55 protein-coding genes and 3 tRNA genes (1 of these 58 running past the window's edge) are annotated in these 57,671 nt (G+C 42.1%); 26 read left to right on the plus strand and 32 right to left on the minus strand.

The window, feature by feature from the left end; all coding sequences use genetic code 11:
- Positions 1-1,828: type I DNA topoisomerase (topA, locus tag GYA54_00635; protein NMC51221.1), on the minus strand; the 1,828-nt coding region annotated here is incomplete at its 3' end.
- A gap of 83 nt (positions 1,829-1,911) precedes the next feature.
- On the opposite strand from topA, the gene GYA54_00640 reads away from it, so the two are divergent.
- Entirely contained in the window at positions 1,912-2,229 is a 318-nt protein-coding gene (locus GYA54_00640) for a hypothetical protein (GenBank protein ID NMC51222.1), read from the plus strand.
- Between the two features lie 68 nt (positions 2,230-2,297).
- On the opposite strand, the gene GYA54_00645 is transcribed toward GYA54_00640, so the two are convergent.
- The gene (locus GYA54_00645) at positions 2,298-3,575 is read right to left on the minus strand and encodes a hypothetical protein (GenBank protein NMC51223.1); all 1,278 of its coding nucleotides are present in this window, start codon (positions 3,573-3,575) and stop codon (positions 2,298-2,300) included.
- Between the two features lie 20 nt (positions 3,576-3,595).
- Positions 3,596-4,699: a DNA-protecting protein DprA gene (gene dprA, locus GYA54_00650; protein ID NMC51224.1), complete on the minus strand. Its 1,104-nt coding sequence runs from the start codon at positions 4,697-4,699 to the stop codon at positions 3,596-3,598.
- A gap of 100 nt (positions 4,700-4,799) precedes the next feature.
- On the opposite strand from dprA, the gene GYA54_00655 reads away from it, so the two are divergent.
- The 17 genes from GYA54_00655 to GYA54_00735 all read left to right on the plus strand — a co-directional run bounded on the left by GYA54_00655 (position 4,800) and on the right by GYA54_00735 (position 22,068).
- Positions 4,800-5,537 (plus strand): sulfite exporter TauE/SafE family protein, encoded by a 738-nt coding sequence (locus GYA54_00655; protein NMC51225.1) that lies wholly within the window; start codon positions 4,800-4,802, stop codon positions 5,535-5,537.
- Positions 5,538-5,560: 23 nt separating this feature from the next.
- On the plus strand, positions 5,561-6,460 hold the full coding sequence (locus tag GYA54_00660) for a DUF2090 domain-containing protein (protein ID NMC51226.1): 900 nt from the start codon (positions 5,561-5,563) through the stop codon (positions 6,458-6,460).
- Between the two features lie 478 nt (positions 6,461-6,938).
- Positions 6,939-7,946, plus strand: a complete 1,008-nt coding sequence (locus tag GYA54_00665) for a rod shape-determining protein (GenBank protein ID NMC51227.1) — start codon at positions 6,939-6,941, stop codon at positions 7,944-7,946.
- A gap of 107 nt (positions 7,947-8,053) precedes the next feature.
- Positions 8,054-9,139: a glycosyltransferase family 4 protein gene (locus tag GYA54_00670; protein ID NMC51228.1), complete on the plus strand. Its 1,086-nt coding sequence runs from the start codon at positions 8,054-8,056 to the stop codon at positions 9,137-9,139.
- 5 nt (positions 9,140-9,144) lie between these two features.
- A complete protein-coding gene (locus GYA54_00675; GenBank protein NMC51229.1) occupies positions 9,145-10,218 on the plus strand; it encodes a glycosyltransferase family 4 protein in 1,074 nt (357 codons plus the stop codon).
- A gap of 131 nt (positions 10,219-10,349) precedes the next feature.
- Positions 10,350-11,345, plus strand: coding sequence for an AAA family ATPase (locus GYA54_00680; GenBank protein ID NMC51230.1), 996 nt, complete (start codon positions 10,350-10,352; stop codon positions 11,343-11,345).
- A gap of 15 nt (positions 11,346-11,360) precedes the next feature.
- A complete protein-coding gene (locus tag GYA54_00685) occupies positions 11,361-12,407 on the plus strand; it encodes a hypothetical protein (GenBank protein NMC51231.1) in 1,047 nt (348 codons plus the stop codon).
- Between the two features lie 22 nt (positions 12,408-12,429).
- Positions 12,430-12,975, plus strand: coding sequence for a ribosome recycling factor (frr, locus tag GYA54_00690; GenBank protein NMC51232.1), 546 nt, complete (start codon positions 12,430-12,432; stop codon positions 12,973-12,975).
- Between the two features lie 212 nt (positions 12,976-13,187).
- Complete coding sequence (rseP, locus tag GYA54_00695; protein NMC51233.1) at positions 13,188-14,351, plus strand: RIP metalloprotease RseP; 1,164 nt, start codon at positions 13,188-13,190, stop codon at positions 14,349-14,351.
- A 22-nt stretch (positions 14,352-14,373) separates the two neighbouring features.
- Positions 14,374-15,333 carry a radical SAM protein gene (locus GYA54_00700; protein ID NMC51234.1) on the plus strand — a complete coding sequence of 320 codons (960 nt, stop codon included), beginning with the start codon at positions 14,374-14,376 and terminating at the stop codon, positions 15,331-15,333.
- A 5-nt stretch (positions 15,334-15,338) separates the two neighbouring features.
- Positions 15,339-16,562 carry a hypothetical protein gene (locus GYA54_00705; protein ID NMC51235.1) on the plus strand — a complete coding sequence of 408 codons (1,224 nt, stop codon included), beginning with the start codon at positions 15,339-15,341 and terminating at the stop codon, positions 16,560-16,562.
- A gap of 5 nt (positions 16,563-16,567) precedes the next feature.
- Entirely contained in the window at positions 16,568-17,608 is a 1,041-nt protein-coding gene (locus GYA54_00710; protein NMC51236.1) for a rod shape-determining protein, read from the plus strand.
- 11 nt (positions 17,609-17,619) lie between these two features.
- Complete coding sequence (gene mreC, locus GYA54_00715; protein ID NMC51237.1) at positions 17,620-18,435, plus strand: rod shape-determining protein MreC; 816 nt, start codon at positions 17,620-17,622, stop codon at positions 18,433-18,435.
- Positions 18,436-18,439: 4 nt separating this feature from the next.
- Positions 18,440-18,946, plus strand: coding sequence for a hypothetical protein (locus tag GYA54_00720; GenBank protein ID NMC51238.1), 507 nt, complete (start codon positions 18,440-18,442; stop codon positions 18,944-18,946).
- Positions 18,947-18,951: 5 nt separating this feature from the next.
- Positions 18,952-20,850 carry a penicillin-binding protein 2 gene (gene mrdA, locus GYA54_00725; GenBank protein NMC51239.1) on the plus strand — a complete coding sequence of 633 codons (1,899 nt, stop codon included), beginning with the start codon at positions 18,952-18,954 and terminating at the stop codon, positions 20,848-20,850.
- Positions 20,851-20,945: 95 nt separating this feature from the next.
- Positions 20,946-21,401, plus strand: a complete 456-nt coding sequence (gene greA, locus GYA54_00730) for a transcription elongation factor GreA (GenBank protein NMC51240.1) — start codon at positions 20,946-20,948, stop codon at positions 21,399-21,401.
- A 115-nt stretch (positions 21,402-21,516) separates the two neighbouring features.
- Positions 21,517-22,068, plus strand: coding sequence for a hypothetical protein (locus tag GYA54_00735; protein ID NMC51241.1), 552 nt, complete (start codon positions 21,517-21,519; stop codon positions 22,066-22,068).
- 288 nt (positions 22,069-22,356) lie between these two features.
- Here the strand turns inward: GYA54_00735 and GYA54_00740 are convergent, their stop codons facing one another.
- The 8 genes from GYA54_00740 to GYA54_00775 form a co-directional block, all read right to left on the minus strand.
- Complete coding sequence (locus GYA54_00740; protein NMC51242.1) at positions 22,357-23,433, minus strand: hypothetical protein; 1,077 nt, start codon at positions 23,431-23,433, stop codon at positions 22,357-22,359.
- Positions 23,434-23,437: 4 nt separating this feature from the next.
- A complete protein-coding gene (locus GYA54_00745) occupies positions 23,438-24,898 on the minus strand; it encodes a hypothetical protein (protein NMC51243.1) in 1,461 nt (486 codons plus the stop codon).
- Between the two features lie 5 nt (positions 24,899-24,903).
- Positions 24,904-24,978: transfer RNA gene (locus GYA54_00750), tRNA-Asn, on the minus strand.
- 43 nt (positions 24,979-25,021) lie between these two features.
- Positions 25,022-26,083 (minus strand): hypothetical protein, encoded by a 1,062-nt coding sequence (locus GYA54_00755; protein ID NMC51244.1) that lies wholly within the window; start codon positions 26,081-26,083, stop codon positions 25,022-25,024.
- A gap of 606 nt (positions 26,084-26,689) precedes the next feature.
- Positions 26,690-27,721: a hypothetical protein gene (locus GYA54_00760; GenBank protein ID NMC51245.1), complete on the minus strand. Its 1,032-nt coding sequence runs from the start codon at positions 27,719-27,721 to the stop codon at positions 26,690-26,692.
- A gap of 60 nt (positions 27,722-27,781) precedes the next feature.
- Positions 27,782-28,720: a hypothetical protein gene (locus GYA54_00765; protein NMC51246.1), complete on the minus strand. Its 939-nt coding sequence runs from the start codon at positions 28,718-28,720 to the stop codon at positions 27,782-27,784.
- A 259-nt stretch (positions 28,721-28,979) separates the two neighbouring features.
- Positions 28,980-30,578, minus strand: a complete 1,599-nt coding sequence (locus GYA54_00770; GenBank protein ID NMC51247.1) for a thioredoxin domain-containing protein — start codon at positions 30,576-30,578, stop codon at positions 28,980-28,982.
- Positions 30,579-30,744: 166 nt separating this feature from the next.
- Positions 30,745-31,236, minus strand: coding sequence for a hypothetical protein (locus tag GYA54_00775; protein NMC51248.1), 492 nt, complete (start codon positions 31,234-31,236; stop codon positions 30,745-30,747).
- Between the two features lie 1,908 nt (positions 31,237-33,144).
- On the opposite strand from GYA54_00775, the gene GYA54_00780 reads away from it, so the two are divergent.
- Complete coding sequence (locus GYA54_00780) at positions 33,145-34,086, plus strand: ribose-phosphate diphosphokinase (protein NMC51249.1); 942 nt, start codon at positions 33,145-33,147, stop codon at positions 34,084-34,086.
- Positions 34,087-34,179: 93 nt separating this feature from the next.
- Here the strand turns inward: GYA54_00780 and GYA54_00785 are convergent, their stop codons facing one another.
- Entirely contained in the window at positions 34,180-35,679 is a 1,500-nt protein-coding gene (locus GYA54_00785) for an AMP phosphorylase (protein ID NMC51250.1), read from the minus strand.
- Positions 35,680-35,952: 273 nt separating this feature from the next.
- On the opposite strand from GYA54_00785, the gene GYA54_00790 reads away from it, so the two are divergent.
- Positions 35,953-36,525: a pyruvoyl-dependent arginine decarboxylase gene (locus GYA54_00790; protein ID NMC51251.1), complete on the plus strand. Its 573-nt coding sequence runs from the start codon at positions 35,953-35,955 to the stop codon at positions 36,523-36,525.
- A gap of 50 nt (positions 36,526-36,575) precedes the next feature.
- Here GYA54_00790 and GYA54_00795 read toward each other — a convergent pair whose 3' ends face one another.
- The 5 genes from GYA54_00795 to GYA54_00815 all read right to left on the minus strand — a co-directional run bounded on the left by GYA54_00795 (position 36,576) and on the right by GYA54_00815 (position 41,973).
- The gene (locus GYA54_00795) at positions 36,576-37,487 is read right to left on the minus strand and encodes a ribose-phosphate pyrophosphokinase (protein ID NMC51252.1); all 912 of its coding nucleotides are present in this window, start codon (positions 37,485-37,487) and stop codon (positions 36,576-36,578) included.
- Between the two features lies 1 nt (position 37,488).
- On the minus strand, positions 37,489-39,246 hold the full coding sequence (locus GYA54_00800; GenBank protein ID NMC51253.1) for a hypothetical protein: 1,758 nt from the start codon (positions 39,244-39,246) through the stop codon (positions 37,489-37,491).
- 8 nt (positions 39,247-39,254) lie between these two features.
- Positions 39,255-40,523, minus strand: coding sequence for a type III ribulose-bisphosphate carboxylase (gene rbcL / locus GYA54_00805; protein ID NMC51254.1), 1,269 nt, complete (start codon positions 40,521-40,523; stop codon positions 39,255-39,257).
- 95 nt (positions 40,524-40,618) lie between these two features.
- The gene (locus tag GYA54_00810) at positions 40,619-40,987 is read right to left on the minus strand and encodes a four helix bundle protein (protein NMC51255.1); all 369 of its coding nucleotides are present in this window, start codon (positions 40,985-40,987) and stop codon (positions 40,619-40,621) included.
- A 44-nt stretch (positions 40,988-41,031) separates the two neighbouring features.
- The gene (locus GYA54_00815; protein NMC51256.1) at positions 41,032-41,973 is read right to left on the minus strand and encodes a hypothetical protein; all 942 of its coding nucleotides are present in this window, start codon (positions 41,971-41,973) and stop codon (positions 41,032-41,034) included.
- Positions 41,974-42,082: 109 nt separating this feature from the next.
- Here GYA54_00815 and GYA54_00820 point away from each other — a divergent pair, with 109 nt between their 5' ends.
- Complete coding sequence (locus tag GYA54_00820; GenBank protein ID NMC51257.1) at positions 42,083-42,574, plus strand: hypothetical protein; 492 nt, start codon at positions 42,083-42,085, stop codon at positions 42,572-42,574.
- 12 nt (positions 42,575-42,586) lie between these two features.
- Here GYA54_00820 and GYA54_00825 read toward each other — a convergent pair whose 3' ends face one another.
- The 3 genes from GYA54_00825 to GYA54_00835 are packed head-to-tail and all read right to left on the minus strand — an operon-like array spanning position 42,587 to position 44,716.
- Entirely contained in the window at positions 42,587-42,859 is a 273-nt protein-coding gene (locus GYA54_00825) for a DUF1294 domain-containing protein (GenBank protein NMC51258.1), read from the minus strand.
- A gap of 51 nt (positions 42,860-42,910) precedes the next feature.
- Positions 42,911-43,282, minus strand: coding sequence for a four helix bundle protein (locus GYA54_00830; GenBank protein ID NMC51259.1), 372 nt, complete (start codon positions 43,280-43,282; stop codon positions 42,911-42,913).
- 45 nt (positions 43,283-43,327) lie between these two features.
- Positions 43,328-44,716 (minus strand): MBL fold metallo-hydrolase, encoded by a 1,389-nt coding sequence (locus tag GYA54_00835; protein ID NMC51260.1) that lies wholly within the window; start codon positions 44,714-44,716, stop codon positions 43,328-43,330.
- Between the two features lie 382 nt (positions 44,717-45,098).
- Between GYA54_00835 and GYA54_00840 the strand changes: the two genes are divergently transcribed.
- On the plus strand, positions 45,099-45,335 hold the full coding sequence (locus GYA54_00840) for a hypothetical protein (GenBank protein NMC51261.1): 237 nt from the start codon (positions 45,099-45,101) through the stop codon (positions 45,333-45,335).
- Positions 45,336-45,696: 361 nt separating this feature from the next.
- Here GYA54_00840 and GYA54_00845 read toward each other — a convergent pair whose 3' ends face one another.
- Together GYA54_00845 and trxA are read right to left on the minus strand one after the other, a co-directional pair.
- Positions 45,697-45,873: a hypothetical protein gene (locus GYA54_00845; protein ID NMC51262.1), complete on the minus strand. Its 177-nt coding sequence runs from the start codon at positions 45,871-45,873 to the stop codon at positions 45,697-45,699.
- 144 nt (positions 45,874-46,017) lie between these two features.
- Positions 46,018-46,347 carry a thioredoxin gene (gene trxA, locus GYA54_00850; protein NMC51263.1) on the minus strand — a complete coding sequence of 110 codons (330 nt, stop codon included), beginning with the start codon at positions 46,345-46,347 and terminating at the stop codon, positions 46,018-46,020.
- Positions 46,348-46,487: 140 nt separating this feature from the next.
- Between trxA and deoD the strand changes: the two genes are divergently transcribed.
- Positions 46,488-47,234, plus strand: coding sequence for a purine-nucleoside phosphorylase (gene deoD / locus GYA54_00855; GenBank protein ID NMC51264.1), 747 nt, complete (start codon positions 46,488-46,490; stop codon positions 47,232-47,234).
- A 266-nt stretch (positions 47,235-47,500) separates the two neighbouring features.
- Here deoD and GYA54_00860 read toward each other — a convergent pair.
- The 3 genes from GYA54_00860 to GYA54_00870 all read right to left on the minus strand — a co-directional run bounded on the left by GYA54_00860 (position 47,501) and on the right by GYA54_00870 (position 48,813).
- Positions 47,501-47,576: transfer RNA gene (locus GYA54_00860), tRNA-Lys, on the minus strand.
- A gap of 638 nt (positions 47,577-48,214) precedes the next feature.
- Positions 48,215-48,502, minus strand: coding sequence for a hypothetical protein (locus GYA54_00865; GenBank protein NMC51265.1), 288 nt, complete (start codon positions 48,500-48,502; stop codon positions 48,215-48,217).
- Between the two features lie 14 nt (positions 48,503-48,516).
- On the minus strand, positions 48,517-48,813 hold the full coding sequence (locus tag GYA54_00870) for a hypothetical protein (GenBank protein ID NMC51266.1): 297 nt from the start codon (positions 48,811-48,813) through the stop codon (positions 48,517-48,519).
- Between the two features lie 73 nt (positions 48,814-48,886).
- Between GYA54_00870 and GYA54_00875 the strand changes: the two genes are divergently transcribed.
- The gene (locus GYA54_00875; protein NMC51267.1) at positions 48,887-49,243 is read left to right on the plus strand and encodes a hypothetical protein; all 357 of its coding nucleotides are present in this window, start codon (positions 48,887-48,889) and stop codon (positions 49,241-49,243) included.
- A 3-nt stretch (positions 49,244-49,246) separates the two neighbouring features.
- On the opposite strand, the gene GYA54_00880 is transcribed toward GYA54_00875, so the two are convergent.
- From GYA54_00880 to smpB, 7 genes are all read right to left on the minus strand, one after another.
- The gene (locus GYA54_00880; protein NMC51268.1) at positions 49,247-50,791 is read right to left on the minus strand and encodes a hypothetical protein; all 1,545 of its coding nucleotides are present in this window, start codon (positions 50,789-50,791) and stop codon (positions 49,247-49,249) included.
- A 383-nt stretch (positions 50,792-51,174) separates the two neighbouring features.
- Positions 51,175-52,092, minus strand: coding sequence for an FAD-dependent oxidoreductase (locus GYA54_00885; GenBank protein ID NMC51269.1), 918 nt, complete (start codon positions 52,090-52,092; stop codon positions 51,175-51,177).
- A 582-nt stretch (positions 52,093-52,674) separates the two neighbouring features.
- Positions 52,675-52,929 (minus strand): hypothetical protein, encoded by a 255-nt coding sequence (locus GYA54_00890; GenBank protein NMC51270.1) that lies wholly within the window; start codon positions 52,927-52,929, stop codon positions 52,675-52,677.
- Between the two features lie 67 nt (positions 52,930-52,996).
- Positions 52,997-53,731: a hypothetical protein gene (locus GYA54_00895; GenBank protein NMC51271.1), complete on the minus strand. Its 735-nt coding sequence runs from the start codon at positions 53,729-53,731 to the stop codon at positions 52,997-52,999.
- Positions 53,715-54,305: a sigma-70 family RNA polymerase sigma factor gene (locus GYA54_00900; GenBank protein ID NMC51272.1), complete on the minus strand. Its 591-nt coding sequence runs from the start codon at positions 54,303-54,305 to the stop codon at positions 53,715-53,717. The genes GYA54_00895 and GYA54_00900 overlap by 17 nt, the downstream gene beginning before the upstream one ends.
- Before the next feature lie 109 nt (positions 54,306-54,414).
- A tRNA-Pro gene (locus tag GYA54_00905) sits at positions 54,415-54,485 on the minus strand.
- A 415-nt stretch (positions 54,486-54,900) separates the two neighbouring features.
- Complete coding sequence (smpB, locus tag GYA54_00910; GenBank protein ID NMC51273.1) at positions 54,901-55,347, minus strand: SsrA-binding protein SmpB; 447 nt, start codon at positions 55,345-55,347, stop codon at positions 54,901-54,903.
- A 58-nt stretch (positions 55,348-55,405) separates the two neighbouring features.
- Here smpB and argS point away from each other — a divergent pair, with 58 nt between their 5' ends.
- Together argS and GYA54_00920 are read left to right on the plus strand one after the other, a co-directional pair.
- Positions 55,406-57,118: an arginine--tRNA ligase gene (gene argS, locus GYA54_00915; GenBank protein ID NMC51274.1), complete on the plus strand. Its 1,713-nt coding sequence runs from the start codon at positions 55,406-55,408 to the stop codon at positions 57,116-57,118.
- 38 nt (positions 57,119-57,156) lie between these two features.
- On the plus strand, positions 57,157-57,671 hold the 5' portion of the coding sequence (locus GYA54_00920) for a hypothetical protein (protein NMC51275.1). It continues 388 nt past the right edge of the window; 515 of the gene's 903 nt are visible here — the first part of the coding sequence; the start codon lies at positions 57,157-57,159; its stop codon lies beyond the right edge, outside the window.

Here is a 57,671-nt window from a genome sequence, read left to right on the forward strand (position 1 = left end):
GTTTGGTATTTTTACACTTGGGAAAAGCGCTGCAGGCCAAAAATTTACCAAAACGACTGGTCCTTATCGCCATCGGCGCCCCGCACTTATCACATATTTCATCGGTCTTTTCGACCTCCATTACTTCATCTTTTTGGATCTCCATATATTTTTTATCTAAATTTTTTTCAAAAGGAACATAGAAATCTCTTAACACTGGTACCCATTTTTTTTCACCCTCTGCCACCTTATCTAAATTATTTTCCATATCAGCCGTGAATTGATAATCAGCAATTTCTGGGAAATGTTCTTTCAAGAGATCAGTCACCACAAAGGCAATGTTTTGGGGCACAAACTTACCCCCTTCTCTCTTTGTATAATTTCTGGCTTGGATTGTGGAGATGATTGGGGCATAAGTAGAGGGTCTTCCGATGCCAAGCTCTTCCAGTTTTTTGACCAAGCTGGCGTCGTTGTATCTGGCTGGCGGCTCGGTAAAACTCTGTTTTGGCTCCAAATTTTTCAAGGCCAATTGTTCGCCCTTTTTTAATTCTGGCAATTCATTTTCTTTGCTATTGCCATAAATTTTTTGCCACCCAGCAAATTTTATTACATTACCATTGGCCCGGAAAATATATTTATCTGCGCCAATATCCGCGGCCGTGCTCTCGATAATTGCCGGTCTCATCTGGGAGGCTACGGCCCTAGACCAGATCAGGTTATAAAGTTTGTATTGTTTATCATCCAAGTGATTTTTTATTTCCTCTGGGGTTTTATAAACATCAGTTGGCCGGATGGCTTCATGGGCTTCTTGAGCGGTTTTTGATTTCGTCTTGTAGTGGTTAGCCTTGGCCGGCAGAAAATTATTGCCGATATTGGTCGCGATAAAATCTCTCGCTCCTGCCACAAAACTTTCGGCCAGATTGAGCGAGTCGGTCCTCATATAAGTGATAAGGCCGATTTGCTCTTTGCCGATTTTTATACCCTCATACAATCCCTGTGCCAAAAACATTGTTTGTTTAGCCGAAAAACCCAGTTTATTATGCGCTTCCTGTTGTAGGGTCGAGGTAGTAAAAGGTGCCGGCTGATTTTTGGTTACCTCTTTGACTTCTAATTCTTCAACCAGATATTTAGCTCCCTCTAGGTCTTTCAAGATTTGGTCAATGGTTTTTTTATCTTTTATTCCAAGCTTCTCTAATTTTTTGTTATTAATTTTTATCAGGGTTGCCGTTATCTCTTCTTTCTTATCTGTTAAAAGACTGGCTTTCAACACCCAGTATTCTTCTGGCTTAAAGTTTTTAATTTCTGTTTCTCTTTCCACTATTAGCCTCACCGCTACCGACTGCACTCGGCCAGCCGATAATCCCTTGGCCACTTTTTTCCACAAAAACGGTGATAATTTATAACCCACCAATCTGTCCAAAATTCTCCTAGCCTGCTGAGCATCGACCAGATTTTGGTCAATATCGCGCGGGTGTTCTAAGGCCTCTAGCACCGCCGTCTTGGTGATTTCATGAAAAGCTATTCTTTTGTGGGGCAATTTCTTTTTGGCATCTTGGAGTAATTGTAAAAGATGCCAGGAAATAGCTTCACCTTCGCGGTCTTCATCAGTCGCAAAGTATATCATCTCCGCTCCTTTGGCCATTTTCTTTAGATTTTCCAGAATAGGTTTTTTATCCTTGGCCACGGTATATTCGGGCTCAAAATCATCATCCACTTTCACCCCGAGTTTTTTAGTAGGTAAATCGCGGATATGTCCATAGGATGAAGTAATCTTAAAATCACTGCTCAAAAATTTGGCAATGGTCTTGGCCTTGGTCGGTGATTCTACTATAACTAGGCTCTTTGACATAAAAGTTGTTTTGTATTAAGGTTATTTAATTCAAACAAAAACATTAAATATTATTTATAGTTCACCAAAGATTGGAGGTTATCATGAAAATTATAAGAAGAGATTTTCGTCTAGAAGTCTTCGTGCGTCAGAATGAGCCGTCTCTGGGCATGGAGAACCATCGTACTCCCACAGCCGACTTTTTTGATGTTATCAGGGGGAGTATTCCAGGAAGAGACACCTGGAAGCATGAAGCCTTTTTTTCAGAGTTGTGTGTCACCAATATAACACCACACTTATTCCCCAGAATTGTTGGGCATTGTCGGATTCTGTTGCTGATCCGTAAATTCATTCACGACAATCCCAAACTACAGGTTAATTTTGGGGTCATCAGGGTCTTTGTGGTAGACAGCAAAAAATAGCCTTCACCCAATCTCTTGCCAAGCAGCGCGAATCAATCATCCAAAGATTGATTCGTCCTGCTTGTTTTTTATTTTCCACTATTATCTTTTAATATTTTTTCCTCACTGATCCATTTCTTTCTTAGTTCTCCAGCTAGATAAAACGAACCAGTGATCAAAATCAGATCATCCTTTTTGGCCTCGCTGATGGCTTTGCCTAGCGCCTGCCACGGGTCAACTGCAATTTCTGCTTTTATTTTTTTGTTGAGTTCTAAAAACAAATTATACAGCAATTTCAGATCATTGCAAGCACGGCTGGCATGGAGGTGGCGCGTGACAAAGACCTTATCCGCCACCGGCGCCACTATTTTTGTGATTTTTCTCTCATCTTTATTTTCATTCAAAGCAAAGATCAAAATCAATTTTTTGTATTGAAATTTTTTTAGACTTTCGACGGTTGATTTTATCTTATCTGGATTGTGCGCCCCGTCCAAAATAATAGTCGGATTGTGGCTCATCACCTCCAGTCGGCAGGGAAGGGCTGTTTTTTTGATTCCCCTTCGGATCGCCTCTTTTTCTAATCCTAGTATTTCTCCAATTTTAGCCGCCAGATTGGCATTGATATTTTGCCGGTTGCCATTCATTATCACATCAAACTCATCATTTTTCCTGACTTGATAAAAAGGGCAGCCATATCTTTTGGCTCTGTTTCCAAATATTTTTACGATTGCTGGTTTTTTTTCTGCTGTTATGACTGGCACCCCGGGTTTGATTATGCCCGCCTTGGATCTGGCTATTTCCGGGAGTGTTTTACCGAGGATCTTTGTATGATCTAGCCCGATATTGGTGATCACCGCTGCCAGTGGTTTTTTTATAATATTGGTCGAATCGTGTTCTCCGCCGACCGAAGTTTCCAAAACTACATATTGGCATTTTTTTTCTTGAAAATATAAAAGCGCGATGCCGAGGATTATTTGTTGGAAAGTGGGTCGCATTTTTTTGTCCTGCCAATATATTTTTTCCCAAACTGGTTTTATTTTATCTAGCAAGCGGACAAAATCCACCGGGGCTATATATTTGTTATTGACTTTTATCCTCTCTATTATTGTCGTGGTGTGAGGAGAATAAATCGACCCCACTGAGTAGCCCGACTCTCTGAGCATATTGTGAGTCATCGCCGTGACCGAGCCCTTGCCCGAAGTACCGGCGATATGCACAAATTTGAACTGGTTGAGGTTGATTTTTAATTCTTTAAGAAGCGCCGCAGTTTTTCTGAGGTTAAATTTTATAGTGATTGTTTTTTTATCGCGGATATTGCTGAGTGATTCCAAAAAATTTACCGCCTGATAATATTTTTCAAAATTCATAATTATTTTTTATCATTAAATTATCTCGCGGCCACATACATCATGTTGCCGAGATTTTTTAGTTTACCTTTCATTTCCATCAAGACCAGAGTACTGTTGGCTTGGGCGACTGTCAAGTTTGTTTTTTTGATTATTTCATCAACATGCAGGGGCTCATTGCTGAGTATTTCCAAAATCACAGCCTCTTCACTGGTATCCGGGGATATTTTCCTATTATCAATAAATTCTTTTACTTGTTGCATATTGAGCGCCTCCAAAACATCATTAGCGGAGTTGACCAGCTTAGCTCCCATCTTTATCAGATTGTTTGGTCCGACAGCATTGGGACTGTAGATGCTCCCCGGCACCGCCATGACATCGCGATTTTGTTCTAAGGCATACTTCGCTGTCAAAAGGGCACCGGATGTCTCTGGCGCTTCTATTACCAGAGTGGCCAGACTCAAACCAGAGATAATTCTATTTCTCTGCGGGAAATTTTGCTTTATTGGCACTGTACCCGGTGGATATTCAGACAAAATCAGTCCGCCTTTTTCTATGACTTTTTTAGCCAGATATCTATTAATTGAAGGATAAATATCTGCTTCGCCAATACCCGAGCCCAAAACCGCTATTGTCCGCCCGCCATTATTTACTGTTGCCTCGTGTACCAGAGCATCAATACCCATGGCCAGCCCCGATACAGTGGTGATGCCCTGATTCGCCAATTCACCTACAATACTCATAGTCGCCTGCTTGCCATAGGAGGAATATTTTCTCGTACCCACCACCGCCACTGCAAATTCATCGCCCTCACCCGACAATCCCCCTCTATAATATAGGATAGCTGGCGGACTGTAAATTTCTTTCAGGAGTTTTGGATAATTATTATCTGCCAGAGTTACTACATTGATGCCCTCTTTTTGTACAGCCAAAAGTTCTTCATCTGGATTCAATCTTTCTCTCATAAAAACAATATCCTCGGCAATTTTTTGTTCTATGCCAGCGCCACGCATATTTTCTATGTCTGCCTCCCAAGCTCTCTGCATAGAGTCAAAGTGTTCAAAAATTCTTTTTAGTCTGACTGGTCCCAATCCCGGGATTTTTGCCATGGAGATCCAATATTTTGTTTCTTCTCGCCCGGCCATAGGTTTGTTTATTAATAATTAATTCAATAATACTACTTAAATAAAATTTAGACAACCGGGCGGATAAATGGTAAATTAAATTTAAATTAAAGTCAGACAAATGACTCTCGAATTAATAGCCATCTTTATTATTACTGTGCTCGTGCGGATCGTGACCGTGATGGTCGGCGGAGGGGGTTTAATTTTGATACCTATGTTGATTTTCTTCGGTTTCCCGCCCTCAGTCGCTATTGCCACCAATCGGATCGGCGGCCAGGCCGATAGTATTGCGCTTTTTCAGCTTCACAAAGCCAAACAAGCCCACTGGAAATTGGGCCTGTCTTTTTTGATACCAAGCGTCATTGGGGTGATTCTGGGCACCCTTGTCGTGATAAAAATAGACCAGGACTTTTTTGAAAAGTTAATTGCCATAGTGATGTTGGTCAGCTTGCCAATTATTTTTTGGCGCAAAGAGATTGGTCTCAAAGAAAAGACAATAAATATGACTACCGCTCGCTGGCTGATTGGTGGACTTATGGCTCTTGTTGCTAGTTTTTTGGGTGGTCTTTTTTCTATGACCGGTATGTGGTTCAATTTTGTCTATCTATTTTTAGGTTTAACATTTATTGAGTCCTCGGCTACCAGAAAGATCCACAATACTATTACCGGTCTACTTTCCAGTGTTATATTAGTATTTGCCGGCCTCGTCAATTGGCCAGTCGCTGTTGTTATGTTTGTCGCTAGTGCCATTGGTAGTATTATTGGTACTCACTTCGGTCTAAAAGCTGGCAACATTTGGATCAGGCGACTTTTTATCCTCGTTGTTTTGATCAGCGCTCTCAAGATTATCTTATTTTAATTATTTTGATAATATAAATATATATGCTTGGCTACCCCAAAAAACTATATATCTTGCCCTTTGATCATCGATCGTCTTTTATTGACAGTTTTTTGGGTCAGGCCAAACGATTGACCCCAGCCCAGCTTAAAGTAATTCGGTCTTACAAGGCTCTCATTTTTGAAGCTTTTTTATCGGCCACAAAAAAAATTAAATTCACCGCCGGCACGCCAGCTATTTTAGTAGATGAAGAGTTTGGATTGCCAATACTCAAAGCCGCAAAAAAGAAAAAAATTGTTTTCCTTCTGCCCGTAGAAAAAAGTGGCCAGCATGTTTTTGATTTTGCTCATGGCCATGATTTTGGTCTAGCAATTAAAGATTTAAATCCCTCTATTGTCAAGGCACTGGTTCGTTCGAACCCAGCATTGGAAAAGGACAACAAACAACAATTACCCAGATTGGCCGCCCTGAGCGCTTGGTGTCAGCAAAACAATTTTAAATTAATGATAGAATTGCTCGTTCCCCCAAGCGCCGCTGATTTAAAGAAATTCAAAAACAGCAAAGAGACATTTGATCGCCAACTCCGCCCGGCTCTGACCGTCCAGGTGGTCAAAATGTTTCAGCAAGCAGGTGTTGAGCCAGATATCTGGAAGATAGAAGCTATGGAAAAATCATCAGATTGGCCCAAGGTCATCAAAGCTATCCGTGCTGGCCAAGAGAGGCAGGGGGTTTCGATTGTCATGCTTGGACGCGGTGAGAGTTTTGCCAAAGTCAAAAGTTGGATGGAAATAGCCCCCAAGACTGAGCTCAATGGCTTCGCAGTCGGTCGGACAGTTTTTCTGCGCCCGCTTTTGGACCTACATGCTGGCCGGATAAACAAAAAACAAACAGTCAAAGAAATCGCCAAGAATTATACTGAGTTGGTCAACTACTGGCAGAAATAAATTATCTTTTTTCTTGACCACCGAACCTCTTTGTATTAAACTACTGTAATACCAAAATAAACCAAATCAACCATGCATGGAGGAGATTTTTATGGCACAGCCTATCGCCATTACCATCGATTTGGCCGGTTGCAAAGTGCCGGCACAAATGGGGAACAAAATCGTAGCACACCTTGTTGAGAGCGGGAACAGTTGGCAGCCCCGATTTTCTTCTCTGGACCGCAGCGAAGAGCCCGCGCTATTGGGGCACTTGCGCCAGCATTGTCAAAGATTTAATTTCCATTTTAACAACGGCATCCTCTATGTGGAAAGGAAAATCTGAGTGATTCTTGGTCGGCCGAGCCCAATCTGTCAAAGGATTGGGCGTTTTTATTTGTAGATTTGTAGTTGATTTGTAGATTTGTGGTTTTTTGACTATTAGCCCATTTTGCGTTAATCTACAGGCACGAGGACTCTTCCTTATTTTATATTTTTTCCTATGTTTTTGAAGAAAATCGGTATAGACCTTGGCACTACCTCCACCCTAGTTTATGTGCCGGGAAAAGGCATTATTATCAATGAGCCATCAGTCGTGGCTTATTCTATCATTGACAAAAAAGTCTTGGCTGTCGGTGACGACGCCAAACAGATGATTGGCCGCACTCCTGATACGATTGTTGCCGCCCGTCCGCTCAAAGATGGGGTGATCGCTGATTACAAAACCACCGAAGCCATGCTCCGTTATTTTATCAATAAGGCTCTGGGCGGGGTCAGGCTTTTCCGGCCAGAAGTGATGATCGCGGTGCCTGGTGCCATCACTTCTACTGAAAGACGCGCGGCCATCGATGCCACGCTCGCGGCTGGGGCCAAAGCCGCCTACATCATCAAAGAACCGATTGCCGCCGCTATTGGTGCCAATATCCCCATCGGCTCTGCTTCTGGACATATGATTATTGATATGGGCGGCGGGACTTCAGAAATCGCTGTTATTTCTCTCGGAGGCATTGTCACCAATAACTCGGTGCGCATCGGCGGCAATAAATTTGATGCCGCTATCCAAGAGCACGTACGCAAAAAATACAATCTGGCGGTTGGTGAAGCCACGGCTGAGCATATCAAAAAAGAAGTCGGCTCTGCCCTCTATCTCACCAAAAAACTCACCACTGAAGTCAAGGGTCGCGATATGGTTTCCGGCCTGCCGCGTATTATCACAGTCACTTCCGACGACGTGGTCGACGCCCTGCAAGATGAATTAGCTGGCCTTATCGCCGCGATCAAGCAAGTACTTTATAATACGCCGCCCGAGCTCTCGGCCGATATTATGGATAAAGGCATCGTGCTTTCTGGTGGCACTTCGCTACTGCGCAATATTGATGAATTAATCTCTCAGGCCATCGGCGTCCCAGCTTACAATTCCGATGAAGCCATTCTTTGTGTAGCCAAGGGCACTGGTGTGGCACTAGAAAATTTAGACGCATATAAGAGAAGCATTTTGGCGGCTAAATAAAATCAAATATCAAAATGTAAAATTGTGGTATCCCGCTTCGCGGGATGGATTATATAATTTTAAATTTTACATTGTCATTTTGCATTTTGATTTTTGCCTTTTGATTTATGTCAAAGATTCTCATCATCCACGACCGCTTTATGTTCCGGGGCGGGGCCGAACGCCTGGTTTTGATTATGGCCAAAGGTCTCGGTGCTGATATTTGTACTGGTTTTTGGAGTGACAGCGAGTGTTATCCAAAAAGCGAAGTGCCACACAAACTATTTGTTCTCGGCAACTCCTCTCAAAAAAGCGGCTGGCGTTATCTCAAATTCCAGTGGCTTTTTTATTTTAAAACAAAATTCATCCGTGATTATGATCTGGTGATTTTTTCGGGCAATAATTGTTTGTCAGCGGCTCACAATGTCCGAGCTGGGGTTAAAAAAATATTTTATTGTCACACGCCGGTCCGTCATGCCTATGATCTCAGGGATTATTATCTAAAAAATAAAATCTGGTGGAAAAGAATTATTCTCCGCTGTTTTATTCCCCTTAGTCGTTTGGTATATCGCTATGGTTTTAGGCAAATGGACATCGTCATTGCCAATTCAAAAAATGTCCAAAATAGAATAAAAAAATATTTGCATCGCGATTCTACTGTTGTTTGGTGCCCCATCCAGACAGATAAATTTCAGTGGCTTTCCCCAGGTGGTTATTATTTATCTTTTGGCCGAGTTGATAAATTGAAAAGAATAGGGGATGTTGTAAGGGCTTTCCAGAAAATGCCGGATAAAAAATTAGTAGTGGTCTCTGCCGGCGATGATTTTGAAAATGTCAAAAAATTGGCCGCTGGTTATGATAATATTCAAGTACTCGGCTGGGTTGATGACCGAAAATTAGCCGAGCTGATTGGTCATTGTCTTGCCTCAATCTATATCCCGATCAATGAAGACGCTGGCATGACGCCGCTGGAGTCCATGTCCGCGGGCAAACCTTGTATCGGTGTTTTTGATGGTGGATTAAAAGAAACAATTATTGATGGTAAAACTGGTAAATTTATTCCTGCCGATTATACTATTGATGATATTATCCGAGCTGTAGGATGGCTCACGTCAGAGACTGCCCAAAAGATGCGCGCTGATTGCGAAGCGCAAGCGCAAAAATTTAGTGAGGAAAAATTTATTGAAAAAATGTTGCAAATTACAAAGCAATAATATTTATGCAAATAGTTGTCGACGCCTCTAGGAGCGTCTCTACAATTCAAAAAACCGGAGTCGAGCTCGTCAGTGATGAATTAATCAAAACAATCAGCAATCAGCAATCAGCAATCAGCAATCAGAAAATCATTTATTATACTCCACAAAAAATTGACTGGTTGCCGAGCGAAAACCAACGTATTTTACGCTGGCCGTTCAAGCTCCTCTGGACGCAAATTCGTCTGGCTTTGGAATTGATTTTTCACCCGCCGCAAGTAATGTTTTTCCCAGTCCACGCCATGCCGTTGTTGTTCATTGTTAGTTACAAGTTACGAGTTACTAGTTACTATAAAGTAATCCACGACATTGCCTTTAAAAAACAACCACAGCTGTATTCTTTCAAACAAAAATTTATTCTCAACCTAGACTTATGGCTGGCCAAAAAGATATGTACGAAAATTTTTGTGCCCACCGAGGCAGTCAAGCAGGATTTGATTGACCACACCAAGATCGCCCCAAAGAAAATAGTCTTTGTGCCTTGGGGGTACAACGCCAAAACTCAAAACCCAATCAACAAAATACAAAGAAAGAAACAAATTTTATATATAGGTAGAGTAGAGGAGAAGAAGAACATTAGGAATTTAATAAAAGGATTCCAGATATTTAGCAAAGAGCATCCTGATTGCAAGTTGATCCTCGCTGGTAAAATTGATGAGAGATTTAAGATTTATGATTTAGGATTAAAGAATATTGAACTTTTAAACTACATTACAGAAGAAAAAAAACACGAACTACTTCGGGAGTCAGCCGTGTTGGTTCTCGTTTCCAAGGAAGAAGGTTTTGGTTTCCCCATTCTGGAAGCTTTTGATTTTGGTCTACCGGTCGTGGCCTCGGACATTCCCGTACTCCGTGAAATCGGCGGCGATGCCTGTCTTTATGCCAAGCCTGATTCACCAGAGGATATTGCCACTAGTTTGGAAAAAATTATCTCCGACGAAAAATTACAAGCGCAATTAATCACTGCCGGTCATGACCGCCTGAAACAATTTAATTGGCCAGACACAGCTGAAAAGATTCTGGCAGAACTAAGCAAATAGAAAACCCTCTCAGCCAAAAGAGGGTTTTTCAAAATATTAGGAATGGTTAATTTTTTACTCTCATCGGTGGTTTTGACCATTAGCTCTTTAAAATGCTAGAATTAAAGCACCAAAACTGTTATTTTATTCCGATGCCTACCTACAATTGGCCCATTATTGGCCACAAAAAAATAGCCAGCTATTTGCAATCAGTCATTCAAAAAAACACCATCGGCCATGCCTATCTTTTTTATGGCGCACCCGGCCTAGGCAAGAATTTGATGGCTGATCTTTTTGTCAAAAGCATTCTTTGCCGCTCCGACCAATCCAGGCCCTGCGGCAGTTGTTCCAGTTGCCGGGAGCTTGGCCATAGTATTCACCCAGATGTTGTTTACCTCGAGAAGCCAGAAGACAAAAAAAATATCAGCGTGGAAGAAGTGCGCGAAGCTCGTTCCAAAATGCAAAATTTTTCTCTCCTGCATTCCTACAAAGTCATGATTATCCGCGACGCTGACGCTCTTTCCATCGGCGCTATCAATGCCCTATTGAAAATTCTTGAAGAGCCAGTAGGCAAAACTATTTTTATTTTTATTGCCGAGGATATAAAATTTTTGCCGCGCACCATCCTTTCCCGCCTTCAGGTCATAAAATTTTTGCCAGTTAGTCACAAAGAAGTAGAAGACCACCTAGTCTCAGTAGGTTATGAACGCCACGAATCTTATGATCTCGCCCATCTAAGCCTCGGCTTTCCCGGTCGCATCCTGCCATTTGTCGGTCACCCCAAAAATTTCCACGAGTACCAGGAAAAATTATCGGATATTTTGAAAAAAATGTCAGGCAGCATCAACGAACGTTTTTCTCTAGTCGAAGAATTAGCTGGCCAGAATAATTCTGAGGCGACCAAAGACAAAGTGCGTGAATTTTTGCAGATTCTCGCCTCCCTAGTGCGTGATGTTCTACTTTTGCGTTCTGGCGAGCACCATTTGGTCGCCCATCATTTTTTGGAGCGCGATTTTGGCCCACTGGTGAGTCGTTATTCCTCTGCTAAATTGACTCAAATTTTGAGCGATATCAAAAAAACCTCTCGACTTCTGGGCCAAAATATCAATCTGCGTCTGGCTTTAGAAAATTTGATTTTAGAATTTTAATTTTTTAATTATATTATGTTATCCCGAAAGAAATTGATTATTTTTATTCTCATCGTTGCTCCATTATTCTTGGCCGGTTGTTCTTTTACCCTAAACAGTCCCCAAAATAATGGCACCCCCCAGGTTTCTGGGGGTATTTACAAAAGCCAGAACCGCGGTGAGTCTTGGGAGGCAAAAAATAATTTTTCTGGCGTTGGCCGGGTCAAAATTGATATCCGCAAAGCCAATTTTGACATTGCCACGACCAGTATTCTTTACGCCGCCACCAATTTGGGCTTTTTTGTTTCCACGGACCGCGCTGAAAATTGGCAACCCTTAATCCCCAATTCGGATATTGCTGATTTTGCCCAAAATCCCAAAACCAAAAGCATCATTTATGTGGCTTCTGGCAATAAGGTTTATAAAACCTCTGACAGCGGAGCCAAATGGGATATAGTCTATACAGAAGTCCGGGCCAACGCCTCTATCAAGAGTCTCTCAGTAGATCCTTTTGACACCAGTCGGGTTTACTTGCTGGAAAATGATGGCACCTTGCTTTTGAGTCTTGATTGGGGCAATAGCTGGAAACCGCTTTATAACTTTCAAAAAAATTCCAGCAAAATTATCGTTGATCAGTATCATAATAAAAATTTGTATGTGGCGGCCGACAATGGGCTTTATTATTCCTTTGACGGTGGGGTGAATTGGCAGGAGATCATTGCTGCCAAAAACAATGAATACCCCGGCATCAATAATTTTAAAAATTTATTCTTTATTAATAAAGAAGGCACCCTGCTTTATCTTTCCCGCTACGGTATCTTGAGAAGCCTAGATAGTGGTAAAAATTGGTCTGCGCTCCAGCTGGTTTCTCCACCCAACACCGTGGACATTGAGGCCTTTGGCTACAACCCCAAAGACCCCAATGAAATTTATTATATTTTGGAAGATATTTTTTATCACACTTTTGATGGCGGCCGCAACTGGCAAACCAAACCCCTGCCAGCTTCGGGCAAATTTAGGGCCAGTAGTATTTTGGTTGACCCCAAAGACCCAAATATCTTATACTTAAACTTGACTCAATAGTTTATAAATTAATTATATTTTTATGAGAGTAGATCAATACAAGGGTGAGTTTGATAAAGTAATAGAACACGTCAAAACAGACATTGGAGCTCTGCGCACCAATCGCGCTACTCCGAGCATGCTAGAGAATCTTATGGTTGAAGTTTATGGTTCCAAAATGCCCCTAAACCAGCTAGGTAGCATCCAGGCGCCAGAGCCGAGAATGTTGACCGTTGAGCCTTGGGACAAGGGCGTTATCAAAAATATAGAGAAAACTATCCAGACAGCTAGTCTGGGCTTGAGCGTTAATAATGAAGGTACCTTTCTCCGCATTGCTCTTTCGCCCATGACCGAGGAAACGAGAAAAGAATTGATCAAGGTTTTAAATGACAAAATGGAGTCTGGTCGCCGCTCTCTGCGTGGTGTCAGAGATGACGTTAAAGAAAAGATTATTGCTGCTGAAAAAAACAAAGAAATCACCGAAGATGAACGCTATAAAGCAGTAGAAGACTTAGACAAACTTGTTCGTGAATACAACGACAAAGTTGAAGAGTTGGGCAAAAAGAAAGAAGAAGAAATCAAGTTATAAAATTATATAAAGTTTATCCTGAACGGGCCTGACCTCCAGCCTAGAATTATCCTAGAACGAGTGAAGGATCCCAGCTGGGTCAGCCCCAACTGTGATTAGTACAGTTGCTTTGCGGCACGGGATCTTTTCATAGATTCAAGATAAATTAATTGCCCACGGGATCCTTCGTCCCGCAAACTCAATGCGGGGCTCAGGATAAAATAATAAAAATTATGCTAATAACTGCCCTGACATTTTTTATCATCCTTGGTCTTCTTGTACTCGTTCATGAATTGGGTCATTTTTTGAGTGCCCGTCTTTTCAGAGTCAAAGCTGATGAGTTTGGTTTTGGTTTGCCCCCAAGAGCTATTGGCTGGGTAAAAAATAATAATAAGTGGCAACGCGTCAAAGCTAGCGACCCGGCTGAAAATTATCAAAACACAGTTTGGTCTCTCAACTGGTTGCCGATTGGTGGCTTTGTCAAAATCAAAGGAGAAGATGGTCAGGGAGAAAATAATCCTAATAGTTTTTCCAGCAAAAAAATCTGGCAAAGATTTATCATGCTTTTTGCCGGAGTCTTTATGAACTTTGTTTTGGCTTTTTTCCTGCTCTCAATCGGCTTTGCTTCGGGTATTCCTACTATGGTTGATGATGTGCCTGCTGCCAACCTCAATCTAAAAAATGAAAAAATCCAGGTTATCTCTTTGAGTGAAAACTCTCCGGCCGCCAAAGCGGGTGTCACCATTGGCGATGCTATTTATCTGATAGATGGAGAAGCCGTTGCCACCATTAAAGACCTGCAGGAAAAAGTTAATAACCGCCAAGGTCAACCCACTGATTTTGTCTTTTTGCGTGGTCAGGAAGAAATCAAAAAAATCATTACTCCAGAAGTTGTACCAGACTCTGGTGGTCGCGCCGTGATTGGTGTTGGTTTGGTCAAAACAGCCACCGTCACTTATCCTTGGTATGAAGCTATCTGGGAGGGCGCCAAGAACAGCTTTGGTTTGTCGGTCGCTATCGTGAAGGCTTTTGGCCAGATAATTGGGGATATCTTTGCCCACGGCAAGGTCGCAGCCGAAGTTTCCGGACCCGTGGGGATTGCTGTTTTGACTGGCCAGGTAGTTAAGCTTGGTTTTATTTATATCCTCCAATTCGCCGCCATGTTATCTTTAAATTTGGCCATTGTTAATTTATTACCCATTCCCGGGCTAGATGGTGGCCGCATTTTATTTTTGCTCTTTGAAAAAATTAAAGGCCGACCACTCCGCCAGAAATATGTGGAATGGACACATCAGGCCGGCTTTTTCTTTCTGATCGCTCTGATCATCCTTGTTACCTTCCGCGATTTGCGCACTTATGGTGCTGGCATCCTCAATGCTTTTAAATCATTTTTTTAATTTTTTCGTCTCTCAAAAAAATATGAAGATTATTAAACGCTTTTATTCATTTGATGGCACTGTAAAATATTTACTGCAGTTAGAAGACAATTCAATTATTGAAACCGTTTTCTACCCATATTCCAGAATATCTAGCTTAATAATCAAATTAATTTTTTGGGGGAGCTACTTCAAAATACCCTATTTCCTCTATAATTTTTCCCCATTAAAATTTTTATATCAACACACAGATTTTTATGGTATTTGTATCTCTTCTCAGATCGGCTGTGCGCTTGGTTGCAAGTTTTGTGCCACCGGTAAACAGAGTTTTGTTCGCAATCTCACCACTGAGGAGATAATAGCCCAGGTAGTTACTGTCCTTAATGATTATCAACCAAAAAATATAAAAAAAATTGAAATAACCTTCGCTGGCATGGGTGAGTCACTATTAAATTATCAAAATGTCACCGCGGCTATTAAGGAATTTCCTCTTCGGCTAAAAAAATTTGGTATTGAGGAAATAATTAATTCTCTCATGACCGTTGGCATTTTATCTGGATTGTCCGAGCTCATTAAAGACAAGATAATCCTGAACCTTTTTATTTCTTTACATTCTGTTTCTGATGAATTAAGATCAAAATTAATGCCGATAGGCGAGACTTTAAAGATCAGAGAAATTTTAGAGCTGGCGGCCGAATATCAAAAAGAAACAAATGCTCGCCCTGTCAGACTAAACTATACCCTAATAAAAGGTATTAATGACAGCGAAAGAGATGCCCAAAAATTAGCCGATCTATCAAAAGAATTTGGATTCATTGCTCAGATAAAAATGTTCAATCCTGTTATTGACCTGCCTTATCAGCGAGTTTCTTTGCCAGCGTTAAAAAAGTTTTTGAAAATCCTTAAAACCTCAAGTGCCGGCTACGTGTTTGATATTAGCAAGGGTATCAGTAATACTTCAGGCTGTGGGCAATTAAAATATCATTATAATAAAATTAATTAAAATCTATGCGCCAATCACAACTTTTCACCAAAACCAAAAAAGAATTTGCCAAAGACGAGGAATCAATCAATGCCAAGCTTCTAATCAAAGCTGGTTTTATCGATAAATTAATGGCTGGCAGTTACACCTTTTTACCGCTGGGTCTTCGGGCCTTGGTCAAGATTGAAAATATTATCCGCGAAGAGATGAATGCCGCCGGTTGTCAGGAAATTTTGATGCCCGCCCTCCACCCCAAGGAAAATTGGGTCAAGACCGGTCGCTGGGATGGTATTCATGAGATTCTCTTCAAATTGCAGGGCGTTCGCGGCAGTGAGTTTACTCTCGGGCCAACCCACGAAGAAATTGTTACCCCCCTGGCCAAACAGTACATTTTTTCCTATAAGGATCTGCCCTTTGCTGTTTACCAAATTCAAAGTAAATTTAGAAATGAGGCCCGGGCCAAATCCGGACTTCTGCGCGGTCGGGAATTCCGCATGAAAGATGTTTATTCTTTTCATGCCAACGAAAAAGATCTGGAAGATTTTTATGAGCGCATGGCCAAGGCTTACGAACGGGTTTGGGCTAGGCTATCTCTCGGCGATATCACTTACAAGACATTTGCTTCTGGCGGCAGTTTTTCCAAGTATTCTCACGAGTATCAGACTGTTTGTGAGTCTGGCGAAGACGAGGTTTATCTTTGTGAAAAATGTCGTCTGGGCATCAATAAAGAGATTATCGCCGAGCAAGACTCTTGCCCTGAGTGCGGCAACAAAAAGTTGATCAAAAAGAATGGCATTGAGGTCGGCAATATTTTTCAACTTAAAACCAAGTACTCCGAGCCATTTAAGCTGGTTTATCAAGATGAAAAAGGTGGTAATAATTTGGTGCAAATGGGTTGCTACGGCATTGGTCCTTCGCGCTTGATGGGCACTATTGTGGAGGTCTTTCATGACGACAAGGGCATGATCTGGCCAGAGGCTGTAGCGCCCTTCAAATATCATTTGCTAAATTTGTCAAAAGAGGGTAAGGTAAAGAAACAGGCTGAAGATATTTACGCCAAATTGGCGGCTAGGGGCGAGGAAATTCTCTATGATGACCGCTCCGAGAGCTCTCCCGGAGAAAAACTCCAAGACGCTGACCTTCTTGGTCTACCCACAAGACTCGTCGTCTCTGACAAGACGGATAATAAAATAGAAGTTAAAAAAAGAGTCTCTAAAAATGTTGACTTGAAAAATTTTAATAATTTATAATTTTCATGTTGAACAGTGTATTCAAAAATATCAGACCTGATATTGGCATTGATCTTGGCACCAGTAATACCCTCGTTTATATCAAAGGCAAGGGTATTGTTGTTAATGAACCATCCGTTGTCGCCATCAATACCAGAACTGATCAGGTTTTGGCCATTGGCGAAGATGCCAAAAGGATGGTCGGCAAGACACCCAGCCACATTATTACTTCCAAACCTTTGGTGGAAGGGATAATTTCTGATTTTGAAGTGGCGGAACAAATGCTCAAATATTTTATCAATAAATTTGTCGGCAATAAGCTTGGATTTTTTTCCGGCAAGCCGCGTATTGTTATTGGTATACCGCTCGATGTTACCGAGGTGGAGAGAAAAGCAGTCGAAGATGCCGCTCTCGGCGCTGGCGCCAAGGAGGTTTTCCTAGTTGAAGAGCCCATGGCCGCCGCTATCGGCGCTCGCCTGCCCGTCCAGGAGTCCACTGGCAATATGGTAGTGGATATTGGGGGCGGCACGACCCAGATTGCCGTTATTTCACTCTCTGGTATTGTCGCCTGGAAGTCACTGCGTCTAGCCGGTGATACCTTGAATAAAAATATTATTCAATATATTAGAGAAAATTTTAATCTTTTAATTGGTGACACAACAGCAGAAAAAATAAAAATTGCCATTGGATCTGTTTTTGCTTCTGATCGGCCGGTTGAAATGGCTGTTAGCGGCCGTGATCTTATCAACGGTTTGCCCAAAGAGATTGTTATTTCTGATAGTGAAGTGCGAGAAGCGATCAGCCGTAGCGTTAGGACCATCGTCAGTAGTATCAAATCAACAATAGAATCCACTCCACCCGAGTTGGTAGCTGATATTTATAAGCGCGGCATAGTCCTTTCTGGCGGTGGGGCCCTCTTGCGTGGGCTCGATTCTCTTATCGGCCAGGAAACGCGCATCCCCGTTGCAATTATTGATGATCCGCTGACTTGTGTTGTGCGTGGGACTGGCCTAGTTTTAGAAGATTTAGAAAACCTCAAGGACGTCTTACTGCCTTCTACAAAATAATTTATTTTTTTATGGCTCGTCGCTCTCTATCTTTTAAGATAACCCTTGGGGCCATCATTTTTTGTGGCCTTATTTTTTTGGGTTATTATTCTGGGCTAACCAGATATTCCAGCTCTCTTTTAATTTCTATCTTCAATCCCTTGATTCGGGCCAGCAGCCACTTAGCCGACAGTTTGGGTGATTTTTTTTCTATTTATCAAAATCAAGATGATATTATCAAACAAAATGATTTTCTCAAAAGCGAGCTCATCTCCCTAGCCAAAAAAAACGCCGTTCTCTCCCTTGTTCAAAAAGAGAACGAAATTCTCAAACAAGAACTCCAATTTGTTGATGAATATAAATATAATTATGTTGTTGCCAGGGTGGTTGGCCGCAGTTTTGATTTTGATAAAAATTATTTTCTGATTGACAAAGGCGCTCGTCATGGGCTCTCTGTTGGTCTGCCAGTCACCATGGATCAGGGCCTAGTCGTCGGTCGTTTGATCCGCGTAGAAGAAAACATTGCCGAGGTTCGGCTCTTGACCGATAGTGAAAGTCAAATAGCTGTCACTATCATTGGCGAAGAGGGATCTGCCGGCTTGGCTAAGGGTGAACACAATATTAATCTAAGGATAGAGATGTTGCCCAAAGAAGCAAAAATAGCAATTGGTGATCTAGTGGTTACTTCCAATCTCAATCTAAATACCCCCCCCGGTTTGGTCTTGGGCAGGGTGCAAAAAATAGAATTTTCTGATAATAACCTTTGGCAATCAGCCGTGGCCGAGCCCCTAGTCGATTATTCTAATTTATCACTGGTCACCATTATTTTGCCGGCGAATAGCCAATAATTTTATGACCCGTTTTATTTTAATTTTTTTGGCAATTATTTTTATTACCCTTTTACATCTTGGTTTTTTGCCAAGCATTTTGGGCGGTAATTTTTTCTATTTGCATCTGCCCTTGCTTTTTATTGTTTTTGTGTCATTTTTTGCCGCCCTTGATCTGGGTGTCTTCGCGGTTTCTATGCTCGGTCTTTTTTTGGATCTTTATTCCCCATTATTTTTTGGTTTTTATAGCCTTGTATTTATTATAACGATTTTGATTATAAAATTCTTTATCTTCAATTTTTTTCAACACAAGAATTTTTTCTCTCTGCTGCTTTCCAGCTCCATTGGCCTTATTGTTTTTCATCTATTTTCCCTTGGCTACAATTTTTTATCCCTGGGCTCTAGCGCCTTCAATCCTCATTACTTAGTAGTTTTCTTCTATCAATTACTTTTTCACTCACTTTTTGTTGTTTTGGCATCCTTGACTCCGAACCCCTTAGGTCGCCAACTCAAAAACCAGGTAATTTCTTGATTATTATGAAAAAAACAGATCCCTTTTGCGTTCAGGATACCATCTCCGATATTTCCGGTTTTAGCCGCCTTCGAGAAGAGGGGGATAGTTTTTGGTTTGGTGACTTTGGGGAAAAAATTTCTCTTTTTATCAATCAATCAAAGATAAAAATAATTTTTTTTGTTCTTATTTTTTGTTTTATTGTTCTTTTTGGTAGGCTCTTTTATCTCCAGCTATTTCGTGGCGGGGATTATCTTGTGATTGCCGAGGGCAATCGTCTGCGTCTCAATATTCTCCCGGCCAGTCGTGGTATAATTTACGATCGCTTCAACACGCCCCTTGTCAAAAACACTGCCCACTTCTCTTTATCCTTTATCCCCGGTGATTTACCCAAAGAGCCCGCTGCACGAGAATCTTTGGCTGAAGAAATTTATAATCTTTCTGGTAAAAACAAAGATGAAATTTTGCGTTTATTTGCCTCGACCGCAGACAAATCTTACGAATCAATTACCATTACTGAAGATTTGACACACGAGCAGTCCATCAGGATTTCTCTTTATGAAAAAGAGCTTCCCGGCATCAAACTTTATATCGAACCGCGCCGTGAATATTTGACCGTTGGCGGACTTTCGCATCTCCTCGGTTTTTTGGGAGAAATAAACATTGAGGAGCTAAAAAAGTTAAAAAATTTTGGCTACCGCCAAGGTGATTACCTTGGCAAGAGCGGTATTGAATATGTTTATGAGAATATTTTGCGTGGCAAAAATGGTTTGGAGGAAGTAGAAGTTGATTCTTTGGGCAAGCCCAAAAAGATTATTGCCCGAGAAGAGCCGGTCGATGGCGGGGATTTGGTTTTGAGCCTTGATCTTGATCTGCAAAAAAAAATGGCCGAGAGCCTGAATCGGGCTATTTCTACCGCCGGTGGCTCTGGCAGTGGTTCGGCCATCGCCATGGATCCCAGGAACGGTGAGATCCTAGCTATGGTCAGCCTGCCTGATTTTGATAATAATTTTTTCAGCGCCGGTATTGACAAAGAAGCTTATAATAATTATCTCTCGGATGAGCGTAAACCACTTTTTAACCGTTCTATCGCCGGTGCTTACCCGCCCGGCTCTACCTTCAAGCCAGTCGTCGCTCTAGCCGCCCTTGAAGAGGGGATTATCAATGAGTCAAAAACTTTCTTGTCCAGCGGCGGACTACGTATTGGCAGTTGGTTTTTCCCAGACTGGAAGGCCGGTGGGCATGGTCGTATAAATGTTATTGGTGCTTTGGCTGAGTCAGTTAATACTTTTTTTTATTATATCGGTGGCGGCTATGGAGACTTCGACGGCTTGGGTGTAGAAAAAATAAAAAATTATTCCAACCGGATCGGGCTGGGTACTATATTGGGTATTGATCTGCCGAGTGAAGTGGCGGGCTTTCTCCCGGATGAAGATTGGAAGCTTTCGAACAAAAAAGAACCTTGGTATATTGGTGACACCTATCATCTCTCTATCGGTCAGGGAGATATTTTGGTTACCCCCCTTCAGGTGGCGGCTTATACTTCAGTTATTGCCAATGGCGGTACTCTTTACCGCCCACATTTATTGCGACAGGCCGAGGGTGAAGCCCCTTCCCAAAATTATATTATAAAAAGCAATTTTTTCTCTCCCAAAAATATAGAAATTGTTCGGCGCGGTCTGCGCGCAACCACCCTTACTGGGTCAGCTAGATCTCTTGGCTCCATGCCCTTCACAAGTGCTGGCAAAACCGGCACCGCTCAGGTCGGCGGCGATGATCGCACCCATGCTTGGTTTACGGGTTTTGCCCCTTACGATGAGCCCTCAATCGTTATCACAATTTTGGTAGAATATGGTGGCGAGGGCAGTTCTGTGGCTGTGCCGGTTTTCAAAGAAGTTACCAGTTGGTATTTTAGTGAAAACTAATTTATCTGCCCCATTGACAGAAAATTCCCTTTATAATATCATAGGGAGTATATATAAAATTTATTATCATCATTAACCATAACTTTTAACCAAACATGTATATAACCAAAGAAGGCCTAGTCAAACTAAAAGAAGAATACAGCCAACTTGTAAACATGGAACGCAAAAAAATCGCTGAGCGCATCCAGGAAGCCAAAGAGCTCGGCGATCTAAGTGAAAACGCCGAATACGCAGCTGCCAAAGAAGAGCAGTCTTTTTTAGAAATGAAGATTGCTGAATTGGACAATATTATCAAAAATGCCTCTATCATTGAAGAAAATAATCATTCAACCAATGTGGTAAGCGTCGGTTCGACCATTACCTTTTTGGACAGCAATGGCCAGAGTCGAGAGTATACTATCGTTGGTAGCCAGGAGGCCAATCCATCTCTCGGCAAAATTTCCAACGAATCTCCCTTGGGCCGAGCCTTCCTCGGCAAAAAAGCCGGCGACACCGTAGAATTCCAGGCGCCCAAAGGACCGGTTAGTTTTACTATTGAAAAGATTAAATAATTTTATACACAGGAAAATTTAGAGAATATTTTGATCTGTGATATAATAATCTTGTCCCTTATTTATTAACATGATAGGTGCCTTTTTTTACTACACCTGTCAAAAAGGAGAATTTATGGCTATGGATTTCAATCCAGAAACAAAACCCGATACCGGGTTGGAACTACCCGAGAGCCTCAAGGAAACCAAAAAAGAAAAATGCTCTTGTGGTGGTAAAGGCATGGGTGGCCTCGTTGTCGCCCTTGTCGTGGTCGTCTTGGTTTTAGTGGCCGGCTTTGTGGTCGACCGCTACACCAGCGTTAGTCTTTTTGGCGAAAAAGATTCCGCCTCTCTTAGTATGGTCTACAGCAAAGACAGCTATTATGCAGTCTTTTTGAGCAACGGCCAAGTATATTTTGGTAGGGTTTCCAAAACCGATGCCAAATACACCACGATTGAAGATATTTATTATCTCCAAGTATCCAATCCTCTGCAACAGGTCCCCCCGACTGGTGAGCAACAGCAAGCCCAGCTTTCTTTGGTCAAACTGGGCCAAGAGCTCCACGGGCCACAGGATTTTATGCAGGTTAACAACGACCATATAATTTTTGTAGAAGAGCTAAAAAATGATGGCAAGGTGGTCGAGGCTATCACTAGTTATAAAACTAGCAATCAGCCTACCCAGTAAAATTGTTATTTGAGACAAAAAAGCCAAAAGAACCGCCTTCAAAAGCGGTTCTTTTATTAGCCCTTGACAGATTTTCTATTTGGTGTTATTATTATGTAATACTTTTAAAAGCAATTTTTGCCTATATTTCCTTCAACAGTGGCGAAAGTGAAGACACCCCTCCTTGTCAGATCAATTAGCCGCAAGTCCAGGGTAGCTGGGTTCTCCCAGTCTATTCTGGCACTGTTGGGGGTAATATGGGCAAAAGAAACCCCGCGACGATTATCGGCGCGGGGTTTTAGGTTAATATTATTTTATGGCCGCTTTCAGCCATTCTTTTGCGTTAGTTCTCATTATGCCTTTTATTTGCTCATCTTGAAAGCCAAATCGTTCAGAAAGCGCGTCGGCAATTTTTACCAAATCTTCTGGCCCCTTTATATCCGTGGTTAGTCCCGGCGGCAATCCGCCAAAATCACTGCCAATTGCCAAGCGATTTGGTTGCCCAGTTTTTTGGGCTACCTGATCTATCCTTCGGGCTATATGTTCTGCGCCCGAAAAAAATGGTTGGGAAACACCTAATCCTATCATGCCGCCCATTTTAATAATCCTTTCAACCTCTTCTTCCTTGAGAGCCCTTTCGCCAATCCTGTTAATCCAATCAGCCGAAATGTCTTCTTCGGTGGAGCCATGCGTGTATGACACGCGATTGCCGGCATCTGCTTCCTCCGCTATATCCATCACTTCTTGCCTAGTTTTATAACCAGAATGTGCCAAATCAACCACTAAATGATTATCCAAAAAATATTTTACCACCTGCCGACCGAATTGTGTCAGGCCACCTTTGCTGGTGATAGTATTCTGTGTCTCGTCACCACCATACTGTAAACCAAATATTTTTATGCCTGCATCAACCATTTTCTTTGCGTCTTCACCAGAGTGGATTAAATGCGCTCCGCCCTCCAGCGTCATTACCAAATTATTTTTTTCCTGAAAATCTCCGCCTCCTCTAATTATTTGCATGCCAGGGATTGCTCCTAGCCCGTGGTATTTTTCCGTCATTTCTATTAGTTCTCTAAATCTCTGGTTTTGTTCCGGGTTTACTTCATTTTGATATAAATATTTATCAAAAACTGAGGACACAACCACGTCGTAATATCTATTAATTAATTCCGCCATCAATTCGTTATATTCGCCCCAACTCAATTCCTCAGCCTTTTTTCCAAATTTTTCCTCTACTTGAGATTTGGTTATGCCAAACTGCTCTATTCTGTCTGTGATATTGGCACCGTAGATTCTCTCGCCATTGTCTCCAATTTTATATTCCTGCCCTTCTCCTTTGGGTCGGTATGCGTCTGTATGCAGAGTCGAAGTCAGTTGCTCGTTCATATTTTTATGTTAAATTATTAAATTTATTTTCAAAGATTTTTTTTAGATCAGCTTCTGTATATGGGAGAGGCACGGCATTTTCTAAATTTCCATATTTACTCAAACCATAGGTATAAGCAAAAGCTAGATAGGGGATTAATAGATCTTTGTATTGAATGCGACCTATTTTGTTTAGTACTCTCTTGTCAAAACCGCCATTAAAAATAACATCAAAAGCGTAAAGTTCCTTCCAGCCACCATGGCCATCAGAACCGAGGGTTATCGAAGCCACATTCATACTATTCAAGACGATTTTTTCTGAAAGTTGGTATTCGTCAGGAAAATCTTCTTTCAATAGTTCTCTGATGGCCCTGACCATGCGTGTAGTATATTCCAAAGAAAAACCAGTCAACGTCTTCATGCCCAAATAAACTATTACTAGGGCAAATTTTAAAAGCATACAGGGGATTAATTTTCTCTCTGTTAATAATTTAATAATTGCTTCTGGCATTATTGGTATTCTGTGTTCTGCGCCAACCAAATATTCCCCTTCGACCGTCAGGCGCACACGCTTGTTGTCATCATCCACCAACCAAAACAATTGGCTACCGACTTCTTTTTCATCGTTCCAAGCGCCGGGTATACCTTCAAATTTTTTTAAAGCCCTTGTTCTAAAATTATTATCAAAAATCATTTGATAAATAAAACTATTTTGTTGTTTCCTGATTAATGCTATTAAATAGTCAGTAAAAACCGTGTCCTCAATAACCACCAGATTGGCAATTTGTTTCCGGTCTTCTAGCGGGAATAATCTTTTCCATAAATAAAAATTTATTTTGGTCATTTCATCGCCCAAATATTGGCAACCGGACAAATCCAAACCTCTTAATTCCCCCGTTATTTCTTCCAAAAATTTTTGCTCCTCGGTATTAAATAAATGCCATTGATGTTTTTCTTTTAATCTGCCAGCTATATCAAAATCATATTTGGGCATGCCCCACATCAGCTTGTGTTCATATTTTTTGGGGAATAAATTTATTTTTTTGTCATGGAAAATTATTCCTCTTTTATGAAAGGGATCGTTAAACGGTACTTTGGAAGTGGCAAAAGTCAAAATGTCACCGAACTCTTCTCGATTATATAGCTTATAAAAATTTGTTAAGGCGTGAATCGAGGTCAAAATCGGGTGGTTCAAAATCCCATGGTGATCCATACTGCCGGCTATTAGACCCCCCTCATCAGTTAAGCGTAAGTCAATATTTTTTCTTTCCCCCGGATTAAAAATAGATTCTATTTTATTCCTAATTAATATTTTTAGTTCTTTTTGCCGCTCGATGTGTGGCGCAGGTGCATCGTAAGTATTGATCCTCCTAGAATATTCGCTCAAGGTTTCCTCACTACGAAAAAACTGTGCCAAGGTCGGCATCAGTTCCACTACCAGATTAGCCATGTTATTTAATCCTGGATCATCGTAAAATTTTTCCATATTTTTGGCGGCCCGTGAGGGAATCAAACCCCCGTCTCCCTAAAAACATTAGGGTGTCCTAAACACTAGACGAACAGGCCATATTGACTTATCTTATAATAATTTTTTACTACTTACAAATTTTTATTTTATTTTCCTCACTATTCCCTTGTCCGCATCTACCTCTACCAGATCCCCGTCTCGTAAAATCTGCGTAGCAACTTTAGTGCCGATCACACACGGAACAGCCAACTCCCTAGCTACGATTGCCGCGTGGCAAGTTATTCCACCCATATCAGTCACAATTGCCGCCGCCTTTTTCATAGCGGGTACAACACTGGGGTTTGTCATGTGTGAGACTAAAACATTTCCAGCGTGCATTTTAGCCATCTCTTGCATGGTATTAATAATTTTTACTCTTCCTTTTGCACTACCTCCATAAGCTGTTTGCCCCCGCAACTCTTCCTCGGATGCAATCTCTTCTTGGTATTTTTGAATTTTTATTTTTTTCATTATTTGTTTAGCTTCCTTGCCAACCCAGCAAGCTGTTTTCCCCTTATGGGCTATGGTCAAGCTGTAATTCTGTCTCCCTGTTGTCATTTTGGCCAACTTGTTATTTTTAGACAGTGCTTGTTTAAAATCGCTAGGCAGTAAAAATCTGACTTGTTCTAAAGTGACTCCTGCCCGCTTAGCGACCTCTCTGAAAATATTTTCCATAGCATAATAACTAAAAAACTGGGCATCTTTGCTGTATAATCTGACGGACAGAGAATCCCTTACTATTTTAAAAATCTTTTCATGTGTTTTCCCAACATTGTATAAATGCTCAACCTCTCTTTGCTCCCTTAATAATTTTGCTGTTTCTCGTTCTAGTTTTTTCTCATAATCTTCATATTTTATTTTTTCTAAAGATTCTTCAAAATCTGCCAACATTAATATTTTACCTTGTAGCCCATATTCTAGCCACTCATATTTTTTGGCGTGCCGTTTCAGGAGCTTCTTTTGCACCCCATTATTTTTTACTTTGGCAATTTTGGACAACTCTTTTTTTTCTTTTATCCAATTGCTTTCTCCTGTCGGAGTAGTCAAAATTCTCAACGCCTCCTGCGGTGGGTACTTTATTTTTCTTGTCTCTTGGTATATTTCATCCAAATAATCATGCAAGTAATTAGTAATAATATTCTCCGGCGTCTCCAAAATCCACATCGGTAGCCTCGGTACATGCACACTAGCCTGCCCAGATTGAAAAAGTTTTATCCATTTTATCAGTTCTCTGTTACTCAATTTTTCCGCTCTTATCTTTTTTATAATTTTGCTTAACTTTAGTAGCTTATCGGAGTTATCTCGGTTAATATCATGTAGCTTGTCCCACAATTTTGGATTATTAAATAAAAGCTGAAAACTACTTCGGTTTACTCGATCATACGATTCCTTCGAGCAAAAAAGATTACAGGCTGATTTGATATATTCAGCTCCGGCGTATTCTATAGGTTCAAACCCCCATTTTTTAGGTGTCAATGTTGCGCCTTCCCAATTAATAGCCACAAATAAATAATTTGCGTAATCTTCTCGTTCAATTAGCTCAAATTTTTTATGGTAGGGTATTTTCATATTTTTATTGTTTTATTTTTTACAACGTCGTTATCGGCCTAAATCGCTAGATTCATTTCATCTTTGGTTATCTCTTGTCGCATTATTCTGTACCCATCTGTACAGAATAAAATAATGTCAAATTTTCTAGCACTGGGTGAAGACCAAATTCGTTTATTTTTTAGTCTAAATATTAGTCTAAAGTTTGGTCTAATCTATAGTCTAATTTTTCATTTTTCTCACTATTCCTTTATTCGCATCCACTTCTACCAGATCGCCATCTTTTAGAGCTTTCGTCGCGATTTTTGTCCCCACAATGCAAGGAATTTTTAATTCTCTAGAAATTATGGCCGCATGACAGGTTGCTCCCCCTTCATCAGTAATAATTGCTGCAGCTTTTTGAATAATTGGTATGAACATTTGATTTGTCATGGTGGCGACCAGAATGTCATTTTTTTTAATTTTTGGAAAATCAGACTTATTTTTTATAATTTTAACCCGCCCATTTTTTATTCCCGGAAACGCTATAGCCCCCCTTAGGTTTTTATTTAAATTAAATTTATTTTTTTCTTTTAGACCCAGAGAAACGGCCATTTTTTTAGCTTCATTCCCAATCACAAGTAAATTTTTATCCGCATAATATAAATAAGCTGTCTGACGCGCGGCCGCCCTACTATAATCAATTAGTTTGTTAGAAATCAATAGTTGTATTTCCATTAAGCTCAGGCTGTTAATTATTTTTGTGTTTATATTTTTAAAACTGCGAGCAGTTTTAAAAATATAAACGCCAAGCTCTACCCATATACCCTGAATCTTATGCTTAATTATTTTTTGACGATACTCTGGATTTTCCTCCAAGAATTTTTTATTTAAAGCGTATCCTATATAAGCACATATAATATAGTAAGCCCAGTATTTTATCATTATATGTTTTATTTTTTTATGATCAAAACGTAGGGATTTCCCATCTATAATTTTTTGAATTTTTTTTTCGCAATCGTTTATTTTATTGAAATAAGTTAGATATTTTTTGGGATAAATTTTTATCTCCCGCTCGATTTTTTTTATTATTCTTTTGTATTGAAAAACATTTCGGTATATTTCGCAGACATTGTTTTCGGCAAAATAATAAACACGACTAAAGGGTGATTTTAAAATTCTCCCAACCAATTTATAAGCCCCCAAATGAGTTTCCATCAAAAAGAAAGGCAGTTCCCTGGTAATTTTTTCATATTGATCTCGCTTTATAGGCATACATTATAAATTATTTTTTTGGCCATTTTTAGGATTATTATCGTCTGCCCGCCACATTTACTACAAAGTAGTAATCGGTCGGCTCTGGGTAATATACAAGTTATTTTTCTCCATCGCCCACTCAATATCGCAGGGAAAGCCATAATGTTTTTCAATTTGCCCGCACAATTTGGCTAGCTCAATGATTTTTTTGCCTGGCAATTTTTGTTTCTCCTGGATATTTTTGGCCACCTTGGCGTGAATAGTTACCTCGCCTTTTTTGGTGATCATCATAACTTGGCTCGCAATATTAATATCCATTATTGACCAATCGCGCTTGTCCAGCACGTAAGAATCTGGTGTTATCTGCCCAGACACGATCGCCTCACCGAGCCCAAAGCCTGCTTCCAAAATCATCTGGTTTTTGTCTTTAGTCACCGGATGGACCGTAAAACAGATTCCCGACACCTCTGATTGCACCATCTTTTGTACGACCACTGCGACAGACACATGGGATTTGAGGAGTTTTTTCTCATGGCGATAAAAAATCGCCCTTGGGGTAAACAAAGACGACCAGCATTTTTTGACATTATTCAATAATTCTTTTTCTGTTGTATTGAGATAGGTTTCCAATTCCCCAGCCCAGGAAGCAGTCTTAGAATCTTCCGCTGTGGCCGAACTTCGAACTGCCACATAAGGCGCTTTGAGTTTTTTAAATTCACTCGTTATTTCTTTGCCCAGATCAGCTGGGAATTTTGTATCAGCAATCATATCTCGGATTTCATTGGACGCTCGATCCACCGAATTAGTGTCTTTATAATTTACCTTATCCAGCTCTGCCTGAATTTCTTGTTTCAAATCAGTTTCTTCCAAAAATCGATCAAAGGCCGTAGCCAAAACCACAAAGCCCGGCGGCACTGGAATTTTGGCGTTTAGCATTTCTCCAAGCGACGCGCCCTTGCCCCCAGCAATCCCTACATCTTTTTTAGTAATTTCTCGGAAATTTTTGGTGAATTGCATAGGATTTTACTTAATTTATTTATATTTTAATTCTACCAAATCTAGCCAAAAAAGCCACAAAAAGGTGAATTATGAAGAATGAATTAAGAATTATGGTTAAAAACTGAGCAATTTATATCCCATGATTTAGTTTAAAAGCAAAACAATCTGAAGGCATAATTCATAATTCTAAATTCATAATTCAAAAAAGAGCGCAGTCGCCCACGCTCTTTTTTTCTGTATTGTTCCGCGCCTCTTTCGTTTCCGTGTTAGTTCCGTTTTAGTTGCAGCTGCCTGCCGGCGCGCTTGTCGCACTCTGGCCTGTCAGCGTTTTCTCACAGCCAGCTACATCATTGTACTGGCAGAAATTTTTTCTGACTGTTTCGGCATCGATACCATTAAAAGTATAACGGTTATTGACCATCCAGGTCGGACTGGCGCCGATATTCAATTCATTGGCCAGTTTTATATTTTCACTCAAGAGTTTTTTACCCTCATCGCCAGTAGCGCAGGCCTTGATCTTCCCGAAATTGGCCGCGCAGGTCGTCCAGTCGCCCTTGATATCTTTGTTGCGGCACCAGACATAATCCATAAAATTACTTGGGTAATATTTGGCCGCACATAACTCGCGGATATTTTCATCTACCTCACCCTGCCCATGGAGAGATTGGAAGGTGCCGTCAGCCTTTTCATTGGCAATATAGTAAAGATTGAAATCAATATTCTGGCCAAAATTGTCCAGCACTTCTTTCATCGCATTCATCGCCTGGATACCATAGGGGCACTCGCTCATCACAAATAGATCCAATCTTTTTGTCTCTTCTGTCCGACAACCTAGAAACCCCGCGCAGTCGCTGTCATCGCAGTCCACTTGACCATTGCCCGTATCATCAGTCTTGTTATCGCAGATTTCTTTGGTCGGGTTGAAGCTCGCGCCAATAGCTAGATTGTACAGATCTTCTGTTTGCGTCAGATATCTTTCTACTTGGCTATATCCTTCGGCCTCTTTTACTTTCTCCTCAAAAAGCACGGCTGGCAAAAGAGCCAATTTGTATTTTTCATAAAACTTCTTGCCTTCTTCGGTGTTATAATCTTTTCTTTCAATTTTGATCTTTGGGAAAACGCCCGTGAGCTGGCTCTCTAGCCCGGCCGTGTCGCACTCTTCTTTCTGACAGCGGCTATCACCGAGGATATAGGCGGTAAATTCTTTGTCTTGGGGCAAATCACCGCAGACCTTTGATGGTCTGTTATTGGTCGCCGCACAGATGGCGCGACCAAGGGCCGTCTCTGTCCTCTGGCCAGTGTATTGTTTGCCGGCGATATAAAATGTTGGGCTGCCGGCCACATTGAGCGCCTGGGCTTTTTCTAGACTGGTAGTCAAAAGACTGGCCGACTCCTCGCCTTCGGCGCAGGTTTTTATACTTTCAAAATTGGCTCCGATTTCTTTGGCACAAGATTCAAAGCTGGATTTTAGATCCTGATAATTTTTGTTCTGGCAAGCCAGATAATCCCAAAACTTATCCGGGTATTTTGTTTTGACACACAATTGGTAACGGTTGCCCTCGACCTCGTTTGGGCCGTGCAAGGATTGGAAGCTGCCGTCTGCTCCCTTGTCAGCGATGTATTCCACATTAAAATTAACCACCTCTTTGAAATCCGGGATGATTTTATAAACCAATTCCTCGGCTTGTGAGCCATAAGGACACTGGCTCATCACATAGAGATCAAAATCGATCTTTTCACCACCCCCATTTTTACCCGCCTTGGTGGCGATATAGCCGCCGATGGCCACTACGATGATGAGAATGGCCAAAAACAATATGCCGCGCCCACCGCTCTTTTTTGGCGTGAGAGGGGCGTCTTTTCGCATTTCTTCCATAAAAAATAGTTAGTTTGTAAAGAGGACCCACTAGGGTATTTAGTAATTTACTTTAGCATATTTTAATAATAATTCAAAATTTGAGTAAAATAAAAAACCGGACCTATCTTTTTGGTAGACAGAGTCCGGTTGTTTGGTTCGGGGGTTTTCGCGATGGTTCTAGGCGCTAGCGGCGGGGCAAAATATGCCGCAGTACTTTCCCGACGATTTTTTCGTCGGGCAGTACTGGGTTGCCCCAGTCGCAGTCCCGGCCTAGCCGCTCGATAATGGCCCGGGTTGAGCCGTCGTTCAGGGGGATGAACTCGACGGCCCAGTCCATCTCGATCATCGACCGGCTGGACGGCCGGAAGCCCCGACCACTTTTGAGAGAGTCCTCGAACTGAGCCCGGAGTCTCAGGCTCCGCTGGTTTGTCGTGTCCGAGACGGACACAAAAATACGAACCAGTCCCTGCTGTCCTTCCCACAGATGGGGGATAGCCGGGCGGGGGGGCAATGTGGTGGGCAGGGTGGTGTCCGGGGCGGGGGTAAGCGGACCAACCGTCGTGTTGATGACGGTGGTGTCGGAGTTGTTGCGGGGGGTGTAGAACAGGTAGGCGCGGAGCAAAAAGAATACTCCGGCCAAAACCAATAACGCCCCGATGATATACATCTTTTTCATGACACATTTCTCCTTTTTGGTGATTGCAAATAAAATGAACTATTTTTATGTTAAAATTATAGCATATTTATCTATTTTTGTCAAATGGTTAAGTAATAAGCGAGGTAAGTAGTCATTAAGGTAAAAAACAAACGCTGATTTTATCGGTTTTCTATTATTTGCCTTATTTATCTCGCTTATCGCTTATAGCGACCACTCTCTTGACAAGGGCCTGTCTTTGCTCTAAGATAATTTTACAAACAAAATTGAAAATAATCTGGGTGGTGGTTCGTGGCACGGCTTTTGCTGCGTTGACATTCCACGTTGCGATTACCATCGCCCAGATTTGTTCTTTTAAAACGGGAGCTAGTTAGCTGGTTGATTACGACTGGCGGAGACCCGCAGGGCGCATTATTGCCTTGTTGGCGGTCCCGTGGCTAGTACGGACATCGGCAGCTAGCTCCCTAAAATATAAAATGGGAGAGAGGGCTGGCGATAGCTGAAATTTGTCATTCGTTGGGCCGAGTCCTTTTGGCGACTTGGGCGAATGATCAGAGGACGGCCGTTGCCCTCCTCCCTTTATTTTACGACTGCGGACCAGTGTGCCAAAGAAATGGCTCACAGCTCGTGTGTTTCCCGAGCTTCGCGAGTGGCGTGTCTATTTTGCCGCCAGTTCCGCGGCCATCGGTACATTACCCCCAGCCTTCCAAGCGAGCGCACCACAGCATGGTGTTGGCAACCACTCTCCTCCCAAATACCTATGGCGAGGATGGAAGGACAGTTAGTCCCCATGGACTAGGTTCCGCAGTCGTTCATTTTTCGGCGGCATCTTGGCTTTCGACAAGACTGGTAACCCCCCTAACTCCAGCAGCTCACTGCCAGGGTGTCCGCCACTATTTTCGCTGCCTGATCAGCTCTTTGGGAATTGGTTCCCGAATGATCTTAGTCTCGGCTCTCAAAAGCGAGACGCAAAATAGGTCCAACCGTAAAGGTTGTGAGCTGGTAGCGAAATGCGGGTCACTCTTGCGCGCGTCAAAGCCGCAAATCGTGATCCCGCCGGGCCCTGATGACTTTGTCACCAGGGCCCCTTTTTTATTGCCAAAAATATTTTTTTGATATATAATATTTTTACCAAATAAAAAAACGGTCCGGCATTTCTCACTAGGTTATCCCCCTAGAGGCTGGTAGAGATTTTCACCACTCCTTATTCTCTAGCAGTTTGAGATTTGCCGGGCCGCCAAATATCGGTCAGCAAATTGGCGCCTTTCTCTGGTGTCAGTAATGCTTGGCCAGCGGCAAACGGAAAAATGGCCCCCTTCCCGGCCATAAAACCGTTTGCCGTTTTTTTATTTCCCGTCATTGTGAGCGACCTAGCCTCTCAGGAGGGGAGCTTGGCAATCTCGGGATTGCCCGCCTAGACTCGGCGAGGCTGGCTTCGTCGTGCTACTCCCTGCCTCGCCGGCAGGCGGGCTCGCAATGACAGAAATTTTTTGAAAAAAGTATTCATTTGACAATTTTTTGGGGTCTGTTAATATTAAATTATAAAGCTCCTTAAAAAAGTAAAAAAGCGGTCCGGCGGACCAGTCGCATTGTTCCATTGCAGTCGAAGATCGGGCATTCATGGCCTATATGTGTTCCACAATGGCGAAAAAAGAAGGGCAGCTTCATCGCCCATGCTTCTCATCCAAACCCTAATTCACCATTCACCAAATTCCACTGCGAACCTTTTAACCGTTTCATCTCCATTCATGGTCCCGCCGGACCCGTTTTCTATAAAGGCAATCTTTGTTTATTTTAGTACACCAAGTACTGAAAAAATGAAGGTTGCCGTTTTTTTATTTGCCAAAAAATTTAAAAGTGCTAAGGTAAAAGCACAAACCAAGGCAAAACTAAAATTTTGAAATACCCCAATTTGGGAGGGAGAGAAAGATGGAACACGTAAAGATATTGGCCGTCAATCGCCGGTGGGATCTGCCAGTATTGATCACCAGACAACTGGGCTTGCCCCTTGTCTGGGTAGAGAAAAAAATTTTTGCCGACGGTGAGTGCTGGGTCAGACTCCCGGAAAGCGTACGCGGCAAAAGGGTATTTATCATTGCAGAAAATACACCGGCTGAGAAACTCATGGTTTTGTTGGTGATGATTGATGCTTGTCGCCGGGCTTCAGCCGCTGAAATCAATGTGGTTGTTCCCTATTTTGGCTGGGCGCGCCAAGATCGCATGAAGGGTCGTGATCCGGTCACTGTAAAATTGGTCTGCAATCTCATTGTCCAGGCCGGTGCTGATCGCCTGCTTTCGATGCACCTACACTTCCCCCAGCTTACCAGCTTCGTGGACATTCCTTGGGATCATCTGTATTCGGCCTATGCTATCATCGACTGGGCGAGAAAGCAAGGTAAAAAATTTACTGTAGCTGGTCCTGATTATGGCGCTTCGCCCTTGGCAGACTTCGTCGCCAGAAAACTGGATATGCCCTTGGCAATTTTGAGAAAAAAACGGCCGGCGCACAATCAGGCAAAAACTAGTGGTATTATGGGCAGTGTTAAAAACTCGGACGTTTTGATGGTCGATGATATTTCAGACACTGTTCGGACCATGATTGGTGGCTGTGAATATTTGGGAGAGCTGGGAGCCAGAAATATTTATCTCACCGCCACCCATGGTTTGTTATCAGCTGGCGGGGCCAAAAGGATAGAAGAGTGCTCTCGTGTTAAAAAAGTATTGATTACCAATACGACGCCCATGACGGCCAGAAAAAAATCACCAAAAATTGAGCGTATATCAGTACATGACATTTTTGCCAAGGCCATCAATGCTATCATCAGGGAGGAATCGGTCAAAGATCTTTTTGAAAAAGAACTTTTCGCCTAAACAAAACCCCTGCCGGATTTCCGACAGGGGTTTCTTTTTTTATTTCTACTTTTCTACCACCCTACTTTCCTACCGACCTACATCCCTACTGTCCTACCTCCCTATCTTCACCACCTGATTTTTTCTAGCCGCGACCAGCCCTAGCTTCAGCCGGCCTTCATTTTCCGCATACAGAGTGAAAAGTTTTTGCCCTTTTGCTACCTTGTCATTAATTCTCACATGCATATGGATGCCCGCCAGTTTTTCTCTTGGCGCACCCAAATTTACGCAGATTTCTTCTATCGCCTTATTATTTACCGCCACTACCTTACCATCGCGCTTGGCATGCATCTCATAATTTAGAGCCCCGAGCGCTACTGCATCAGCTTTGATTTTTTGATTGCCTCCCTGTGCTTTGATGATCTCCTGCATTTTTTTCCAAGCCGCCAGACTTTTTAGTTGTTGCTCGGCAATTTTTCTACCTTGGCCTTTTTTGCAAAATCCTTTCAACTCCAAAAGTTTGCCTGACAGATAAACACCTTTTTTCTCGAGATCGATCGGCCGGAGTTTGTGCTGTTGCAAGACCCGGAGCACATCTCTCGCTTCGAGTGCCGGACCCACACCCGCCCCCACCGGCTCTTTGGCCTCGAGCATTTCTACTTCTACTTTTATTTTAAATCTCTTCCCCACCGCCACAAATTTCTTGGCTATTTCTTTGGCGGTTTTCAGGCTGTGCACCTTGGCTGTTGGCCCATAGGGCAGGTCAATTACGAGGTAATCTACTCCCATCGCCACTTTTTTGGCGAGAATAGAAATAATCATTTTATCATATGGCTCCAAGGACAATGGCTTGGACACTTTGATAATAATGTCATCAGCTGGTGCCATACTGACCGCTCCGCCCCAGACCATACAGGCTTTGGTTTTCTCAATGACTTTTTTTATTTTTTCTACGCTCAGATCGACCGGCGCCAAGACTTCCATCGTATCCGCTGTGCCCGATGGCGAGGTGATCGCCCGTGAAGAAGTTTTTGGGATATAGAGCCCAAGCGAGGCGATAATCGGGATGACTATCATTGTGGTCCGATTGCCCGGTATGCCCCCAATAGAGTGTTTGTCCACCACCCTCTCTTTTAAATTCAATTTTTCTCCGCATTCAGCCATGGCCTTGGTCACATAGTAAAGCTCATCCAGGCTATATGGTTTTACAAAACTGGAAGCTACATAGTAGGTAGTTTCGATTTGTCCTAGTTTGCCCGTAGAAATATCCGAGATGATGGAATATATTTCTTCATAATTTAGTCTCTTGCCCAACATTTTTTTATTGATCGCCTTGATTGACTCTGGCCGGGAGTAGAGCATTATTTCCACGATATCTTCACTGTCAATTTGGTTTTTCTTCCAAATCTCCTCAAATAATCCCACTTCCCCATAATCAACCTTGCTGTCAGAAACATCCACGGTGGCAATCATGGTTTTGTTTTTGCTCCATTTTAGGTTTACCCGGTCGCCCGGCCGGATACCCTGATTTTCCGCTTCTTTTTCTTGGAGCACTACCGTTGGCTCACCACCGGATGAAAAGTCTATTTTTTTGCATTTGTAGAATAGGCGCATAAAATTAGTATCAAGATATAAAGTATTTATTGTGTGTAATTTTATTTCTGTCTTTATTTTACCGCACCCCGTCTGAAAAATCAAAAAAGCTAAAAGGTTATATCTATAAGATTTTTTAATTGTAGCATGGCCCCTTGACGCGCCGGATAAAATATTTTATTCTTATTTCAAAGTTTTTTAAAAAGAAGAGACTAAACATAAAAAGGAGCAGGAAAATTTGTTGTTTTCAATTCACGAGAAATTAAACCAGCCAAATGACAAGGAGAAGGTCTCATGCAGACAACTTTAAATCTCCCGCTAATTCCCAGTGAAGTTTTTTTCACCAGGGGTTGGGGCAATGGCAGAAGCAAAGACATTTCACGGCGGCTGGCTCTTCGCGCTGCAGGCATCGGGGATTATAACATCGTGAATGTAGATGATGCTATTTTGCCCCCTAAATGTAAAGTTATCAGCCGATTTGCTGGCTTGTCAAAGTTAAGGCGCGGCGAATTTATTTTTTGTGTCTTATCTTGTTCTTCTGACAGCGAGCCCAACCGCCTAGTCTCGAGCGCTGTTGGTTGGGCCTGGACACCAGACACCGAGCAAGACGGCTTTGTCTCCAGGTGTGCTTTGAATGGCCAAACCGGCATAAAAACCGGCGACGAGGCAGAAGACCTTGCCGCCACTATGCTGGCCAGTAATTTGGGGATAGAATTTGACCCCGAAAAAGCCTGGAGAGAAAGGGAGGAAACTTATCAAGCGGCTGGTCAGGATATTCGCACCTCGCGCCTTTTCCAATCTCGGAGGTGCGGGCCAGATAAAAATATTTGGACTACCGTAGTGACAGCTGCGGTTTTCCTCATGTAATAAGTAATTATCCCAAACGAAAAACTCCACCCCTAGGGGCGGAGTTTTATTTATATATTTTTTACAAACAGCTCGGCCACCGTCAGCACTTCAAATTTTTTATCCTTCTTAAAATCCTTGGTCGAGACAATGGAATTTGTGGTAAATATTTTTTTAATATTTTTCTCGCGCCGCAGATTGGCTACCACTGGTCCAGTGGCTACCAAGTGTGTCAAAACTACATAAATATCTTTTGCTCCTTTGGCCTTCAGGGTTTTGGCCGCCTGGATCAGCGTCCCTCCGGTCTGGCTCAAGTCATCCACCATCACCACTGTTTTATTTTTCACCTCTCCTCGAAATTTGGTCACCTTCGCCTCATCCACTCGCGGCCGGATTTTTTCTATGGCGGCCAGATTTTTTATCCCTAATTCATCCGCAAAATTTTTACTGCGCTCGTCAGCGCCCAGATCCGGCGCTAAAACCACCACATCTTTCAGTTTTAATTTTTTGATCTTTTCTATAAAAAGTCCCCGCGCTTTTAATTCGGTTATTTTCACTCGGAAATATTTGGCCACTTGGCGGCTGTGCAGATCTAGGGCCACGATTTCATCTACTCCTGCATCTTCAATAATTTTTGCCATGAGCTTTGCACTCATCGCATCCCCAGAATATTTTATCCTGTCCTGCTTGCCATAACCAAAGTAGGGGATAAGAGCCACTATTTTTTTCGCCCCGTTTTCCTTTAGCGTGTTGATGAGAATTATCAATTCCAACATATTTTCCGCTGGTGAAAAAGTCGAGCCCAAGACATAAACTTTTTTGCCGCGGACATTTTCGTTTATATGTACCAAAATTTCCCCGTCTTTATAGTGGGATATCAGGCACCTGCCTTTTTTGATTTTTTTTGTCCGCCGGTTGGCGGATTGTAATATCTCTCCAACCAATTCTTCATTGCTATGGGTGGAGAAAAGAAAGTTAGACATTCTATTTGAGTTTAGCACTCCCTGGGATCAGCGGATCATAGCCATGCTCTACTTCATCGCCATCTTTATAGCCATCACCATCAGTATCAGCTTTTGATGGATCAGTCTCCCAAATAAATATTTCTTCTTCATCAGTGATACCATCATTGTCTGTATCTAGATCGGTGCCCATTTCCAAGCCCATTCCATAGTCTTCCCCATTGTTCATCGAGCTTATGCCGTTGGGCGTGGCCACATTTTCTCCGGCCTTCAGATTGCCGCTGTCACCCAGCAACTGGAAGACCAAAGTATAATCATTTGGTTTTATGCTGGTATACAAATAGCCACCATCTATTATTTTGTCTCCGCCCGGTACTTCACTCATATAGACTGTTGAGCCGGCACACTCTTCTATACTAGCCCTAAATCCCTTGGAACACAAAACTTTCATATTGCCGACACCCGTAGCCGCCGGTATCTCGTTTTTTGGATAGCCATTATTATCGACGAAATAAAGCTCTAGCGCCGTTTGTATCTGCTTTATTTCGCTCACCGTTTTGGCGTCACTATTTTTTGTCTGCGCTTTGTCCAACGCCCCAAACATACCTCCGCCAAAAGCCTCACTTAATAATTTTTCTAATTCCACTGGGTCTTTTGGTGACTCTATCTCCATTATCTGGTTAAAATTATCAAATGTTATGGTCATCGCCCCTCCCAAAGTCTGGTTGCCGTCTTTGTCTTTGCCGATATTATCAAAAGGGATTTCTATTTTTCTTATAAAATATTCTTTTTTATCTATCCAGATATCTAGGCTGAAATTTTTAACAAAGCGGTCAAAATTCTGCCAGTCTTCTTCTTTCATCTCGGCCATGTTTTTTTCTATCTCGGCTTTATTTTTAGAAACAGTTTTTATCTTTTCTATCATATCCAAAATACCCTGTTTATCCAGACCCAACTGATAGTGGTATGTTTTATTTTCTCCCAATGTTTCCACGCCGTAGTCATTTTTTAATATTATTATCTTGTCCGCATCTTGCTCTAGGATTTCCCCAATTTTCTTTGTATCCTCATCCTCTTGGCCGGCAAATTTATCCAAGACCGTCGTATTAATACTATATTTCACCCATTTATCTTTTATACTGCTAGTGTCAATAAACATAGCCAGCATAATTGGCAGTTGGTTTATTTTGAAATAAAGATTTTTCCCCAGAGTTACTACCTCGCCGGCTATATTATTAGTTGTACCGCCAATATCCAAACCAATATCTATTTTAAATTTTGAACGCAGATTATTTTCGTCGGTATTATCAGTGTATCCTTCTATTTCTGCGTACATCTTTTGTTTTTCCGTTCCAAGCAGCCCCCCAATTAAATTTAGCGTTGGGGTCGAAGTGGCTTGCTCCGCAGCTTGTTTTTCCTGAAATTCCAATTTCAAATCAAGCTTAAAACTGGAAGCCTTTATTTGATTGGTGGCTTGGACGGATTTTTTTAGTACCTTGTCGGGTGTATTGGCGATATATTTGCTATAGCCCCAATATCCACCAAGTGCTACTCCAGCAAAAATTAAAACTCCAGCTACAATAGCCAGTATTTTTTTTATACCACCACTTGTTTGTGGCATCTCTGGATTCAAAAATTGAGAAGCATCCACGCTGGGTGGGTTATTCGGTACTGCGACGTTAGGGGTTGTCTCGTAAAGTGGGGTATGACAACTTTGGCAAACGTGGCTTTCCGGGCTATTTTCCAGCCCGCATTTTTGACAGCGCATATTGTTTTGCATAATTTATTTTACTTTTTTAATTTCCAATATTCCAAGGCCCGCTTTAATTCCAGACGAGTTTCAGCATAAATTTTGGCTGGGATTTTTTTGACCACTGCTTCTACTGATTGTCGACAAGCTCTAGCTCCGGCGATTGAGCCATCCGGGTGGCCATGTAGTCCGCCCCCGAAATTAATCACCAGATCAGCCCCGAGTATTTTGACCAATTTTTCCACCAGTCCCGGATGCAATCCGCCCGAAGCAATCGGCAAAACCGGCTTGATCTTTTCCCAATTGGTTATTTCCTTATTCACTCCAAACCAATCTTCCTCCATTTCCAGATTTATTTCCGTCACTTCCTCGGCCGTGCCTTCCATTTTCCCGACCACTGTACCCGTGTGCAGCTGATCAATGCCTGTCAATCTGGCCAGTTTGGCCAAAAGCAGCATGGTCATGCCGTGGCGTGAATTTTTGGTAAACATCGAATGCCCAGCTCGGTGGCCATGCAAAATCAAGCCCAGATTTTGTTCTCTCAAAAATTGGATATTATCCAACCCAGCCACCACGAGATCAATCATTGCTACCTTGCCACCGTATTTTTTGACTAGTTTAGCCCGTTTGAGCATCACATCAGCTGGTCCAGTCACATTAAAAACATAAACTTTTTTCTCGCCTGTCTCTTGCTCCACTTGTTTTTTGAGTTTCATTACTTCTTTCACCCGTTCTTCAAATTTATTAAAAACCATATCTGTCAAATTCTCATCATCCTTGACTAGATCCACACCGTTTTTCCAGATTTGATAAGCGAGTCTAGCCTGCTCTTTGGCCGAGAGTCCCACCTTGGGTTTGATGATTGAGCCGATAATCGGCCGCTTGTAAATTTTCAGATATCTTCTCACTCCCTCGATACCAAAGGCCGGTCCCCTGAATGAATCCAGATATTTTTTGGGGAACTGAATATCCAAGAGGCGCAGATTGGCTATCACTTTCATACTAAAAACATTGCCAGCCAAAGCAGAGAGCAATTGCGTGATATTGCCGAGCTCAAACAATGCCAGTGGGTAGGCAATGTGCACTGTTTTTTTCTTGTTATCCAGTTTGAAAATCTTTGGCCCCAGCTTTTTTAGGGTTGCCTCTTTGAGCGTGCCGAGTTTTGTCCAGGTGCCGATGGATGATTCAGCGGCGATATGCGCGGCCGCCTCGGCCAAGGGTAGTTTGCTTTCTAGATAATAGCTTACCACCAATTCTTCTTTGTAATTTGGCCGGTAGCCCAGCCGGAGATAAGGAGATTTACTCATAGGGTTGTAGGTTAGTAGGTATGTAGGGAGGTAGGTTAGTAGGATGTAGGTCAATAGTTAGCTTTTTCCTACGACGCTACTTTCCTACCAACCTACTACTCTCTGTTATTAATCATTTTATTTAATATTTTCATTACTTCATTTAATATATTATCTGCTTTTATAAAGCTACTTTCTTTTGCTAGTTTTAATCTTTTCGCTATTTCAATTTGTGTTTCCAGTTCCGCGCCAGAGCCGAGGGCGATAATTAAGAAATGCCGAAAATCTGTGACACTACCACGCCTTCTTCCCTCGGCGATATTGGATGGTATAGAAACAACGGTTTTCTTTGTGTGTGTTGTTAAACCATATAATTCTGATGGTGGGTATTCTCGAGTCAACTCATAAACTGCAATAACAAGTTCCATTGCTTTCTGCCAGACAATTAGATCTCTATAATCTCCCCATTTATAATTCCCTTCCATAGTATTTAATAATTAATTTCCTACTTCCCTACCCACCTACACCCCTACTTCCCTAGTATCCACGGATAATATTTCTTCACATATTTATCTACCTCATTCGGTTTGATCACCCCAAATTCGGTGATATAGCCGGTGATCAGCTGCGCTGGTATTTTGTCAAAAGCAAAATTGATAATCTTTAGTTGTGCTGGGCTGTTCTTCCAAATTTCGGTTTTGGCGCGCAATTCTATCCCCATTTTTTTATTGGTTTTTTTCATGAGTGTGCCAGCCAGATAGACCGGGATCTTGGAAGTGTAGGCCGCGAGCGCAATGCCAAAACTACCCACTTTATTCAAAGCGGAATTGTCCGCCAAGATCACGTCAAAACCGATTATCACTTTGTCTATTTTTACTTTGTCGCCGGAAAAATTGGAAATCAGAAATTCGGCGGCTGAATCCACCACCATGGTATTATCAATTTTTAGTCTAGCCAGATCTTCAGAGGTTTTTCGTCCCTGCATGAGTGGCCGAGTTTCATCATTATAAACGTGTATTTTCTTTTTCTGTTCTTTGGCCGCGCCCAAAATATTGATGACTGTTTGCGCATGGCAGTGCGTGAAAATATTTTCTTTGTTTTTTATCGTTCTACTACCATAGAGAGAAATCCGCTGGCCATTTTTATGGAGTAATTCTGAAAAATCGGTTGCCTGTTTTTTGGCCAGTTTTTTCAATTCTACCACTTCACTAGCCCTGCTTTTGATCCCATGTTTTTCTGCCAGACGCAGATGCAAGTATTTAAAAGCATTAATCGTTAGTGGTTCATCTGGTCGGGCTTTGGCCAAGAGCTCGCCAGCGCGCTTGGCTTCATTCAGGAAAGTCACCGGATTTCTCATCTTCAGGATTGATAAATAGGCGACCCATGCTTCAATGCTCGCCCGGCAGATATTGCTGGCGCCCTGTATTTTTATAGAACGGATATCTTTTATTGTTTGGTTTAGACTAGCCATAGTTCAAAATTTAATGATGCTTTAATTTTACCAATTTTCGGGCGCCAAAGCAAAATTTGATTTTTTTGGCTGTTATTATATACTTGCTACATCAACTAATTTAATTTTTATGGACAAAAGAATTCGACCTGACCACCATTTCCTTCGTCCAGAAGGCGACAAGAGCGCAGACAAAAAAGAAAGAAGTGAGCTCGAACAAGCGCTGGCCGATATTGCTCTCGAATTTATTACCAAAACAGAACCGCACCCTGATAATGAAAAAATAGAAACACCGCTTTACTCGCCTTTAATTTTAAGAACACCAAGCAAGGCCAGACTTCGATCCGGGCTAAGGGAGAAGAAACTCTCTGAAGCTATAAAAATAAGAATATCAGATCAGCGATTAACAATTGATCTTCGTGAGGCCATTGAAAATCTTAACGGAGAGACCGAAGCGATGGATGCGCAGGCTTTTAAAAATACCCTAGTCCAGGATGCTAGACCAGATCTCTTCAATGAGGCGACAGCCTATCTGCAAAATGACCTTACCGATTTTATTAGGGAAAAGTATCCCCAATTTACAGATATCAGAATTCTTCTTACCTACGAACCCACTCCATAATAAAAAGCCCCTTCATGGGGCTTTTTTTAGTAGAAGATAAATTGCGACCGCTTGAGCTAAAATTATGAGATACATTATCAGATAAAAGTTAGCCTTGCGTCTTTTGTGTCTGGCTATCTCCATAGCCATTATCCCACCGAGTGACCCGCCGAGCAAAGACAACAGCCAGAGCACTTTTTCTGGTATGCGCCAGCCACCATATATTGAGCGCTGTTTGTCAAAAACAAAAATAATGAACGTTAAAACATTAATAGTGATGAGGTAGTAGAATAAATATTGAGTCATTCTATCTTTAGTAGCGAGTAACGAGTGACGAGTAATGTGCTAAAGGGCGACCTAAGTGTTTATTGATCTGATTAATCCATTTATTATTTGTCTAGTCTGATTACCCAGTTCGCCCAGTCTTTTGCATGTTTCCAAATTAATATACTCCAAGTCTTTTGATAATATCAAAAAATTTTGTACTTCGGCCACCGAGCCGCGCGCTTGATAATAAAACTTAGTCTTATCTTTAAAATGATATCTAGCAAAACCCTCAGCGATATTAGCACCAACAGAACTAGCTGCCCTTCTTAATTGGTTGGTGATTCCATATGTTTCGTCAGTCGGGAAAAGTTTTGTTATTTTATAAATTTCCAATGCCAAAATGTGGGAGTATTTCCAGGCCTCTAAATCATAAAAATTATTTATTATATTTTTCTTTGACATATTAATTATTCATTTCCCTTATTACCTATTACACATTACTCATTACTAAAGTACCACTCGTTCTCCCTTTTCTGGCATCACAATCTGCCCAATCTGATTTTTATCTAGCTTCTCCGCCAAGACACTCATCGCTCCTGCTTCACCATGGACTAGAAATAATTTTTTCAGTTTGCCAACGCCCCCAATAAATTTAACCAGATCATACTGATCCGCGTGGGCGGACAGAGAATTTAAAACCACTATTTTCGCCTTGACTGCCAGATTTTCATTCAAGATATTTACCTTTTCTGCTCCCTCGAGTAGTTTTCTACCCAAGGTATTCTCGGCCATGAAACCAACTATCACTACGGTATTTCTCGGGTCACTGATGCTATTTTTCAGATGGTGCCGGATGCGTCCGAACTCACACATACCCGAAGCTGAGATAATTATGCATGGCTGTTTTGTATTATTCAATTTTTTTGATTCTTCTGGCGTTTCTACAAAACGCAGTGTGGTAAAAATAAAGGGATCTTTGCCTTGCTCCAAAAAAGTTTTCTGTGTTTCTTCGTCCAGTAGATCAGGATAATCAGAAAAAGCCTCACTCACTCTTTCTGTTAGTGGACTGTCCAAATAGACAAATAAAGGCGGTATGGCTTTTTGATTGATCAATTCATGGATAATATACAAGAGTTCCTGCGCGCGCTCTAAGGCAAAAGAGGGGATGATCACCTTGCCGCCTCGGGCATAGGTCTCATTGATTGCTTTGGCCAGGTCGAGATATGAAGTGGACAGGCTGTCATGGACCCGGTCGCCATAAGTACTTTCCGAGATCAGATAATCAACCGCCCGGATTTGCTCCGGGTCTTTGAGAATCGGTAAAAATTTGCGACCCAAATCTCCGGTGAATCCGAGGCGCACTATTTGTCCATTTTCCGTTAATTCCAAAGTCAATAAAGCTGAGCCAAGTACATGCCCAGCATCGCGGAAATAAGCTTTGACCCCCGGCAATGGTTCAAATTCTTCATGATAATTCACGCCCACAAATTGCTTCATGGCTGGAGCCACATCATCAGGTGTATAGATTGGTTCTAGCGGTGTTGTCTCTGGTAATTGTTTGCGATTCAGATATTCCACATCATAAACCTGCACTCGGGCACTATCCTCGAGCATCAATTCCGTGATCTGCTCAGTAGCTTTGGTGCAATAAATTTTGCCCTTGAAACCCTGCTTGACCAGATTGGGAATATTGCCCGAGTGGTCAATATGGGCATGGCTCAAGATCATGGCATCAATACTCTTGGGGTCAAAAGGAAATTCTCTGTTTATACTTTCCATATCCCGCCTTTGTCCTTGCCAAAAGCCGCACTCCAAAAGGAGTTTTTTATTATTTATAGTGATCACATATTGTGAGCCAGTGACAGTTTTGCAGGCCCCGAAAAATTCTATTTTCATAAATAAGCGAGTTAAGCAGTAAGTGAGGTAAGCAAGATAAGCAACTTAAAAGAAACTTTTTGCCCATCACCTCTTTGTAATTATAATTTTATCCCATATCACCGCCCTTTGACAAATTTTCAAAAATAGTTTATTTTAAAAAGCACTATCTCAGACACAAAAGAACGGTAAACAAAAAAGAAAAAACGGAACAGAAAGGAGCAGAAATTGGAGGAGTGTATTTTTTGTAAAAAAAGAAGGCTCATTGGCAATCCGCACTTCATCCACTGGGAACATCTGCCCAGCCCGTACTCAATTCGGGGCCAGGAACTGCGGACGGTCAATGTCCAGATGGTAGTCTGTGAGGAGTGCAAGGGCAAACAATCGTGAGGAGGTGTGTGGTATGATAAGGAACCGAAAAGCAGCAGCAGTAGGTAAATGCCGGGTTTGCGGAAGGCATCGCTGGGAGGGTGCTTGGCATAGTCGTGGCTCTGAACCCCAGTCTCTTCGGGCTATTTTAAACAATCCCTTGGGACACAGGGTGAAGCCGACCATTTGCAGTAACTGTCAGACTGCCAAAGATCAGCTCACTACCCGGTCAGTACCAGCCAATCTTCGCCGAGTTAGGAGGCAAGAGTGATAAGATACCCCCAATGTCCCATCTGTAACTTAGTGGAGGTAGAGAATGGCCGGTGGCAGCCACTCTATACTTTCTCTAAGGAGGAACAGCGAAAAATAGTTCCTCATCTCCACCGGGTGGACGGCTGCCATTGCCAAAGGGGAGGAGAACGCGGATAAATAAACTTCCGCGGGCCCTTCCTAGCCATACGAGGCGCAACTGTTTTAAAGGTTGTGCCTTATTTTTTACCAAAACAAAATCCACTCGCCATGGAGTGGATTAAAATATGATCTTCTATTTTCAGTTGGCAAACCGCTTTTACCAGCTAAAAATAAAAGGGGGAGAGCAGTAAGCCACCACACCACACCCCCCGATTTTGCTTTCAGTCGGCCATAAAGTCAATGGCCCAAAGAAAGGCTTCGCCCAGTCCCTCCCAGCGCGCCTGCGCCAGAAAGAACAGGGTGACGAGCCCCAGTCCGAAGCCGAACAGCTCAGCCCGGTGCTCTTTTAGGGTTTCGAGGAGGTCCTCGACCCCATTAAAAATAAAATCAATCAGCATATTTTTTCTCCTTTCTGCTGATTTTTATTTTTTTGGTTTTTAATGTTCAATTAATATATTATAGCATATATTAATACTTTTGTCAATAGACAAAAGTAAACAAAAACCGCTTAAAATTTGTCTAAACGGTTTTTATTAAAAAAATTAAAGTAACTTTTCCAATTCTGCTTTCAGGATTTCTTTGGGTCTAAAACCAACAATTTCATAAATCAGCTTGCCAGCTTTGAAAACCTTGAGGTTGGGGATACTCATGACTAGATATTTCTCTGATAATTCATAATTATCTTCCTCGTTGGTATCCAGCTTGGTAATTTTTATTTTACCTTCCATTTCTTCAGCTAGCTGATCAAGAACTGGAGCCATCATCTGGCACGGCCCACACCATGGCGCATAAAAGTCCACCAAGACCGGCAACTCCGATTCTAGGACTTCTTTTTGAAAATTATCTTTGGTTAGTTCCATTGCTTTTAACATATATTTTTTTGATTGATTTATAAGGTGTGTCTATCTTAGCATATAATATTTTTGCGGTAAAGTTTGACATATTTTTCTTTATTTAGTAAGTTTAGCTCAAAAGAAAATCACCCACAGAACCATAAAAGGAGGTAGCTGTCATGAGTACGCATATTGGAGCAAAAAAAGGCCAGATCGCCGACGTAGTCTTATTGCCCGGTGATCCGCTCCGAGCTGCCTGGCTGGCAAAAAAATTCTTAAAGGCCCCAGAGACAGTTCATGATGTCCGCGGTATGCCCTGCTACACCGGGTTCCGTCATTGTTTCAGGGCCCTCCCCGGTCAACTCGCTTGTACCAAAAAATTGATATCCATCCAGTCCAGCGGCATGGGCATGCCATCACTCGGCATTTATGTCGAGGAGCTGGCAAGAGACTTCGGGGTCAAAAAAATTATCCGTCTCGGCACCTGCGGAGCCTTGCAAGAAAAAATTAATCTTCGCGATATTATCATCGCGATGGGGGCTTGCTCTGATTCGGCCTCCAATATTCACCGCTTTGGGCCAGCCATGAGTTTCGCTCCTATCGCCGATCCGGCTCTTTATCGTGACGCCGTCCTCCAGGCCGAAGACCGGGGATTGCCTTTCCACACTGGCAATGTCTTTGCCACGGATGATTTCTATGATCACAGTGAGCCGCCGAGGTGGCAAAAGTTTGCTCGATATGGTGCTCTGGCTGTTGAAATGGAAACAGCAAAGCTCTATACCCTGGCCGCCTATTATGGGATACAGGCGCTGTCGCTACTCGTGGTCAGCGACCACCTGGCTCGCGAGGAAAAGCCCCTGACCTCAGAAGAGCGGGTGACCTGCTGTAGCGACATAGCTATGATCGCCCTGAGCATTGTTGCCTAGTGGCTATCCGTCTCAAAAACAAAGAGCATTCGATTTTATTGAGTGCTCTTTTTATTATTGTTCAAAACAAAAAATACCCTCTCGCGAGGATATTTTTTTACGCTGTACAGCCCGCCTGCCGGCGAGGCAGTGATTGAACTGTTAAAAAGATTCACTGGATCTTTTTAACCTTTCTCCTTAGTTGAGAAGTGCCGGGGGCACTTCCAACGGAGCTGCTCGCCGCTCCCTTTTAAACAAAAAACATTCGCCGCAACGAATGTCTTTTGTGGTACGCTGTACAGGATTCGAACCTGTGACCTTCTCCTTAAAAGGGAGCTGCTCTACCAACTGAGCTAACAGCGCATATGGCAAAAACTCAAAATTCAAAAATTAAAAGTCAAAATTAAGGTTAATTTATTTTATTAGGCGAAGTTGGTCCAACTGCCTGCCCCGCACCTTTATGGCTGCGGGGAGCTAACAGCGCATAAGTTTTGTAATTTACCCTGAACGTCAGTGAAGGGTCCCATCTCAATTTGATAAAACGCGAGATTTTTCCCCTGCGTCTGTGGGGTAAGGATAAACTCAATACAACATATCTAAAAAAATCTTAACAGAAAATTAAAAATCAATCAAGGCTTTGGCTAATTATTTTATTTAAAAAAAGAGGGCGTCAGGAAATTTTTCCTAACGCCCAAAATTGGGCCACTCAGCTTACATAGTCTGGGTTACATTCCCATTATTATCAACCCTGATTATGTTCACTTTATCCCATCTGGAGCAGCTATGGGAGCCGCCCCAGCGCACCATGTGTGTACAGCGGCACAGATTGCAAGTAACTTGTTTGTATCTTAAACTCATCCCGCCCTCCTCTGGCTATTTATATTACTATTTTTGCTCTATTTTTTGTCTTATCAATACAATCTAGACAACCTAACTTTTTTGCATTATTTTGCCAAACAACAAAACCTGCCAGTAGCTTTGCCAGCCGACCTATGTCTTTTTTAATAGAAAAGTTTTGCTCCCTTGAGAGCAGAAAACATTATCTCTGTCATTGGCTCAGGGATTTTTATTTCAAAAGACTTACCTCTTCCCCGAGCCAATTCCTGGGCATCCGCCAGTCCTCGAGCCTCACTAGGGTCGATAGCCACCAACTTGGTCAGGTCCACTACGATCAGCTCAGCCTTTTGCCGGCGGATGAGGGCGCCCACCTCCGGTGCTAGGTTGAACAGGTCATTTCCGTTTTGAACCATCAGAGAGAAAACCCTGGCACCCAAATTTTTTACTATCATCTAATGCCTCCATTTTATAAATCCAGACACCCTCGCAATTGTCTATTATTTTGTAGGCTTGTCACCACTGATTCATGCGCCCGAAAAGTAGAAATTTGGAAAGTGGCATCAGCCTCTTCTATCCGTTCTTTGGCTGCCATCAAGCAGGCGATGTCTGCTTCAAAAAGCAACTCAGCCTCTGGCAGATCAATAATTATTCTTTGAGAGCCGTCATCTATTGCCGCCTCTATAGCCTCAGTCATTCTTTGATAGTCACCGCTCACCTCCAGCATAATCTGGGAGGCATCATCTCCAAAAGGCAGTAATTTCATATTTTATCCTTCCTATATTTATTTTATTTTTCTGGTTTTTTATTTTTATTAAAACTACTCTTTTCCTTCTTTTTTGTCAAATAAAAAAACCGGCGAAGAGAAACTCTCCGCCGGTTCGATTGTCTTAGCTCAACAGGCCGGCCGCATCAAGGGCTTCAAGCATCCCTTCTCCATCGCCGTTGGCCCCGTTGACTCCGCTAAGATCAAAACGGGCGCCAGCTTTCCTGACAGCATCTCGAGCCGCCAAAAGGGCCCTGATGACTTCATCATCTACCCTCCGGAAGTACCCAATGTCCAGCAAGACGGTCTTTGTCTTTTTGGTCATCATTCCGGTGACGGCCACCGGCAAGTTGCCGATGTCCTCGCTGTCTATACGAAGACCAAGGTTAATTCTATCTTGAGAAAATTGTTGCATCGTAAATCCTCCTAAATTTTATGTTGCGTTTTTTCTTCCAAACAAATATTTTTTGTAATTTTCACTCTGCCTCCAGACTGGTGCCAAAATTCTTGGATGCACTGCTCTGGGGCCATTTTGGATCGTATCAGCTATTTCCTCCACTGTGTATTGCCCATAGACATAGGCATTTAAAAGCGTTGGCCAACTGATTTTCGATCCCCACACCTTACCACTGCCAATGAGTTTTGTCAAGGTAGTTTTCAATTCTTGTGCCTTCTTTTTCTCTATCTCCAAAGGCAATTTCAACTGCCCATAATTTTTATCTCTTTCTCCGATTTTAAAGCGATAATATTTCAAGGTATTCTTATTGCCAGACTGGTCGAGCATCAGCCCTAGATTATTAAAAACAACCAAATCACCCCTATTAATTATGGTTATTTTTGGGCTGACTGTTTCTGTCGGTATATTTATCATTCTCTCCTGAAAAAGAAATTTCATATCACCAAAATAATTATCCGCTAGCAAAAGCTCGGCCATATTGGAAAAAGAAATATCATCATGATAGCGCGGCTCACGCCCACTGACTGTGGCGTGATATTCCAGTCTGTCTGGATGATCTCGGTCTGAAAAAAATCTGTCGCCCCAAGCATAATTTAAATAAGTAGAAAAATCGGCATAGCCAAAACGATAATTCAAGATTCCCGCTCCCAGATAAAACTGTGCCCCCAGCCCCACTGGCCGGATTCCAATGCTTGCCTCCACCATCCCATTTTTGAAAGTTATCGCCCGGAGGTTTTCTGCCATTTTTTTACTTAAGTTCAAAATCTGCTGATCGCTCGTCAAGTCTCCATAAATCATGAGCGCTGTGGCTGTCACCAGATGATAGTGGGGGTTGAAGGCCATTGGCTTGCCCTCTTCATACCAGCCACTATTTATGTCCTCTTTTATCACTTTCTCGATTTTGTTTTTTATTAATTTATCAAAATATTGTTTTCTGTCTGCTGTTAGAAAAGTCTTTGCATAAAAATTATTCACCACGGCCTGCCAGTATACTGCCGACAGCGCCGCCCGGTTGGAAGTATCATCGGCCAAAATTCCCGCTTCTATTCTTTCATAAACCGTTTGATAAAGTTGACTTTTTTCTTCAGTGGTCAAAATATCTGGCAACTGGTCAGCTAGTCGTACCAGAGCAAAGGCGGCAAAGGCCTCAGAAAAAGACTGGCTTTGAACCAAGCGGTTGGCCAGAGCCACCCGGCAGCCAAGCATGCTTTGGCGCAATTTTTCTCTGGCTATATTATCACCAGCCAAAGCGCGGTATTTATAATAAAGTCCCAGGCTGATTATTTCTCTGGGTTCGCCCGGCGTGGTAAATTCTGGCGCGCCATAGTCTGGGGCCTGGTAAACAAAACCAAAATTGTCCAAGTGTCGGCTATAGCGATTATAAAAATAGGACAGATATTTTTCCAAAGACAAATCATTTTCTGCCGCCTTGGTTTTTGGTGTGCTAATAAAAAAATTACCAGCGACGATTAGGGCTAGTAAGGTTATAATAGAGGTAGTGTGCAAATACTTGGATAACATAATTTTATTCTAACAAATGATGAGAAATAAAAAAAGCCCCAGGCGTAGCGCCAAGGGCTTATCGTCAGGGGATACAGTAGAGGCTGACACAAATTGCCAAAATTCCATAGGCAATAATTATTACCAAACCCACAACGGTTCCCCAATTATACTTTTTCACTGTGCCTCCTTATTTTATATTGACCCGAGCCACAGCATTGCTCCGCCAACGACAATTGCTAATAATGCCGCCAGCAGGAGAATCTCCCCAAAATCGAGCTGCAATAGTTTATCAAAAAATTTTTCTATCATGCCCACCTCCTTTTTGTTGTTTATTTTTCTCCTTACTATATATTAAAAGCAAAATAAAAACAAGGGCCATGAGCCCCTGTCTTTAAATTAAGCTATTTTTTCAGGATATATTCATAGGCCGAGAGTGCCGCCTTTACTCCATCGCCAGCCGAGATATTATTTTGCTTATAGGCCTCATCCGTCACATCACCGGCCGCAAAAATACCAGGCATGGAGGTGGCTGAAGTCCGGTGATCCAAAACTATTTCTCCGCCGCTATTCAATTCCACCAGATCTTTGACCAAATCCGAATTAGGGACTGCGCCTATTTCTACAAATACACCTTGAACAGCCAGGGTTTTTCCTTCACCCGTCAGTCGGTCTTTGTATTTTAGGCCATTGACCAACTGTTCGCCAGTGATTTCTGTTGTCTCGGCATTATAAATCACACCTTTAAAATTTTCAGCACTTTGGATTTTTTCCAGGGTGCTCGGATCGCCTTTTATCTTGTCAGAATAATTTAAAAGATAAACCTCGCTGACATAAGGCAACAAATCTTGGACTGCCTCGAGTCCGGAATTCCCGCCGCCCACCACCGCCACTACCTTGCCGCGAAACATCGGCGCATCGCAGGTAGAACAATAAGCCACGCCCTTGCCGTCAAATTCCGCTTCGCCCAAAACATTCAATTTTCTATGCCTAGCGCCTGAGCAGACTATGACCGTTCTGGTTTCATAGGAGCTGGTATTGGTCGTGACCCGAAAGCCATTAGTGATCTTTTCTACCAGTTGAGCCCTCTCACCCTCTTTTATTTCTATTCCTTCTTGCGCTTTTAGGTGCTCTTCCAGATCTTTGGCCAATTGTATTCCGGCAATAGATTTGTGTCCGATCCAATTGCCAATGTCATCAGATACCACTGACTGACCGCCAAAACCCTCGGTTATAAATAAAGCTTTCATTTTTTTTCTGGCCGCATAGACTCCGGCCGAGACTCCGGCTGGTCCGCCGCCAATGATGATTGTATCATACATAAAATTATAAAGCTTAATTAGAGTATCTTTATCATATAACGCTTTATCTTTTTTTTCAAGAAAAAACGCCGGCTCTTTTTTGCTAAAGAGTCCAGCGTTCAGGTAGGGCTAGGGAAGACCTATCTCGGTACTGTCCCTCGCCCACTGCACTTTTTGCAGGGGCCGACAGGGCGCTCAGCATCGTCCGGCCAGTCTGAACCCCCGCCGCCACAATCAGGGCAGTCGCTAAGCTCCGTCCCATCGGGCCAGGGCGGGACATCAAGCTTCCCGTCCCCACCACAGACGGTGCATTTCTCGTCGCCCCACATTCCGTCACCCGAGCAGGTGACACAACTGGCCTGCTTACAGCCGGCTACAAAAGCAACCAGCAGCAAGGCCACGAAGACAACCATTAATTTTTTCACTAAATCCTCCTGTTGTTTTGGTTTTTAGGATTCGTGAAAAGTTACCATATTTTTATCTCTTTGTCAATCATTACCCAAAATAATAAAAACAAGCCGACCACTATAATGATTTTTTTTCAAGAAAAAACAACCGCTGGTTTATCAGCAGTTGTTTTTTTGAACTTCTATCTGAAGAAGTTTATTGCCCTATGCGATTTCTATTCATCTGGCAGCCACCGCCACACTGGCAGGTTTTGCCTTCTTTTCCGCAATTGCCCCCGCAAGCAGAGTTTGCTCCGCAACCACAGGTAGCAGCTTGCACCACATTAGCATTATTGGCGCCGACTTGGACGCCCGCTGGGGCTGAATTTTGGCTGGCCGCGCTGGCAACGCTAAAGATCACCACTGCCATTACCAGAGCTATAAAGCCTCCCAAAAACCAAAGTTTATTCATATGCTAGGTTTATTAGTTTTTAATTGGGCCCTCTATACACTAATACGCACTTCGCCTAGCTTTTATTTCAATGTTGGCAATTGCCATCGCAATTTTTGGGTTTTAGGCAGCCGCCACAGCCACACCAAGGGCGGATTTCCTCGGCCGTAAACTGGTTTTCTAGGGTTATATCGCCGATAATTTTTATACGTTCGCCAATTTTTAAAATTGCATCGTTTTGTACATTGGCGGTGAGTGCGTTGATCTGCCAGTGATCTCCACTCAAATCCTGCAAGATAAAGCCATTTTTGGTGATCGCCACTATTTCTCCGGCCAAAAGACCCTGGTCAGTCTTTTGCCACAGTCGGTGCTCATAATTCAGCTGAGCATAGCCAGGCAATTTTTCGTTAAAAATATTATTTAATTTGTAGCCAAGCCCAAAATTATAAATCAAAATCCCCAAAATTACCGTTGCCAACAAATAAAAAATTATCAGTCTGGCCAGGGGCAGGCGATAGCCAAATTTGGTATTTTTATAATTATAATAACCCAACCCAACAAAAACCACTAAAGCTGCCAGCCAGAAATATGGCAAGGTTAGGAGTAAGATTTTTCCAAAGTTCATTTCAATCCGTTGGTAGATGTCCCATTCCTGATTGGCCAAAATAAATATTGATATCCCGACCGCGAGCGCACCAAAAATTATTGACAACCCAAACAAAAACCAAAGCAATAAATTTTTTGCCCGAAGATTTGATTTCGGCGTTGGTTTTAGCCCTTGATCTTTTATAGTTTCTAATATTTTATCACTTATTTGGCTCATAGTATTCAGGATTAATTTTAATAAACTCTTCTTTAAATTTTCTTCTAGCCCTGGCGATCAGCGTCCCGACGGTACTAACCGGCAAACGCAGAATGTCGGAAATTTCTCGATAGTCCAGCTCTTCCACAAAGCGCAAAATAAAAATTTCTCGATATTTTTCTCCCAGCCGGCTGATTATTTTTTCCAACATCGCCCGGTCATATTTGGTATTTATTTCTTTATTCAGATCAGTATCAGCCGTTATCTTTTGCCATTCCTCGTCATCGAGTATTATCTGTGGCCGCGCTTGTCTTTTGCGCAGTTCACTCACTGTTTCATTGTGGGCGATCCGGTAAGCCCAAGAAGAAAATTTTAGCTTATCATCAAAATCATTAAGGTTATAAAAAATTTTTATAAAAACCTCCTGCAAAACATCTTCGGCGTCCTCTTGACCGAGACCTGATATTCTCCGAACATAAACCAACAGCTGTCTTTCATAGCGTTTTATTAGACAAGCAAAATAATCGGCGCTCTTGAGAGACAGAGCGACGAGTTCATTATCCGAGAGCTGTATACAGCTTTCCTGAGTGACCATATTAATTATAATACGTGTTAGGCCTTAATTTTATTTCAGGTTGCTTTATCATAACATAAATTTTTGTTTCCAAAAATCCCGCCCTGAGGCGGGATAATTTTTTGGATTATCGGGGCGCGGGGAATTGAACCCCGGCTACAAGACCCCCAGCCTTGCGTACTACCGTTATACGACGCCCCGGTAAAAAATTAATTTAAAAGCCCCAAAGCAACCATTCCTCAATCTAGTTCCTATTGGGAAACCGGTACGCTCCAAACTGTTAAGGCCAGCGGAGAATATCACTCATAGGGAACAAAACAATAATATCATTTTGTCCTTAAAGGGAAATCTGCCCGGTGAACCGCAATCCCGAAACTTTTCGGGAAATACGAGTTGCCAAAAGAACTGATTGTCGAACATAGAAAAAGGAAATCAAGTGCGCTCTGGGGCAAGGGTATTATAACATCAAAAAAACAAGAAATCAACAATGAACAAAAGCACAAAATCCCAAATCCAAAATCCAAAATAAATCACAATTCTCAATAAGCAATACCCAAGTCAATCTATGTTTTGGAATTTGTGATTTGAAATTTATTTTGAGCTTGGAACTTGGAATTTAATTATCAATCAACCTTTGTTTCCGCCGTTCAAATTCCTTTTTCTTTATACTTTCCCGCTTGTCAAATTTCTTTTTGCCCCGCCCCACTCCGATTTCTAGTTTGATCAGCCCGCCCTTCAAATAAACCTTCAAAGGCACAATCGTGATGCCCGGCTCGCGTGATTTGCCAAAAAGATATTTCAACTGTTTTTTATGCAAGAGCAATGACCGGTTTTGATATGGATCATAGTCTTTTTGGTATATTGCCGCTGGCTTGTAAGGAGCGACATGCGCCTTTATCAGAAAAGCACTACTCGTACCATCGAGACCAACGTATGATCCCTTAAGATTAATTTGTCCTTTTTTTATAGATTTTGCCTCTGGTCCAGACAACGCCAAGCCAGCCTCAAGCGTCTCGAGGATCTCATAATCAAAATATGCTTTTTTATTATCAGCAATAGACATACACCCTTTTATTATACCAAACTTTACTATATAATAAATTCAGAATTAAGTTTCAGCTATGACTATCAAAGATACCCTAAAAAAGCAAATTAATCAAGCTGTTTCCAAACAATATCGCCTAGTCGGCCTTGGTTTCAACGTTGATTATCCTCCCTCCGTTGAGCTCGGCGATTATTCCACCAACGTTGCGCTGATGCTTGGCCACCAATTTAAAAAGAATCCTCTTGATATTGCAGCAGGGCTGGCCAAAGAATTATCTACTCATAAAATGTGGCGGCTGGTTTCCGTTGCTCCGCCAGGCTTTATCAATTTTTATTTGGATAATCATTGGGCCGCCAGGCAGCTATCTGTTGTTGCCAGAGAGGGGACCAAATATGGCAGTAGTCGTCTTGGCCGGAACCAGACAGTAGTCATTGATTATTCCTCCCCAAATATTGCCAAAAAAATGCACGTCGGCCACCTACGCTCTACCGTCATTGGCGCCGCTATTTGTAATTTATATAAATTTCTCGGCTACAAAGTCATCAGCGACAACCATCTCGGTGATTGGGGCACGCAGTTTGGCAAGTTGATCTATGAATACAAGCAGATCTATGGCCACAAAATCAAGAAAAATATTACCGTCGAAGAGATGGAGTCTCTTTATTTGGGTTTTCACCAAAAAGCCAAAGAAAATCCTGTGTTAGAAGAGGAGGCCAGAAAGGAACTCAAAAAACTTCAGGACAAAGAAAGGTTCAATTATCAGCTCTGGCAGCTTTTTTATCAGGTGAGCCTCAAAGAATTTAGAAAAGTTTATAATTTGCTCGGAGTTAAATTTAATTATTGGCACGGCGAAAGCTTTTACCACCCCATGCTTGCCGCCATTGTTGATGAATTGTTGAGAAAGGGTGTCGCTCAAAAAAGTGAGGGGGCAATTATTATAAATTTGTCTGACCTTGGCCTGCCGCCCCTAATGATCCAAAAATCAGACAGTGCTTATCTCTATGGCACTTCGGATTTGGCTACTATCAAATATCGCCGCTCTCATTTTCACCCCGTCAAGAACATTTATGTTGTCGCCAACCAGCAAGCCCTTCATTTTGAACAGTTGTTCAAGGCGAGCTCCCTCGCTGGCTATCACGACAAAGAAGATATGGTACACGTAAAATTTGGCTTGATCCTCGGCGCCAACGGCAAAAAAATGTCTACCAGAGAAGGCGAAGTAGCCGACCTTATAAAGATGATCGAAGAGGGGATCTCTAAGGCGAGAAAAATTATTAAAGAAAAAAATAAAAAACTCTCCGGCCGGAAGTTGGATCAGATAGCCAAACAAATCGCTCTTGGTGCTATCAAATACAATGATCTTTCCCAAAACCGTCTAACAGACATTGTTTTTGATTGGAACAAAATGTTGAACTTTGAATCTGGCTCTGCTCCTTACTTGCAATATACTTATGTTCGCATACAAAGTATTTTCAAAAAAGCCCCGCGTTCAAAAAATAAAAAAATAGATTATAAAATACTTATTGAACTCTCGGAGACTCAGCTCATAAGAGATATTATAAAATTTCCCGAAGTCATAGAGTCTGCCGCTTTGGAGTATAAGCCAAATGTCGTTGCCCTTTATCTCACCGAACTTTCCGGAGACTTTCATTCTTTTTATGAAAAGATAGCAGTTCTCTCGGCCGATAAAAAATTACAGCAGGCCAGACTCGCCCTCCTTCGGGCGGTTTCTGTTGTTATGAAAAATGGGCTGGCCCTACTCGGCATAGAGGCGCCCGAACAGATGTAGCTATTATCAACACAAAAATAAAATGTTATTATAAAATCATGGCCAACAAAAATAATGAAATTCAAACTACTATTACCGAGGAGATACCTGACTGGAAGATAAGGCTTGCTTATTTTTATACCGAGCACAAGACCACCATAAAGCGCGCGTTGGTTTTTAGTGTCTTTTTTCTAGATCTGATTATCGTTTTTGTTTTCGGCTCTGCCTTTGTAAATTATCGTACCGGCCTTATCAGCGATGAAAAATATTTATCAGATTTGCCAAAAAATTTGGTCAACAATAATGTCGCCAGTCAGCTCTTGGCGCCCAGCCCTTTGATTTTTGGTACAACAAAGGCCCTAAGGAGCACCGACAGAACTGACAATCTTTTGCTGACAGTAAAAAATGAAAATACCGACTGGGCGGTAAAAAAATTAGTTTATACAATTGAACCAGCCACCCAAGACGCCAAAGTTCTTTCTACTTTTATTTTGCCCCAGAGTGAAAAAAATATTTTATATTTTAATGTGCCGTCTGGTAGCGGCGCCAGTATCAAGATCATCGAAACAGAGTG

Source organism: Candidatus Kuenenbacteria bacterium, assembly GCA_012797775.1.
Taxonomy (GTDB): domain Bacteria; phylum Patescibacteriota; class Patescibacteriia; order UBA2196; family GWA2-42-15; genus JAAZMX01.

Coding starts and splice junctions, on each gene's coding strand:
- GYA54_00845 (NMC51262.1), bottom strand. CDS start 45,873: ATGCTGATTGATTTTATTTTTAATGGGGTCGAGGACCTCCTCGAAACC.
- GYA54_00880 (NMC51268.1), bottom strand. CDS start 50,791: ATGTTATCCAAGTATTTGCACACTACCTCTATTATAACCTTACTAGCC.
- GYA54_00655 (NMC51225.1), top strand. CDS start 4,800: ATGACTCTCGAATTAATAGCCATCTTTATTATTACTGTGCTCGTGCGG.
- GYA54_00840 (NMC51261.1), top strand. CDS start 45,099: ATGATAAGGAACCGAAAAGCAGCAGCAGTAGGTAAATGCCGGGTTTGC.
- GYA54_00835 (NMC51260.1), bottom strand. CDS start 44,716: ATGAAAATAGAATTTTTCGGGGCCTGCAAAACTGTCACTGGCTCACAA.
- GYA54_00675 (NMC51229.1), top strand. CDS start 9,145: ATGCAAATAGTTGTCGACGCCTCTAGGAGCGTCTCTACAATTCAAAAA.
- GYA54_00760 (NMC51245.1), bottom strand. CDS start 27,721: ATGCCTATAAAGCGAGATCAATATGAAAAAATTACCAGGGAACTGCCT.
- GYA54_00890 (NMC51270.1), bottom strand. CDS start 52,929: ATGAATAAACTTTGGTTTTTGGGAGGCTTTATAGCTCTGGTAATGGCA.
- GYA54_00720 (NMC51238.1), top strand. CDS start 18,440: ATGACCCGTTTTATTTTAATTTTTTTGGCAATTATTTTTATTACCCTT.
- GYA54_00765 (NMC51246.1), bottom strand. CDS start 28,720: ATGCAATTCACCAAAAATTTCCGAGAAATTACTAAAAAAGATGTAGGG.
- trxA (NMC51263.1), bottom strand. CDS start 46,347: ATGTTAAAAGCAATGGAACTAACCAAAGATAATTTTCAAAAAGAAGTC.
- mrdA (NMC51239.1), top strand. CDS start 18,952: ATGAAAAAAACAGATCCCTTTTGCGTTCAGGATACCATCTCCGATATT.
- GYA54_00640 (NMC51222.1), top strand. CDS start 1,912: ATGAAAATTATAAGAAGAGATTTTCGTCTAGAAGTCTTCGTGCGTCAG.
- GYA54_00700 (NMC51234.1), top strand. CDS start 14,374: ATGAAGATTATTAAACGCTTTTATTCATTTGATGGCACTGTAAAATAT.
- GYA54_00830 (NMC51259.1), bottom strand. CDS start 43,282: ATGTCAAAGAAAAATATAATAAATAATTTTTATGATTTAGAGGCCTGG.
- deoD (NMC51264.1), top strand. CDS start 46,488: ATGAGTACGCATATTGGAGCAAAAAAAGGCCAGATCGCCGACGTAGTC.
- rbcL (NMC51254.1), bottom strand. CDS start 40,523: ATGAGTAAATCTCCTTATCTCCGGCTGGGCTACCGGCCAAATTACAAA.
- GYA54_00660 (NMC51226.1), top strand. CDS start 5,561: ATGCTTGGCTACCCCAAAAAACTATATATCTTGCCCTTTGATCATCGA.
- GYA54_00775 (NMC51248.1), bottom strand. CDS start 31,236: ATGAAAAAGATGTATATCATCGGGGCGTTATTGGTTTTGGCCGGAGTA.
- GYA54_00800 (NMC51253.1), bottom strand. CDS start 39,246: ATGCAAAACAATATGCGCTGTCAAAAATGCGGGCTGGAAAATAGCCCG.
- GYA54_00795 (NMC51252.1), bottom strand. CDS start 37,487: ATGTCTAACTTTCTTTTCTCCACCCATAGCAATGAAGAATTGGTTGGA.
- GYA54_00810 (NMC51255.1), bottom strand. CDS start 40,987: ATGGAAGGGAATTATAAATGGGGAGATTATAGAGATCTAATTGTCTGG.
- GYA54_00865 (NMC51265.1), bottom strand. CDS start 48,502: ATGATAGTAAAAAATTTGGGTGCCAGGGTTTTCTCTCTGATGGTTCAA.
- frr (NMC51232.1), top strand. CDS start 12,430: ATGAGAGTAGATCAATACAAGGGTGAGTTTGATAAAGTAATAGAACAC.
- GYA54_00825 (NMC51258.1), bottom strand. CDS start 42,859: ATGACTCAATATTTATTCTACTACCTCATCACTATTAATGTTTTAACG.
- GYA54_00870 (NMC51266.1), bottom strand. CDS start 48,813: ATGAAATTACTGCCTTTTGGAGATGATGCCTCCCAGATTATGCTGGAG.
- GYA54_00815 (NMC51256.1), bottom strand. CDS start 41,973: ATGGCTAGTCTAAACCAAACAATAAAAGATATCCGTTCTATAAAAATA.
- GYA54_00680 (NMC51230.1), top strand. CDS start 10,350: ATGCCTACCTACAATTGGCCCATTATTGGCCACAAAAAAATAGCCAGC.
- GYA54_00785 (NMC51250.1), bottom strand. CDS start 35,679: ATGCGCCTATTCTACAAATGCAAAAAAATAGACTTTTCATCCGGTGGT.
- smpB (NMC51273.1), bottom strand. CDS start 55,347: ATGTCTATTGCTGATAATAAAAAAGCATATTTTGATTATGAGATCCTC.
- GYA54_00740 (NMC51242.1), bottom strand. CDS start 23,433: ATGAACGAGCAACTGACTTCGACTCTGCATACAGACGCATACCGACCC.
- GYA54_00895 (NMC51271.1), bottom strand. CDS start 53,731: ATGAGCCAAATAAGTGATAAAATATTAGAAACTATAAAAGATCAAGGG.
- greA (NMC51240.1), top strand. CDS start 20,946: ATGTATATAACCAAAGAAGGCCTAGTCAAACTAAAAGAAGAATACAGC.
- GYA54_00790 (NMC51251.1), top strand. CDS start 35,953: ATGCAGACAACTTTAAATCTCCCGCTAATTCCCAGTGAAGTTTTTTTC.
- mreC (NMC51237.1), top strand. CDS start 17,620: ATGGCTCGTCGCTCTCTATCTTTTAAGATAACCCTTGGGGCCATCATT.
- GYA54_00885 (NMC51269.1), bottom strand. CDS start 52,092: ATGTATGATACAATCATCATTGGCGGCGGACCAGCCGGAGTCTCGGCC.
- GYA54_00705 (NMC51235.1), top strand. CDS start 15,339: ATGCGCCAATCACAACTTTTCACCAAAACCAAAAAAGAATTTGCCAAA.
- GYA54_00710 (NMC51236.1), top strand. CDS start 16,568: ATGTTGAACAGTGTATTCAAAAATATCAGACCTGATATTGGCATTGAT.
- GYA54_00780 (NMC51249.1), top strand. CDS start 33,145: ATGGAACACGTAAAGATATTGGCCGTCAATCGCCGGTGGGATCTGCCA.
- GYA54_00665 (NMC51227.1), top strand. CDS start 6,939: ATGTTTTTGAAGAAAATCGGTATAGACCTTGGCACTACCTCCACCCTA.
- GYA54_00820 (NMC51257.1), top strand. CDS start 42,083: ATGGACAAAAGAATTCGACCTGACCACCATTTCCTTCGTCCAGAAGGC.
- GYA54_00900 (NMC51272.1), bottom strand. CDS start 54,305: ATGGTCACTCAGGAAAGCTGTATACAGCTCTCGGATAATGAACTCGTC.
- GYA54_00670 (NMC51228.1), top strand. CDS start 8,054: ATGTCAAAGATTCTCATCATCCACGACCGCTTTATGTTCCGGGGCGGG.
- dprA (NMC51224.1), bottom strand. CDS start 4,699: ATGGCCGGGCGAGAAGAAACAAAATATTGGATCTCCATGGCAAAAATC.
- rseP (NMC51233.1), top strand. CDS start 13,188: ATGCTAATAACTGCCCTGACATTTTTTATCATCCTTGGTCTTCTTGTA.
- argS (NMC51274.1), top strand. CDS start 55,406: ATGACTATCAAAGATACCCTAAAAAAGCAAATTAATCAAGCTGTTTCC.
- GYA54_00645 (NMC51223.1), bottom strand. CDS start 3,575: ATGAATTTTGAAAAATATTATCAGGCGGTAAATTTTTTGGAATCACTC.
- GYA54_00735 (NMC51241.1), top strand. CDS start 21,517: ATGGCTATGGATTTCAATCCAGAAACAAAACCCGATACCGGGTTGGAA.
- GYA54_00745 (NMC51243.1), bottom strand. CDS start 24,898: ATGGAAAAATTTTACGATGATCCAGGATTAAATAACATGGCTAATCTG.
- GYA54_00685 (NMC51231.1), top strand. CDS start 11,361: ATGTTATCCCGAAAGAAATTGATTATTTTTATTCTCATCGTTGCTCCA.
- GYA54_00770 (NMC51247.1), bottom strand. CDS start 30,578: ATGGAAGAAATGCGAAAAGACGCCCCTCTCACGCCAAAAAAGAGCGGT.
- GYA54_00755 (NMC51244.1), bottom strand. CDS start 26,083: ATGTGGATTTTGGAGACGCCGGAGAATATTATTACTAATTACTTGCAT.